Here is a 57671-nt window from a genome sequence, read left to right on the forward strand (position 1 = left end):
TGAACGACCTGGGCTTTGAACGGTTTGGGATAAGAGCTTCGTTGGCGCATGAAAATCCTGGCGATTAAGGGCGATCGCGTCCGCTTAAAAATACGCGGACACCATCGCCCTTAATGCTGGAGTTTTGAAGGTGACTTGGCCAGACGCTTACGGTCGAAGCAGGCAGCGGCAACGTATACACTGATATTGGCGACCCTGAAGCGAAGGAAATGCTGGCCAAAGCACAGACGGTTTCCTCAATCATCCGACTCATCGAGGAAAAAGGGTTGTCACTTGGAGACGCAGCACGACTGGCGGACGTTCCACAGGTGCAGCTAAGCGAGCTTCTGATCGGTCGCTTTCAAACTAACGCCCTGATCGATTTGGAAGAGATACGAAAAAAAATCCGGGACTACACAAAACATGACGACCGTATCTATCGAGCAACCTAGCTACTGGCGAGACTATTTCATCACCTTAGACAAAACTCCGCTTGGCCTTGCCGTTTGGCGAGGAGTTTTCGACGATACGGAACTTTGTGAAATCCTCACACAGCCAAAAGAATCCGTCGAAGATGCTCTTCAGCGACACCAACGCAAGTTGAAAGCCATGCTGAAGGCCCTAGAGGAAATCAATCTTCCTGAACTGGAATGGCTACCACCCAAAGTGCGGCAACAGTTGGAGATGTGATAGCCCAATCACGTTTAGCGCTCGATATCCGTCTCATGGGAATTCTGCTCTTTCGTGAGACGAAGTGCGTCAGCGTCGGACCTCATCTGCTCAAACGTCTTGGACGCGCTGGAATACTCTTGGTCAGGCTTTAGCGCGTGATCTCTGACGTGACCTCGCTCCGCTGCTTTGGCTCGCATCTGCTCAATGCTGGAAACGTTCTGACCAACTACATGGTCGCGGCCTATTGCGTGCCCACTGTGGACCAACTGGGCCTTCATCTGCTCCGTTGCGCTGGATAAGCAGACACTATCCTGGTCCCTTTCCCGCTGTAATTGATTAATCAATCGCTCTCCGTCATCGCTTCGCGCTTGCTCCATTCTACGGATCTGGTCGCGGACCTCCTTCTCCTGGTCTGATCGCTCTTTTTGGTCTCGCAATTCTTGAGCTAACCTTTCTGCCTCCGGAGTCTTTTCGATGTGTCGCATGGTTTCAAGGTTCTCGCGGCGCTCATTTTTTTGGGAGAGAGCTGTGGCGATTCGCCCAGCCTCTTCTCTACTCATTCGCTCAGCTCTTTCTTTATCTGTAGAACTACGATTGGATTTATCTGACATGTCGCTTTGCCTCCCGACCGCACCGGTCGAAATGATGGTCTGTTGCGGGCTACCGTCCGAGTTGTTTGGCAAACAAGTTCGCCGCTCACGCTCTTTCTCAAGGCTAATAATCACAGCTCCAGCGCTCGGCACTTCGCGCCGTAAATCATCACGAGATCGGGAAAGCTCGGCTCGGGCCTGTCGGAAGTCGATCACCTTTGCGCGTAACAACGGATCTCTCCACTCGCTAGGCAAATATTTCCGCTCTGGGGATAAGCCAGTATTCCGTTCGGCATGGCTGCGCATGTCGATCCTCTCTGCAAACCCAGCTCGCTGTAGATGTGTGTTGCAGCTCGTCTCCCAGCGGTATCGCAACTGCCGTAACTCCGCTTTACGCTCATCTGCACTCAGTGTTAATCCAGCGCTTGGACCATATCCTTTACGAGCCCCACCAATAGCTGGATTCTTGGAGTTATAGCGCTTGAAGTACTGCTCAGGATCACGTTCGTAGCTATCACGCTGCCGCTCACTGAACATCAAGTGCAGGTGGGGCTGCTCTCTGCCGTCTGCTGCTTTCGGTGAGTGAATCGCCCATTGATAAGCGTGGCGCGCACCTATTTCCTGGCGCACAAAGTCATGCACCAGGTCTACACGCTGCTGTGGTGAAAGCTCACGGGGTAATGCTATTTCCATCTCTCGGTAAGTAGTGCCATTTTTGCGCTCATTCGCGTCGGCGGCGTTCCAAAACTCTTGGGGACAATTCTGAGCCCAAGCCGGCATGTTCCCGGACTCGGTCGCCTCCAGTTTTTCATTTCGATCCAGTCGCGCGGCGTACTTACCCTCGCGGGCGATGTAGGCCGCATGCGGCCCTGCCTTCCCAACTCTCCCTACCTTCATACTTAAACGGCCAATAGCCATATGCGCATTACCTCTACGCTTCTGAATTTTCGCGCTCGCGAAAATATGCCTTAGCATTTCGTTTTATTTTTCGCGCCCGCGAAAATTTCGCTTTTGATTTTCGCTTCTGCCCCCGGCAGGGCGCGCTGTTTCTGAGGAACGAAGAAACAACTAAGCGCGCCTTCCAATACTGGAAGGATAAAGCAGTCCGCGCTCGCATTACACATATAAAAGTTATAATAAAAACCCTAAAAGCAAACTTAGCGTAATTAAGCGAAATGAAAGATAAATGGCTAACCGATAGAATTCTCTACATAAAAAACCTCAGAAACCCAAGTGACCAGCAGCGATTGCTTTTGATGCTTTCAGAGAAAACGAACCGTACGAGCGATGAAGAGCGAAAGTTCGGTTTTATCCTCAAGGCGGAGTGGGCAGAAGCCAAGGCACAGAAAGCAAGAAGCGATGTAGCTCGCATCGTTAATGCGGAAAAAGAGTCAGCAAGAAAAAACCGAGATCGCGAGCTTTATCAAGCAGCGGGACTACTCATATTGGCGGGCCTCGTCGATACGAAGACAGGAAGCCCGTTGATTGATCGCGGCGAGCTACTAGGCGCTCTGATTGGGGTTGAGGAAACGTCCGTCACCGATGCGGTGAGGACTGAGTGGAAGCGAACGGGAGACGCACTCCTCGCGAGTCGTGAGCGGCCAAGAAAAAATTAGCGGCTACCAGCCGTACCTTAATCACTTTTTTGAATAGGCGATAACAATGAGCACCTCAAAAAATAGTTTTTTTGATGACCCTGTATCAAAGACAAAGTACTGGCTTCTCCATCATGAACAGAAACGAATGCGTACTGTCATCAGGCGCAAGTATGAGAGTGTGCTAGATCCACAAGTTTACTGGATCAGCGGAACGGATACTGAACATGACGGGTTATCAAATGATCGTATCGAAAGAATGGCTCAGCGGCTCTCGCTGTCTCAGATTGGTGTTTTCCTCGCCCAACGTATTTGGGCAAAACGAACTTGGTTGGTTGTTCCGGCGCTAGCGCTCATCGGATTGTTTTTTACTTATATTTTAGTGAGCAAGGCTGGAACGACAACAAACGACACTCTCATCCCACTGGCATTTACAATCACTGTATGGTTTAGCGTTTTGCTGTGTTGTTCTGCAACACTCTTTGGCCCTCTGATCGCTCAAGTACTCCTGCCAAGAACACCAGTACGTCAGGATGAAATCGACTCAGTGAAAAGCATCATTTCCCGGTGCGTCATTCGTGATTTGGAGCCAGGAACTCCGCCAGACTTGGCAGACCGCGCCAGACTTTTGGTGACAGACTCCCACGGCCAGTCTGTCACGGGACAAGTACTAGCCACCGACCTAGAGTTTTCCGCTGTTCGGTCTGAATGGATGACCACAAAGGCTGTGCTGTTCATGGTGGGTTTAGTAATGCTAACTCCAGCGCTCGCAATCTCATCGCCCATGCTCGCGGTCTTGGATTATTTCGCCCTTTTGGTGTGGAAACGTGTGGCCTTCTGGATTCCGCGTGATCAGGAAAAAGCACAACCAGCACAGAAGGAAGCGGACCCGTCTGTATTCCTCCTCGTCATCCAAATAGTCATTATCCCTGCCCTGATTTTTGGAGGACTCTCGGCGTCCTATCGTGAACATCTGGACACATTTGTTCGCCTGGATGCTCAGCTGATTAATTGGCTATACGTTCTAGGTATGTGGGCTTTCGCGATCTATCTTACCTTCACGGCCAAATCCCCTCTTACGGTTCGCGCAATGCTGCTTGATCAAGCCGTGCGTGAAAGCGGTACCGAACTGTTAATCGACAAGGCCGGGCGCGCATATTTCCAACACTTGGAGGAAGCACGCAATGAGCAGATCAAAAACGCCAAAACGGACTGCTCTCCGTTCATCCAACTCGGAACCAGTACTGGCCTATTAGCGCAACGACGTGACCCGCTAGCGCCTACAGAAGCGGGTATACCGTTTGGCCTATCCGTTACAGACCTGGCTACTCATGTCGGTGTGCTAGGAGCTAGCGGCACGGGCAAAACTTCAGGGGTCATTCGTCCGCTCACAAAACAGTGGATCGACAGCGATCTAGGAGGTCTTCTGGTGCTCGATGGTAAGGGAGCACTGCCGCTTGAGCTCCATGGCATCGACGGCTACACGCTCATCAGCCCGGACCACGGTCCATTCAATCCAATCTACGAGATGACGCCAGATGCTCTGGCTGATGTTCTGCCCGACGTATGCGACGACGGAAAAGGAGATACCTTCTGGCGCGACTCTGCCCGCCTCATGCTGCGTATGGCGGCAATCCTAGTGGAAGCCCATCCTGATCTTCCCTACACGCTGACACAAATCCAGCAGTTTTGCCTGGCAAGCCATCAAGAGCGAGCGGACTGGCTAGACCCTATATCCAATGAGATTGACCACAGCGGGCGCCTGCTCGCCGCCGCTCACTACTGGCTGCTGGAGTATCCCGACTTCCCAGAGAAGACTGCAGGTTGCATCAGTAACATGCTGCGAACCTGGCTGGGGAACATCCTGCTTCAAGAAAAGCTCGGTCCATGGGTCAACACAACCGATACCCAATTCAGGGTTGAGGGTGTAATGACCGGTCAGAAAATCGGACTTCTGCTACCGGAATCGGAATACGGGATTGGCGGGGTTGCGATCTCGGCCTTATGCATGCGGCGAGTCTACGACGCGGTAAAAAAGCGCGGCGACAATTGGCAACACCTACAAGGTCACCGGCCCGTGCTACTTGCAGCCGACGAGGTACAGAATCTATTAACTAAAGCAGACTTAGAGACTGTTCCTGTTGCCCGCAGCCTGGGGCTGTACCTAATGTTTGCAACGCAAAACGTCGACGGTTTATATAAACGCCTGGAGCGTGATGGCGCGGTTCAGATGCTCGGCAACCTGGCCAGCATCATTGCGTTAGCCCCTCGTACAGACGATTCAAACAATTACATTTCCAAACGTGGCGGCCATGTGTGGAAGGCCTCAACACAAAGCTTCCAAGGCCTACCAGACGCAGCAAGCGACCTTGGCCTATACGCTAACTCAGGTACGGATCAAGCAATGCAATCGACGACGCTGAATCGCCAGAGTCGCTATGGCGCGCCACGCCTGTCTTACGCTATCGGTCTCTGGCACCGTCAGTGGACTCCCAAGGCCATGAATTGGCTGAATGGAATGGTAGTGCCTGATGATTTAAATCAGGCACCGCTGCGCCCTTCACTACAGCTAGAGCTATCGCCCCTTATCCAGCCCGATGAGATTGATACGCTGCTCGCCATCCCAGGTACTGCCATAGCGATCATCAATCGTGGACGAATTCAACGTCGTGACGTAATCCGGCTGTATCCAAAAGAACATGGGGGTGCAGCATGATGACTACCGAAATTCGTATGCCCGTGATGCGTGAAGCAGAGGGTCGCTGGTATTGGCCTGGGTCCACGTCTCCGACCACCCTCCTTGCACTGGCTCTGCTTTTAGCAGCAATCGTATATGCCTACCGATACCCTGCAATGAAAACTGACGAGGCAGTTCAACGCATTGAAGCAATCAACGCGTTGAGCGCCCAATCGGTGCAACACACTGAAGCGGCACTTTCTCGCCTGCAAGTTTTGATAGCGAACCAGCCTGAGTGGCTGCGAGAAGTTGCGACTCAGCAGACGTCTAACCTCCGAGCGCAGCTGTCGCGTATCAAAGCTCCAAGCAAGGAACAGGTGCTTCAGAAAGCAGCGGAGCAACAGAAAAGATACGATCAGGCACAGCAGCTCATTGAGACATCGCCCTTCAAAGGTCTTACGAAACAACAGGTGCCGCTGAGCGTTGAGGGGAAATTATTTCTAAGTGCGCTTGAGGTCAAACGTCCCTCTCGTTTCGACTATCAGCGCTTGTCAGATGGCGTACTTGATGCCCTGTCGGTGCTGCAAGAAGGATTCAAGCTACAGGCTCAGACTGAGAACCTGGTTCATCAACTGGATGTGCAATTGAACGGCGATAAGGCAGGCGCGCTCGGGCCAGCAGCACTAGCAGAGCAAGCTTCCGATTATTACGGTAGAGAACAGCCGTCCGAGCTGCGGCAGGCACTGCCTACACCTACAGCACCCATTGACACGCTCAGCAGCGCGATCCGTAAAGCGGAGAGAAACGCAGAACGCCAGGAGCAACAGGCAAAGTTGGAAGCTCAGAATCAAGCACGTCAGGTAGAGCGGAACGCCCTACAGGCGGAGCAGCAGGCAGAACGCGAGCAACAGAAAGCACAGCGTCTGTCTATTCAACGCCAACGTGACACTGATCGCCAGGCCAGCGCATCTGCCGAGGCTACACGCAGAGCAGAGCAAGACTCCGAGCGCCGGCTAGCGGCGGCAAAACGCCAATCAGAAGCTGCGGCAGAGGCGAAGCAAAGGGAATGTACAGCCAGCATCATGGCGAGAGCCAGATGCGCGGCCCAAGGTTATAACCCACTGACGGGAGCTAAAAATTGATAGCCGTGAAAGATCGACTGTCTGTCTCTGCTTCACAGGGGCCTTCATTTTCTCGCGCGCGAAAATCATAGAGGATTTGAAATCCTAATCTACGCGGTGAATAAATAGTGCATGCAGCTCGTTTAGAAGCCCAACCCTGTGCTTCCAAACGAGCTGGTGATAACCAGGGTGACTTGTCGCGCTGGGTATCACCAGCAACCATGAATTTTCGCGCCCGCGAAAAAACCGGTGACACCACCCATTTTCGCGGGCGCGAAAATCTGAACATTACGAGAAGTGAAGATAATGGCAGACCAAGCAACGAACGACTCTGAAACATCCAGACCAAAAACGTGGCACCTATTCTGGGGTAATCACGGTTTGGCACTGATGCCATGGCTGCTCATAGGCCCTGCCGTTTACGTGATTTACCGGCAGCTCGTTAAAATACTCATGGAGAATGTTCCATACCTCACTCTGATAGCCTATGACGTCCCCATTCTTTATGGTCCACCTGCAATTCTGCTTGTCGCAGTTCTATTGCTGCAGAAGCGACTCAGACCACACGACAGCTTGTTGGGCACAATTAAGCGTCGCCATCTAGTAATTGGTCTTGTATCGGTGTTAGCAGCTTATGCAGTCAGTATCGGGGGTTCCATTTCTCTCGGCTTTGGCAGAGAGCTGTCGATGCAAGGACTCGGATTTGGCAAAAGCGAGCCGCAGTACCTGCTTATGGTCATCTCATTACTAATCCTGCCGCCTATTGTGGAGGAAATTGCATTCAGGCACTTCATCCTTGGCATGCTGCCGTTCAAGCACAATTTCCTCGTAGCTACTGTGGCAGTGACCCTTTCATCTATCTTTTTTATGTACGCGCACTTAGACCGCTACGATTTCTGGCCTACACACGCGTTGATGTTTACCCTAGGGGTGATTTTTTCTGTGGCGAGGATTCAGACAGGCGGACTTTTGCTACCGGTGATTCTGCACAGCGCGGCGGTGGCAATTGCTCTTACTGCCAACCTCTTCTGGGGCTCTTTGGGTGGGTGAACTTTTGCGTAATCGTTGTGAATGGTTTTAGACATTCCCTCAATGAAGGCGGTGATGAACAACTCCCATATAGAAACGCAGATAACCTCCAACGTCGTGAAACAGCGATGGGGGCCACCCAAGCATGCCAGCAGCCCACGTCATGATTAGTTAGGACTGAATGTCCATGCGGTCATATCGCACAGCGCCGTCCGCGTGCACAGTCAATCTTAGGTCGCGGTTTGCTAGCACCTCATCCCCGATCCCCATGCAGCTTTCAACGACTACCGTGGCCAATGCAAGCTCAATCACCGCCTTGTCAATTGCGTCTTCACTGCCCCTCGCTTTGACGACCTTGACCAGCTCGGCACCAAAAAAAGGGATTGCCCCCTGAGCGAATTCAAGTCCTTTTTCCATGGCAGCGGGCTTACGCTTTGCAGCCAATTTCAAAATGTAGTCGGCTGGTAACTCTCGGCTACCGTCAAACCATGACTCGCCTTTGCTATTTAGTAAGTGAACATCACACCGCATGACTCGTTCCTTAAGTAGAGAGTGAGGGGGCATTCTAGGCAGCCTCATCGGCTAGGCGCAAATGTCACTGAGTGCGTAATGCATTCCACTTGGCCACCCGCTTGCATTGCCACTGACCATTCAATTGCATTCGACCCTGACCAGGTGTTTGCATCGGAGTTGATCAGCACACTAGGTGTCCATGACCGGCAGCTAGCGTGGTTGGGGGCGAGGCGGCTATCCGAAAAAGCTGAGGGTTGGCTATCCGCCGAAATCTGATGTTTCACCAGCCTCCTTGCATGGCATCATAATGCTATTATCAGAATTCCGAGCAAATCACATTTGGTGGTCACATGGAAATAGGTGATAAAACAGCAGCGGGTTCTGCCATCGCCACCGGTGCGGCAGCTGGCATAGCCAATGCTTCCATAGTTTATGGTGGGGCTGTTGCTGCTGCGAATGCGGCAGGCCTGACCGGTGCGGCCGCAACCAGCTCCGCACTAGCCACACTCGGTGGAGGTGCCGTCGCTGCGGGTGGTGGTGGAATGGCCGCAGGCGTCATGGCTGTGGCCAGCGCAGCAGCGTGGCCTGCGGCTGCAATAGCGGTTGCTGGGTATGGTGGTTATCGTTTGTACAAGTGGCTGAAGTAAGTAGTAAACCCCGCGGCCTGATGAAGTTGGAGTAATCAGAAGACATGATCGCCTGCTTTAAAATCTCAGGATCATTTCGGTTAAGTGTTGAATTAAAATTGATCCGTCCCATTTTTTGAGTGATCTGCTCTGTAGGAACAGGGATGCAGTGGGTCGAGGCTCTGATGTGACAAAGTGGCGTAAAACCCACGTGTTTTGCCTTGTTATTTGACTGGAAGGAAATTGCCTTGGTGTTCGAAAGTTTTTATGCAAAAGATTGGGTCCAGGTGTCCACGGCTTTTGCCTTTGTAATAGTAATTTTATTCACCCCCCTAATGTATTGGCGTATCAGCCAAAAACTAAAAGGAGATGTTAAGAAAAAGTTCGTCGAGGCAGCCTTCGACATCTACGGCGTGGTGCTTTTCCTTCTGATCGCACCTGTTGGCTACCTCGCCCTTTATTTTTTTGGATCGCAGTCTAAGTTCATGCTGAACGACCCGATGGCTTGGGTTTGTTTTGTAGGCGGCGCAGCTGCAGTTTACGATCTAATTCGCGCCAGGCTAGCATTGAAGTCCGCTAAAGTCTCAACTCGCTGCAATGAAAGGACTAAATATGTTTTTATGCTTGAAAGATTAACCAAGCTTGCGCTGTGCCTCTCTTTGATCCCGCTGCTTTACGGGATGGTGATGATTGGCGTTACAAACCTTATGGACCCAACCTCCATTAACAACATGCTGTGGTTCTTAACATTCATGATAACGGGCTTGGCAGTTACCTATGCCGTTGCGTCCAAAACACTCCTCCTCGTTTCACAAGCCTATGCATCGAACCCTGAGCTAGGCTGCTAAGCAGTGTGAGACGGGAAAAGAGGAGTTTTCTATTTCCCCTACGTGCTTCGATAAGCTAGAGAGAAGTTTTGCAGTGAGGATCTCACTGGCTTGCGCCATGCGGTGTACCCAATTGAGGCTGCGGACTTGTGCTGGGGTGGCGGCGTACCGGTACAACAGCGGTACAGTCATGACCTATCGCAGATTTCTAAAAACTACGCTAAACCCACGGTTTACGCCGCTTTCAGCTTTGCGTACCTACGTTACTCTACGGACGGTTTTATTAAGCTTGCAGCGTTTCTAGGCAACTCATAATCCTTTGGTCCACGGTTCAAGTCCGTGTGGGCCCACCACTTTGAAAGCCGCGCTAAATGCGCGGCTTTTTATTGGGCGATGGTTTGGTCTATACGAGTGCAATGCTCGGAAGACTTCCCCGAGGGCTGTAGGCAAGTTCCGAAGCGGTGGTTTGAGGCGGTTTGGCGCCTGTTGGGCTTTTCTTTGACGGGATACTCTCAAGGCGTCGCTGCTCATCAGCGGCCAGGCTTGGAAACCCGATTAAATTAATGACAACAACGCTCTGCCTTCGTGATCGCAAAGATTTTTAGTCTGCGATCCAGATTTATGACGGCTGCGCGCGGGACGTCTTCGGACGTGCCGGTTTCCTGATTTTCCGGTTTCCAACCTGCGCGCAGCTGTCACCCATTCGCATGGAAACGAATGCGGTGCCTCTTCAAATTAGGAGTATCACCCTGACTGAAAAAGACTCGTCCACGCCTTCTGACCTGAAAACCATCGGCCTTACCCCCTTCATCTACGGCTCCAATCAACCCCTTTTCCACGTCAGCGCCGGCCTCCCGATCGGCGTTGCTCTGTCTCAAGCCTCCGACCTGCTGTTTCTCGTCAAAGCCTTCGCTGAAGACGCCGCTTACGACAAAAAAACTGACCGCTATGCCTGGGGCGCTCATTTTCTGGCGGCGATGAGCAAAGCGGTGATTGATGATGTAGTGAAGGTCATCAACCATCAACGCTTCGCGACACGCAACCAAACGCAGGTTTAGCACGACCTTCCTCGATTCGCGCCCCGGTGAATCGGGGCGTCGATGCCACTACAGCCTGATATCCAATGATATGTAGCCTGGAAATGATTAGGAGGCATGGTGCATCGAGAAGCAGACCAGTATTGTCTGCCAAGCAGATTTATGAGGGAGCCATGAATGGCCGTCGGTAACTACGTAGAAGCGGTGGAGATCATTCGTCGACTGGAAGGAGGGATAACACGCCCATTCCTGTGTCGTGCAAACAATGACCAGCACTATGTGGTCAAAGGCTTGGAACTGCCGCCCGCCGAACGCATTGCCGAACTACTCTGCGCTCGTTTGGCTGCCCAGTTCGGCCTGCCGATCCCCGAGCACGGCTGCATCTATGTCGATCCAGCCTTGTTGCGTTATAACCCGCAAGCTCGCAGTGATCTCGGTCCCGGGGACAGTTATGCCCTTGCCTACATCGCCGATGCGGCTGACCTGCTGTATTCACAAGCACTACTGGTTCCGAGCAGCCTTCAAAAAGCCGTCTTCGTTTTTGATTACTGGGTCGGTAACAGTGATCGTCAGTTGGGACCATTTGGTGGGCGCCCGAATCTGCTGATGTGCACTACCAACAATCAGCTACAGCTGATCGATCACAACCAGGCATTCCAATGGCCACTGGATGCTTCAGGGTTTGCTGAAAGCCATGTGTTTGGCCCCGAAAATCGGGCATGGCGTTTGGATCTGGTCGACAAAGTTGAATACGCTCAGCGGATGCATGACACTGCTGGACGGTTTCGTGACATATGCTCAGATATTCCCGAGGAGTGGTGTGAGTCCATCGGAGCACTCGGACTGGAAACACTGCTTGAGGAAATCGAACGCAACCTGATGCTTTGCCAATCGGACGAATTCTGGAGCGTCCTGAAATGAAATACACCTGCCTTTACAGCATTGTGCGCTTCGCGCCTTTTGCGGAAACCGAAGAGTTTGCCAATGTGGGCATCGTTCTCTCGGCGCCTGCTATTGGCCGTATGGAGTACAAACTCGCTCGTAAAAATCTAAAACGGGTCAATCATTTCTTTGAGTGCAGCAACCTTTTCGGCAAGGCGATGGAAATAGCCCAAAACGAACTGGACAGCATTCGCCTCATGTCAGCAGGCGCTCAAGAGTCGCAGATCGTTAACCACTTTCGATTCATGACGGAGCCGAAGGAGTCGATGATTCGCTTCAGCCCCATGCGATCAATACTTGTAGAAAACCTCGACGCGACCCTCGCTACGCTGTTCAACCGCTACATAGATCGCCAAGGCATAGGCCGCGAGCGGCGCGAAGAGGTCATGGTTCGAGAGATTCGAGAATTGTTTTCGCAAGCATCTATTCGTAGTTTTCGCGATGACACCCTGACTGGCGACCTGACTAAACTGCATCTCCCCTTGGTGCATCGCAACAAGGTCGTGGCAGCTATCAAACCCTTGGCTTTTGATCAGTCAGAGCCCAGCGCAATACTCGATCACTGCGATCAGTGGCTGATGAAATTCGTGAGAGCGGAACAGGAAGGCATAATTCAGCTGCAAAACGTGCTCATACCCGTTAGCACTCCTGCAGAGACTGAATCACCTCGCCACCGCAGAGCGGTGCAAGTTGCCAAGCAAAGTATTGAGGCACATGGTCTACAGCTGGTTGATTTTCAGGCAACACAGAAAATCGCCGACTTCGCACAGCGCTACGCTCAATAGTCGATATTCGCTCGATAGGCACCGCAACTGCGCGGCTTTTCCGTTTTTGTGTGATGTCTATATCTCACCCGTTGAGCCTGTAACATGCGCAACCCATAGACCCGCGACCATGGAGCCCCCCTTGCCCGACACCCGCCCACCCGCGCTTGATGAAATCGACCGCCAGTTGATCGCCGCTCTGCAAATCAACGCCCGCGAAAGCGTCGCCATGCTCGCCCGGCAGTTGGGCATTGCGCGCACCACCGTGACTTCAAGGCTGGCACGCCTGGAAAAGGCCAAAGTGATCACCGGTTATGGTGTGCGTTTGGGGCAACGCGTAGTCGATGGCGGGTTGCAGGCGTATGTCGGGATCAAGGTGCAGCCGCGCTCCGGCAAAGAGGTGTTGCGCCGGTTGAGTGCGATGGCGCAGGTGCAGCAGTTGTGTGCGGTGAGCGGCGAATTTGATTATGTGGCGTGGTTGCGCACGGATTCGCCGGAGCAACTGGATCAACTGCTGGATCAGATTGGCAGTGTGGATGGGGTTGAGAAGACCACCACGTCGATCATCTTGAGTAGCAAGATTGATCGGGGACAGCCGGTTTAATCGCGGGTGGCTGAGAGAGCCTCATCGCCAGCAGGCTGGTTCCCACAGTGCGGTGTGTAGCACTGGCTCGTCACTTTGATCGATAAACTGGCAAAACGACGACACTTTGCGTCTTATTAACGTGTCCCAGGCTCCCTAGAATGGCTGGCATCTTTTCCTATACTCAGACGCGCATCCAGCGTCGGGTCGCCAGCAAGGTCAGCCATGAACAAGAACAATCGCCATCCTGCAGACGGTAAGAAGCCAATCACCATTTTCGGTCCGGACTTTCCGTTCGCCTTCGATGACTGGATCGAACACCCGGCCGGCCTGGGCAGCATTCCCGAGCATCACCACGGCGCTGAAGTGGCGATCGTCGGCGCCGGCATCGCAGGTCTGGTGGCGGCTTATGAGCTGATGAAGCTTGGCCTCAAACCGGTGGTTTACGAGGCCTCGAAGCTGGGCGGCCGCCTGCGCTCGCAAGCGTTCAACGGCACTGACGGTATCGTCGCCGAACTCGGTGGCATGCGTTTCCCGGTGTCCTCCACTGCGTTCTATCACTACGTCGACAAACTCGGCCTCGAAACCAAGCCCTTCCCCAACCCGTTGACGCCCGCCTCCGGCAGCACCGTGATCGACCTGGAAGGCAAAACCCATTACGCACAAAGCCTGAAGGATCTTCCTGCCCTGTTTCAGGAAGTGGCTGACGCTTGGGCCGATGCATTGGAGGCGGGTTCACAGTTCGCCGATATCCAGCAAGCCATTCGCGACCGTGATGTGCCGCGCCTCAAAGAGCTGTGGAACACTCTGGTGCCGCTGTGGGATGACCGCACCTTCTACGATTTCGTCGCCACGTCCGAGGCGTTCGCCAAGTTATCGTTCCATCACCGCGAAGTGTTCGGTCAGGTTGGTTTCGGCACCGGCGGCTGGGATTCTGACTTTCCCAATTCGATGCTGGAAATCTTCCGGGTGGTGATGACCAACTGCGACGATCACCAACATTTGGTGGTCGGCGGCGTTGAACAAGTGCCGCAGGGTATCTGGCGCCATGTGCCACAGCGCTGCGTGCACTGGCCTGAAGGCACCAGCCTGAAGTCCCTGCACCGTGGCGCGCCACGTTCAGGCGTGAAGAAAATTGCCCATGCGCCCGATGGCCGTTTCGCCGTCACCGACAACAACGGTGACACCCGCGAATACGCCGCCGTGCTGACCACTTGCCAGAGCTGGCTGCTGACCACGCAGATCGAATGCGACGAAACCCTGTTCTCGCAAAAGATGTGGATGGCGCTCGACCGCACCCGCTACATGCAATCGTCGAAAACGTTCGTGATGGTCGATCGGCCGTTCTGGAAGGACAAGGACCCGCAAACCGGGCGCGACCTGATGAGCATGACCCTCACCGATCGCCTGACCCGTGGTACCTATCTGTTCGATAACGGCGACGACAAACCGGGCGTGATCTGCCTGTCGTACTCGTGGATGAGCGACGCCTTGAAGATGCTGCCGCACCCTGTGGAAAAGCGTGTGGAACTAGCGTTGAACGCGTTGAAAAAGATCTACCCGAAAGTCGACATCGCCGCGCGGATCATCGGCGATCCGATCACGGTGTCGTGGGAAGCCGATCCGCATTTCCTCGGTGCATTCAAAGGCGCCCTGCCCGGCCACTATCGCTACAACCAGCGCATGTACGCGCACTTCATGCAGGACGACATGCCAGCCGAACAGCGCGGGATTTTCATCGCCGGTGACGACGTGTCGTGGACGCCGGCCTGGGTCGAAGGCGCAGTGCAGACTTCGCTCAACGCGGTGTGGGGGATCATGAACCATTTCGGCGGTTCTACACATAAAGAGAACCCGGGCCCGGGTGATGTGTTCAAAGACATCGGCCCTATCGCCCTGCCTGAGTAAGAGGAATCCCTGATGCGTGTAGCCCTTTACCAATGTCCACCGCTGCCACTGGACCCCGCCGCCAACCTGCAACGCCTGCATCGATTGGCGATGGAGGCCAACGGCGCCGATCTGTTGGTGCTGCCGGAGATGTTCATGACTGGCTACAACATCGGCGCCGAGGCGGTCAGTACATTGGCCGAGGTCTACAACGGTGAATGGGCGCAACAGATCGGCCGGATCGCCAAGGCTGCCGGCCTTGCGATTGTGTACGGTTATCCCGAGCGCACTGCCGACGGGCAGATCTACAACGCTGTGCAGATGATCGACGCCCAAGGCGAACGCCTGTGCAATTACCGCAAGACACACCTGTTCGGTGATCTCGATCGCTCGATGTTCAGTCCTGGCGAAGACGCGCTTCCCGTGGTTGAACTCAATGGCTGGAAGCTCGGTTTCCTGATCTGTTACGACCTGGAATTCCCGGAAAACGCCCGGCGTCTGGCCCTGGCAGGCGCCGAACTGATTCTGGTGCCGACGGCGAACATGATTCCGTTCGATTTCGTCGCTGACGTCACTGTCCGCTCGCGTGCCTTCGAGAACCAGTGCTACGTGGCTTACGCCAACTACTGCGGCCATGAAGGTGACATTCACTATTGCGGGCAAAGCAGCATCGCCGCGCCGGACGGCAGCCGCAGGGCTCAGGCCGGTCTGGATGAGGCCTTGATCGTCGGCGAACTGGATCGGCAGTTGATGATCGACTCCCGCGCCGCCAATCACTACCTCAGCGATCGCCGCCCCGAGCTTTACGGCGCGCTGAACCAGCGCTAATCCGCTAGCATTGGCACTTCACTGTTCTGGAAGTGCCCATGCCTGCGCCGACTCCCCCCCGCCCCCACACCGAAACCCTGGCCAACGGCTTGCGCGTAACCCTGCGTCATGCGCCCGGTTTGAAGCGCAGTGCCGCCGCGTTACGGGTGGCTGCCGGCAGCCATGACGTGCCCTTGGCGTGGCCGGGGCTGGCGCATTTTCTTGAGCATTTGCTGTTCCTCGGCACTGAGCGTTTTCCTGCGAGCGAAGGGTTGATGGCCTACGTGCAAGGTCACGGCGGGCAGGTGAATGCCAGCACTGACGAGCGTACGACTGACTTTTTCTTTGAGTTGCCAACGCAATCGTTCAGCGTCGGGCTTGAGCGTCTGTCAGACATGCTCGCCCATCCGCGTATGAATCTGGACGATCAGTTGCGGGAACGGGAAGTGCTGCAGGCGGAATTTATCGCTTGGTCGCAAGATCCTGCGGCGCAGCAGGATCTTGCGTTGTACCAAGGTTTGCCAGCCGAGCATCCCTTGCGCGGGTTTCATGCGGGGAATCGGGCCAGCCTGCAAGTGGAGCAGCCGGCGTTTCAAGAGGCGTTGAAGGATTTCCACCAGCGGTTTTATCGCACCGGGCAAATGACATTGAGCCTGGTGGGGCCGCAGAGCCTTGAACAATTGCGCGCACTGGCCGTGCAGTTTGCGGCGACGTTGCCGGCCGGGGATCACGTTGCGCAAGCCGTGAGCCTCCCGCTGGCGGTGAGCCGTTATCAACAGGTCGGTGAACAGCGCTGCAATCTGCTGTTTGCGTTCGACGCGTTGCCCGAGTCGTCGGCTGAGGCGATGGCGTTTCTCTGCCATTGGCTCAACAGCGCCAAACCAGGTGGATTGCTGGCGTACTTGCGGGCACAGGCTCTGGCTGACGGCCTGCACGCAGCGCCGCTGTATCACTTTGCCGGGCAGGCCTTGCTGCATCTGGCATTCAATGCACCCGCCGAATCGCTGGGTGCCATTGGCGAACACGCGGGCGACTGGCTGAGTTTCTTCGCGCAACAGGATTGGGCGCCGCTGCGCAAGGAATACGCCGCCGTGCTTGCGCGTCAACAACAAGTCAGCGCGGCGTTGCCACTGGCGCGGCTCGACAGCGAGCAACTCGAAAGCGGTTTGTCGGAATCGGGCGCGAGCGCGCTGAAACGAATGCTGCGTGAAATGGGCACGGTGGATAACTTCAGTCACCACTGGCACCTGCCCGCCGCCAATCCTTTCCTGCGGGCCAACGAGCCGCTGGCCAACGCCGGACTGATCCGCGGACAAACCAGCGCCCACCGAGGCCTGCGCACGTTTGCTCAGGATCGTTCACGCGGGCGTCGCGAACGTTCGCCAATGCAATTGAGTCAGGCCTTGCCGGACAACGGTGATGACGGGGCGATTTATCTGCGCTGGCAACTGGAGGCGGCGGCCTCTGCAGCTCTGCAATCGAGGCTGCTGCGCAGTCTGCGAGCAACTCAGGATGATGCGCGTCAGGCCGGGGTCGAGTTATCGCTCAGCATGGGCGGCAATCAATGGCTGTTGAAACTGACCGGGCTGCAAGAGCCCATGCCCAGCGTCCTTGAGCACGCGCTGAAATGTCTGACGCAAGTTGACACCGATTCCCTGCTGGGTGAGGCGCAAGCGGCGTTGATACCGATCCGCCAACTGCTCAAGGCACTCCCGGAGCATTGTCTGCAACCCGCGAACACCTGCGATGACGCCAAACACCTGTGGACAACTTCTCGCTGGGATGGCCTGGCGTTGGGCCTTCATCCACAGACTCAATCGGCAATGGGCCTGGCCCTGAGCCGTATTCCCGGCATACCGGACAATCAGTTGCCGGCACCGACAACGATCACCACACAACATTTGTGGCACCCCATCGAGACAGCATCCAGCGAACACGCCTTGTTGCTGTTCTGCCCGACCGCCGGGCGCGACATCGCCGACGAAGCCGCATGGCGCTTGCTCGCACAGCTTTGCCAGACGCCGTTCTATCAACGCCTGCGGGGCGAGTTGCAGTTGGGTTACGCCGTGTTCAGTGCACTGCGGCAAATCCATGGAAAGGTCGGGTTGCTGTTCGGCGTGCAATCACCAAACGCCACGACTACAGAATTGCTCGGCCACATTCAGCAATTCCTTGAAGGCATGTGCGCATTGATCGAATCCACCGACGAGGCCTGTCTCGACCAACAGCGCCAGCGCCTGGCGGATCAGTTCGACAGCACCCATCTGCCTTTCAAGGACGCTGCCGAACTGCTCTGGCAGGCTAAACTCGCCGGCCACCCGTCGGATTATCTGGAGCAACTGGTCGCGGCAATCGGCCAACTGAGTCGACCGACATTGCTGGCCGCTGCGCAACGGTTGACCGCTGCCGAAGGCGGCTGGCACTGCCTCGCCAACGGCCCAATACCGGGCGCCCCCTGGCAAGCGGGAAAATGATCATTACCGAGGCTGCAAGGAGCTTTCTCAAAGATTCACGGACAATCCCTCTGAAATTTTGAGTAACATAGCCGCCTAACTATTTGGAACGTCCCTGCGCTGCCGTGGACTATACCTATGGATAGCGCTATCCCACCCGCCCTTTCAATGAAGGAGTCACCTGATGTCCTGGACAAAACCGGCTTATACCGACCTGCGTATCGGCTTCGAAGTCACCATGTACTTCGCCAGCCGCTGAGTTCTGCCTCGTCAGAATTGCAGTGCAACGCCTCGGCTCGCCGAGGCGTTTTATTTTCAGCGTTGAAATGATGGAGCGTTCATGTTCGTCCAGATTCTGGGTTCGGCCGCCGGTGGCGGTTTTCCGCAGTGGAACTGCAACTGCGTCAACTGTGCAGGCTTTCGCGACGGCAGCCTGAATGCCAAGGCCCGCACCCAATCGTCCATCGCCATTTCCGATGACGGCGTGAACTGGGTGTTGTGCAACGCCTCGCCGGACATCCGCGCCCAGTTGCAGAGCTTCGCTCCGATGCAACCGGGCCGTGCGCTGCGCGACACCGGGATCAGCGCGATCATCCTGATGGACAGCCAGATCGACCACACCACTGGCCTGCTAAGCCTGCGCGAAGGCTGCCCGCATCAGGTCTGGTGCACGGACATGGTTCACGAAGACCTGAGCACGGGTTTTCCGTTGTTCAAAATGCTCACCCACTGGAATGGCGGGTTGAACTGGAACCGCATCGAACTCGATCAAAGCTTCACCGTCGCCGCGTGCCCGAACCTGCGCTTCACCCCGCTGCCATTGCGCAGCGCCGCACCGCCCTACTCGCCGCATCGTTTCGACCCGCATCCGGGCGACAACATCGGCCTGATCGTCGAAGACTTGAAGACTGGCGGCAAACTGTTCTATGCCCCGGGTCTGGGCAAGGTTGACGCGCCGTTGCTCGAGATCATGGCGGGCAGCGATTGCCTGTTGGTCGACGGCACAATGTGGGACGACGATGAAATGCAGCGCCGTGGCGTCGGCACCCGCACCGGTCGCGAGATGGGCCATCTGGCGCAGAACGGCCCTGGCGGCATGCTCGAAGTGCTGGAACAGCTTCCCGAGCAACGCAAGGTGCTTATCCACATCAACAACACCAACCCGATTCTCGATGAGGATTCGCCGCAGCGCGCGGAACTGGCGCGGCGTGATGTTGAAGTGGCGTATGACGGCATGAGTATTGTGCTGTAGCGACCGGCCTCTTCGCGAGCACGCCCGCGCCCACAAGCAGACTGCATTCCAACGTGGGAGCGGGCTTGCTCGCGAAGGCATCAGACCAGACACCCAGGATCCCAACGGTTGTTCCCCGGAGAACCGCAATGACCGACCAACCGATGTCCCCCGCCGAATTCGAAGCGGCCCTGCGCGCCAAAGGCGCCTACTACCACATCCATCACCCGTATCACGTGGCGATGTACCAGGGCCGCGCCACCCGCGAACAGATTCAGGGCTGGGTTGCCAACCGCTTCTACTATCAGGTGAATATTCCGCTGAAAGACGCGGCCATCCTCGCCAACTGCCCGGATCGCGAAATCCGCCGCGAATGGATTCAGCGCCTGCTCGACCACGACGGCGCCCCCGGTGAAGACGGCGGCATCGAAGCGTGGTTGCGCTTGGGCCAAGCCGTCGGCCTCGATCCGGATCAACTGCGATCTCAGGAACTGGTGTTGCCCGGCGTGCGTTTCGCCGTCGACGCCTACGTCAACTTCGCCCGCCGGGCCAGTTGGCAGGAGGCCGCCAGCAGTTCACTGACCGAACTGTTCGCACCGCAGATCCACCAATCGCGCCTCGACAGTTGGCCGCAACATTACCCGTGGATCGACCCGGCCGGTTACGAATATTTCCGCACCCGCCTCGGCCAGGCGCGGCGCGATGTCGAGCATGGTCTGGCGATCACTCTCGAGCACTACAAGACCCGCGAGGGCCAGGAGCGCATGCTGGAAATTCTCCAGTTCAAACTGGACATTCTTTGGAGCATGCTCGATGCCATGAGCATGGCTTACGAACTGAACCGCCCGCCGTATCACAGCGTGACCGAGCAACGGGTCTGGCATAAAGGAATCACCTTATGAGTTTTGATCGCAGCAAGATCCCGACCTGGCGTCCCGGCTACCGCTTCCAGTACGAGCCGGCGCAGAAAGGCCATGTGCTGCTGTACCCCGAAGGCATGATCAAACTCAACGACAGCGCCGCGCTGATCGGCGGCTTGATCGACGGTGAACGCGATGTCGCGGCGATCATCGCCAAACTCGACGAGCAGTTCCCCGGCGTGCCCGAACTCGGTGACGACATCGAGCAATTCATGGAGGTTGCCCGTGCGCAGCACTGGATCGAACTTGCCTGATTCATCGGTGCAAGTACCGCCCAAGCCAGAGATCGGCCTGCCGCTGTGGCTGCTCGCCGAGCTGACCTACCGCTGCCCCCTGCAATGCCCGTACTGCTCCAATCCGCTGGATTTCGCCGAGCAGGGCAAAGAGCTGAGCACCGAGCAGTGGATCAAGGTGTTTGGCGAGGCGCGGGAAATGGGCGCGGCGCAATTGGGTTTTTCCGGTGGCGAACCGCTGGTGCGCCAGGATCTCGCCGAGCTGATCGGCGAGGCGCGCAAGCTTGGGTTCTACACCAACCTGATCACCTCGGGCATTGGGCTCACCGAGCAGAAAATCAGCGACTTCAAGAAGGCTGGCCTCGATCACATCCAGATCAGTTTTCAGGCCAGCGACGAGCAGGTGAACAATCTGCTCGCCGGCTCGAAAAAGGCTTTCGCACAGAAGCTGGAAATGGCCCGTGCGGTGAAGGCCCACGGCTATCCGATGGTGCTCAACTTTGTCACCCATCGGCACAACATCGACAAGATCGACCGCATCATCGAGCTGTGCATCGCGCTGGAAGCAGACTTCGTCGAGCTTGCCACCTGCCAGTTCTACGGTTGGGCGCAGCTCAATCGTGTCGGTCTGCTGCCGACCCAGGAACAACTGGTGCGCGCCGAACGTATCACCAACGAATACCGCGCCAAGCTGGAAGCCGAAGGGCATCCGTGCAAGCTGATTTTCGTCACCCCGGACTATTACGAAGAACGCCCGAAAGCCTGCATGAATGGCTGGGGCAGCATCTTTCTGACCGTCACACCGGACGGCACTGCCCTGCCCTGTCATGGCGCGCGACAACTGCCGGTACAATTTCCCAACGTGCGCGACCACAGCATGCAGCACATCTGGTACGACTCGTTCGGCTTCAACCGCTTTCGTGGGTACGACTGGATGCCCGAGCCGTGCCGCTCCTGCGACGAGAAGGAAAAGGACTTCGGCGGCTGTCGCTGCCAGGCGTTCATGCTCACGGGTGACGCGAGCAATGCCGACCCTGTGTGCAGCAAATCCGAACATCACGGTGTGATCCTCAAGGCCCGCGAAGAAGCCGAGCACGCCACTCAAACCATCGAACAACTGGCCTTTCGCAATGAACGAAACTCACGCCTCATCGCCAAAAGCTGAGCCTTTCAGCGCCGCTCAAGCCGTCGCCGCCGGGATGGATTTCGCCGAACTGCAACTGGGTAGCAACGGTTTGTTCTGGAATGAATATCGCCCGGAGGATGCGGCGTGCCGGATCTGGCATTGGCGCGATGGCCTGGCGAGATGTCTGACGCCCGAAGGTTTCAGCGTGCGCAGCCGCGTGTACGAATATGGCGGTGGCGCGTTTTGCCTGACACCCGACGGGGTGGTTTTCGTCGGAGAGGCGGATCAGCAGTTGTATCGACAGGCGCTGGATGGTCAGCCTGAAGCGCTGACGTCGGGTGAGTGTCGCTACGGCGATCTGCATGTTGCCCAGGGTCGGGTCTTGGCAGTGGAAGAACACCACGATCAACATCGCTTGGTCGCGATTGATCTGGCTGACAGCACGCGTCATGTGCTGGCCGAGGGCGCGGACTTTTATGCCGCGCCGATCATCAGCCCGGATGGCCAGCGTTTGGCGTGGATCGAGTGGAGCCGGCCGCATCAACCGTGGACTTCGACTCGGTTGATGGTGGCTGGGCGCTCGGCTGACGGGGGCTTTTCAGCACCACGTTGCCTGGCGGGTGACGGGGTTGAGGAGTCGATCCAGCAACCGCGATTCAATACCGAAAACCGCTTGTTTTGTCTGACTGATCGCGGCGGATTCTGGCAGCCGTGGGGCGAAACAGACGATGGTCTGCAAGCGTTGCCAAGCGCCGAAGCCGATCATGCGCCCGCGCCTTGGCAACTGGGTGGCTGTACTTGGTTACCCGTTGGCGACTCGTATCTGGGCAGTTGGAGTGAGGGCGGCTTCGGTCGTCTGACGCTCGACGGTGAAGACTTCACCGGCGACTACAGCCGCTTGCGTCATCTGGCACTGGATCAGCAATTCATCTATTGCATCGCGGCCTCGCCGATCAGCCCTTCGGCGGTGATCGCCATTGATCGCGCATCCCACGACGTAACAGTGCTGGCCGGTGGCGTCGCACCGTTGCCCGCCGAACGCATCAGCCGTCCACAAACCCTGCGTTACCCCAGCGGTTCGGGAGAGGCTCACGGGTTCTTTTATCCGGCCATGGGCGGTGAAGTGAAACCGCCGCTGGTGGTGTTCATCCATGGCGGCCCAACCTCGGCCTGCTACCCGATGCTTGACCCGCGCATCCAGTACTGGACGCAACGTGGCTTCGCCGTCGCTGACCTCAACTATCGCGGCAGCAGCGGTTATGGCCGCGAATATCGGCAGGCGTTGCATCTGAGCTGGGGCGATGTGGATGTCGAAGATGCTTGCGCAGTGGTGGGGTATCTCGCCGCACAAGGGCTGATCGACGCTGAACGTGCGTTCATCCGTGGCGGCAGCGCGGGCGGCTACACCACGCTTTGTGCCTTGGCGTTTCATCAGGTGTTTCGTGCCGGCGCCAGCGTTTATGGGGTCAGCGATCCGGTGGCGTTGGCTAGAGCGACGCACAAGTTCGAGGGGGATTATCTGGATTGGCTGATCGGCGATCCCGAGCAAGACGCCGAACGCTACGCCGCCCGCACGCCGTTGCTGCACGCAAGCAACATCCGCGTGCCGGTGATTTTCTTCCAGGGTGAACTGGATGCTGTCGTAGTGCCGCAACAGACCCGCGACATGGCCCAGGCGCTGGAGCGCAACGGCATTACGGTCGAGGCGCATTACTACGCCGATGAGCACCATGGCTTCCGCCGCGCAGTCAATCAGGCGCATGCGTTGGAGCAGGAGTGGACGTTTTATCGGCGGGTGATGTTGGCGGACTGAGATCCACGCCCACTTTCATCCATCGAGTCGCCCCATTCGCGAGCAAGCCCGCTCCCACAGGAGATTTGTGAACAACACACATCCAGTGCGGGAGCGGGCTTGCTCGCGAAGACTATTTACCTGACGCCGCAGAACTCAACGCTTGGCGATGATGTAAACCGCATGCACGATCCCGGGAATGTAGCCGCACAACGTCAGCAAAATGTTCAACCAGAACGCCCCGCCAAACCCGACCTGTAGAAACACACCCAGCGGCGGTAACAGAATAGCGATGATGATGCGAATAAAGTCCATGGGGCAGCTCCTGAGTGGGGGCTGGCTCATTTGAGCCATACAAGCTAATCGACCTTTGCCGTTCGTCAGGGTTCACTGCATCTGACTGCTGTTTGCCACTACTGCGTACAAAAAAACGCCCCACGCCAAAAGAATCAGGCGTAGGGCGTGCGTTATACCGCGAGACGGTTCTTGAATTCGGGTAAGACAGTTCGGATCAGACGGCAATCCCTTTGCGGCATTGCATCTGTGCGCCAAGCACGCGGGAGAAGGCTCGGGCCAGGCGCAGGAGCATTTCGTCGATGTTGGCTTTGCTGACAGTGAGCGCCGGGGTGAAGCGCAGGCAGTCGGGTTGCGCAGCGGTGAGCAGCAGGCCTTCGTGCCGTGCGGCCTGGACCACAGCTTCGGCTGAATCGTCCGACAGGGTGAGGCCCCAGAACAACCCTTGACCACGCAACTCGCCATGGCCGTAGCGATGAGCCAAACGCGCAAGACCTTCGCGCAGATGCTGGCCGTTGTCTTTGACCTGTTCAAGAAAGGCCCGGTCCTGCACGCTGTCGAGTACCACCAGACCGGCCGCTGTCATCAGCGCGTTGCCGTGATGGGTGCCGCCCAGTTCACCGGGTTCGAAACAGCAAGCCTTGCCTCGTGCCAGCAGCGCCGCCAATGGCACGCCACCACCCAGACCTTTGCCCAGTACGACGATATCGGCACGAACGCCGTAGGATTGTTCGGCAAGCAAGGTGCCGCAGCGGCCGATGCCGGTCTGCACTTCGTCGAGAATCAGCAGAATGCCCAACTCGCGGCACAGACGCTCAACGCCTTTGAGGTAATGCTCGGTGGCCGCAACCACCCCGGCATCGCTCTGGATCGGCTCCAGCATGATGGCCACGGTCTGCGCATCGACCGCCGCGTGCAGGGCCGGCAAATCGTTGAACGGCACGCGGTCGAAACCCGGCAGCAACGGAGCGAAACGGTTGTGCAGGTTGCCACTGTCCGACGCTGAAATCGTCGCCAGACTACGGCCATGACAGCCCTGTTTCGCAACGATGATCCGCGAGGCGCCACCGCGATGCAGTTGGCCCCACTTGCGCGCCAGTTTGATTGCCGCTTCACAGGCTTCGCTGCCGCTGTTGAGCAAATAAGCACGATCGCTGGAGGTGCTGGCGCACAGGCGTTCGACAAGGCTGAGCATGCCGCGATTGTGCAGGTTGAAACCAGAATTGATCAGCGCCTGGGCTTGACTGGTGATGGCTTTCACCAGCGCTGAAGGACTGTGACCGAGACTGTTGGCGCCGCCAGCCTGGGAAAAGTCCAGATAAGCCCGGTCGTTGCTGTCCCATAGCCAAGAACCCTGGCCCCGGACGAACACCTGGTGTGGTCGCTCGACGCTCGGCATCAGGCGCTCGCCGGTATCGGGCGGGGCGGCCTCGAATGAGAGGTCATCAAGGCTTGGCGTCTGGCGCCGCAAACTGAACAGATTCATTGAAAAAAACCTCGCTTGGGGTTTTTTGAACTGCCTATGCAAACACTGTCGAAGCGAACGTTATTCATCGCGCTTTCTGGCCCTGTAAACCTTGTGAATGCGGGTAGACTAGGCCCACTGACGGCTTCGAGCTATTTCGATTTCCCAGCATTTTCGATAAGTGTTACTTATGGATTTCAAACAACTGCGTTATTTCGTCGCGGTCTACGAAGAAGGCCATGTCGGCCGGGCTGCTGAGCGGCTGTCGATCTCGCAACCGGCGTTGTCGCAGCAGATCCGCCAGCTTGAGCAGAACCTCGACGTCACCCTGTTCGAACGCAGCAGCAAACGCCTGCTGCCGACGCTGGCTGCGCACACGCTGTACAACCACGCGCAGCCCTTGCTCGATGGCTTGCAACGGGCGCGCGAGGCGCTGGGTAACTTCAAGGGTCAGGCGTTGCGCACGCTGGCGATTGGTGTGCTGCAAACCGTACACACCGGCCTGGTGCCGCAACTGCTCGAACGCGTGCGCAAGGCCCAACCGCATCTCGTTGTGCAAATCTATGAGTTGACCGGGCTGGAGATCGAACGGCGCCTGCTCAATGGTTCGCTGGACATCGGCATCAGCTATCTACCACCGCGCCAACCGGGCCTCCATGGCGTGATGCTGTACGAAGATGAACTGACGCTGGTCATCCCGGCGGATCATCCATTGCGTGAATTCAAGAAAGTATCGATGCGCCAAGCGGCCGAATTGCCAATGTTGCTGCTGGGGGAAGAATTTCAGATTCGTCAGATCTGGCAGGCACAGCTGACCAGCCTCGGACGGCGCCCGCAGGTACAGGCCGAGCTGAACAATATGGTGGGGATTCTCGACAGTCTGCCGCACACCAAACTGGCGACGGTGCTGCCGGGACGTTCTCAGAAGGAGTACCACGATCAGGACCTGCTGTGGAAACCGCTGAGCGAACCTCGGGTGCCATTGAAAGTCGGGCTGGTGTGTCGCGATGTGCAACGTCAGCAGGCTTCTTTGGCGCTATTGCGCACATTGCTGGAAGAGGTGATGGCGCGTGAGGAGAGACCGCTTACAGGCGCATCGCCACTGGTCCCCTTGGCCTGAGACTTTTCTGCGGGAAAAAGAAAACCCCGCCGAAGCGGGGCTTTGCAGACTGTTTCCCTGACATCCATTTCACTCCGCCACCCTGGCAGAATCCTACGTGTCCGTGTTGTTGCTTTGCGCTTCCTGCGCGACGTCCATGAAATGTAGATTAGCTGTGGATCCAATCTACGCCTATGGGAGAACAGCATCATGTCACGTAAGCAAATGCTTACATGACGTTACATCATCAGAATTGCGCCGCCTCCAGCAGGAACAGCGACTCGCTGCCAGCCTTTACCGACGCGCTCAACGAATGAATACGCGGCAGCAGACGGGCGAAGTAGAAGCGTGCAGTGCCGAGCTTGCTGGCATAGAAATCTTCCTGCGCTTCTTTGCCCAATGCGGCTTTGGCCATCAATGCCCACATGTAGGCGTAAGCGGTGTAGCCAAACGCTTGCAAATATTCGACTGACGCCGCGCCGATTTCGTTCGGGTTGTTTTTTGCCCGATCCAGCAGCCATGCGGTCAACTCGTCAAGGGTGTCGACAGCCTCGTTCAGCGGCTTGGTGAATTCGCCCAGATCAGCACTGGCGGTTGCGGTGAAATGGCGGATCTCGTCAGCGAACAGTTTGTAGAACGCACCGCCGCTACCGACGATCTTGCGTCCGACCAGGTCCAGCGCCTGAATGCCGTTGGTGCCTTCGTAGATTTGGGTAATGCGTACGTCACGCACCAGTTGCTCCTGGCCCCATTCACGAATGTAGCCATGACCGCCGAAAATCTGCTGGCCGTGTACGGTGGTTTCCAGGCCTAGGTCGGTGAGGAATGCCTTGGCCACCGGCGTCAGCAACGCGACCAGATCTTCCGCACGCTTGCGCGTGGTCGCGTCTTCGCTGAACTTGGCGGTGTCGAGTTGCATCGCGACGTAGGTGGAGAACGCACGCCCACCTTCGTTCGAGGCTTTCATGGTCAGCAGCATGCGACGCACGTCCGGGTGGACGATGATAGGGTCAGCGACCTTGTCTTTGTTCTGCGCGCCGGTCGGCGAACGGCTCTGCAGCCGGTCACGGGCGTATTCAACGGCGTTCTGATACGAGCGCTCGCCAGTCGCCAGACCTTGAATACCGACGCCCAGACGTTCGTAGTTCATCATGGTGAACATCGCAGCCAGGCCCTTGTTCGGCTCGCCGACCAGATACCCGACGGCTTCGTCGAAGTTCATCACACAGGTCGCGGACGCCTGAATGCCCATCTTGTGTTCGATCGAACCGCAATTGGCCGGGTTACGCGCGCCCAGGCTGCCATCGGCATTGACCATGAACTTCGGCACCAGGAACAGCGAAATGCCTTTCGGACCGGCCGGCGCGTCCGGCAGTTTGGCCAACACCAGGTGGATGATGTTTTCAGTGAGGTCGTGTTCGCCACCGGTGATGAAGATCTTGGTGCCGCTGACCTTGTAGGAACCGTCGGCCTGCGGCTCGGCCTTGGTGCGGATGATGCCCAGGTCGGTGCCGGCATGCGGCTCGGTCAGGCACATGGAACCGGCCCAGACGCCGGCGTACATGTTTGGCAGGTACGCGGCTTTCAACTCTTCGCTGGCATGGGCGTTGATCGACAGGCAAGCACCGGCGGTCAGCATCGGGTACAGACCGAAGGACAGGCTGGCGGAGTTGACCATTTCTTCGACCTGGGCCGACACGGCTTTGGGCATGCCCATGCCACCGTATTGCGGATCACCGCCAACACCGACCCAGCCGCCTTCAGCGTAAGTCTGATAGGCCTGTGGGAAACCGGCGGGCGTGGTGACGGCACCGTCGGCCCAGTGACAACCTTCTTCGTCAGCGGCGCGGCTCAGCGGCGCAATGCTTTTGCTGGTGACCTTGCCAGCCTCTTCGAGAATCGCTTCAACCGTTTCAGCATCAACGGTCTCTGCCAGTGCCGGCAACTCAGCCCAGAGTTTGGCGACTTCGAATACTTCATTGAGGACGAAGCGCATATCGCGCAGCGGCGCTTTGTAGTCAGCCATGGCAAACCTCGCAAGATCTAAACAGGTGATTCGTGGAATGGTGCTTTCGTTGAGGCTGAGTGTACCTCAACAACTTTTGCGACACATAGGGTCAACCGGTGACTGATTTGTTATTTTTAGTCACCACAAAAAAGACCGCAGCCTTCGCCAGCGACCCAGGTAAAACGCGATTACCTGGAGAAGCCGACGAAGGCGGCGATCTTTTTTTTGCGCTTAGAGCGCAAATAGCTCTGCCGGCAGTTTCATCAGACAATCGCTACCCGCCTCGACCGCCGCACGATGCGCCGCCGTGCGCGGCAATAGCCGTTTGAAATAGAACTCGCACGTTGCCAGTTTCCCCCGAAGGTAATCCGCCTCACCCTCGCCCGCGTCCAGTTGCGCCTGCGCCACCTGCGCCATGCGCAGCCATAGATAGCCGAGAATGATGTAGCCGCTGTACATCAGATAGTCCACCGAGGCGGCACCGACTTCGTCCGGGTTCTTCATCGCCGCCATGCCGACCTTCATGGTCAGGTCGCCCCACTGCTGGTTCAGCTCGTTGAGCTGAGCGACAAAACTGCCCAGTTGCGCATGCTCAGCATTCGCCGCGCAGAACTTGTGGACGATTTTAGTGAAGCCCCGCAGCAGCTTGCCCTGACTGCCAAGCACCTTGCGCCCGAGCAGATCGAGCGCCTGAATGCCGTTGGTGCCCTCGTAGATCGGCGCAATCCGGCAGTCGCGAACCAACTGCTCCATGCCCCATTCACGAATGAACCCATGCCCGCCGAACACCTGCATGCCGTGGTTGGTCACTTCCAGCCCGGTGTCAGTCATGAACGCTTTGCAGATCGGCGTGAGGAACGCCAACAGGTCTTCGGCGTCCTGACGCGCTTGGGCATCGCCGCTCAGGTGCGCGACATCGAGCATCTGCGCGGTGAAGTAGGTCAGTGCACGATTGCCTTCGTTGAAGGCTTTCATGGTCAACAGCATGCGCCGCACATCCGGGTGGACGATGATCGGGTCGGCCGCTTTGTCCGGGGCTTTGGCGCCGGTCAGTGAGCGCATCTGCAAGCGGTCATTGGCGTATTTGATCGCACCCTGGAAACTCGCCTCGCCCAGACACAGCCCCTGCATGCCGGTACCAAGCCGTGCGTGGTTCATCATGGTGAACATGCAGTTCAGGCCCTTGTTCGGCTCACCGATCAGGAAGCCCTTGGCGCCGTCGAAGTTCAGCACGCAGGTGGCTGAAGCCTTGATGCCCATTTTGTGTTCGATCGAACCGCAGGACACGCCATTGCGCTCACCGGCCTCACCCGCAGCATCCGGCAAGAACTTCGGCACGATGAACAGCGAAATGCCCTTGGTGCCCGCCGGCGCGTCCGGCAGTTTGGCCAATACCAGATGGATGATGTTGTCGCTCATGTCGTGCTCGCCGGCAGAGATGAAAATCTTGCTGCCGGTGACCGCGTAACTGCCGTCAGCCTGGGGCACGGCACGAGTCTTGATGATGCCCAGATCAGTGCCGCAATGGGCCTCGGTCAGGCACATGGTGCCGGTCCATTGGCCGGCGGTGAGTTTGCTCAGGTAAGTGTCTTTCTGCTCGGCGGTGCCGTGGGCGTGGATCGCTGACATTGCGCCGTGGGTCAGCCCCGGGTACATGCCCCAGGACGTGTTGCTGGAGCCGACCATTTCACTGATCACCAGCCCCAACGAGCTCGGCAGGCCCTGGCCGCCATAAGTCGGATCCGCCGCCAGACCGTGCCAGCCGCCCTCGACATATTGTGCGAAGGCCTGCTTGAAGCCCGTAGGCGTTGTCACCACACCGTTGTCGAAATGGCAGCCCTCTTCGTCACCGCTGCGATTGAGCGGTGCCAGAACGTTCTCACAGAACTTCGCGCCCTCTTCAAGGATCGCGTTGATCATGTCCGGGCTGGCGTCATGCGCGCCGAGGGCGGCGTAGTTGGCGTGGAAGTCGAAGACGTGGTCGATCAGAAAGCGCATGTCGCGCAGGGGAGCTTTGTACTCGGGCATGGTGGCTTCTCCGTCAGCAGATTTCTTCAACCTACTGCCGGCTCCCCTGCCCCACAATCATTGTCCAGACGCTGAATGCGCCGTCATCACTCAACCGGCGGCAGTGTCCATGCGCACCGCGCCACGGCGGTTCTGTCCGAACGCCACCACGCAGTTACGCCCCGCGCCCTTGGCGCTGTAGAGCGCCTCGTCCGCGGACTTGAGCACTTGTTCGGGGTTGCGTTGCTCGACGCGTTCAGCGACGCCAATACTGACCGTGACCGAGACACTGGACGCACCGGAGCCGGCGCGGCGCTGACGACCTTGCTGATCATCCTGCGGGCGGTTTTCCTGATTGCGCAGTTGAATGTTGTAGGAAGCAATCGACTCGCGGATCACCTCAAGGTGCGGCATGCACTCCTCAAGGGTTTTGCCTGCAAACACCAGGGCGAATTCCTCACCGCCATAACGATACGCCCTACCGCCACCGCTGATTTTCGACAGCTTGCTGGCGACCAGACGCAAAACCTGGTCACCAACATCGTGGCCGTGGGTGTCGTTGAATTTCTTGAAGTGGTCGACGTCGCTCATCGCCAGCACGTAATTTCGGCCAAGGCGTTGCATGCGCTCGTTGAGCGCGCGCCGGCCCGGCAGCCCGGTCAGTTCATCGCGAAAGGCCATCTGATAAGCCTCGTGCGCCACCGCCGCCGCAATCATCAACATCACCTGACTGCACATGATGTTCAGGGTGAATGGCAGGATGAAGGTTTTCGGCAGCATCCAGAACACCCCGAGCAACCCGACCAGTTGCGCCGCGTGCAGCGGACGCGGATTGCGCCAGTACTGCCAGGCCAGCAACACAAAGGCCGAGATGAACACCGGATACGACAACTGGATCAGGCTCATCCACGCGCCGTGCAGCGCCGGCCAGCGGATTTCCGAAAGCCACATCAGCAGCGCTTGTGGGTAACTTTGCTCAAGCCCCAGCGCCACGCTGCCGAAGGCCAATAACACGGCAAACCGCGCGACCATGTCCTGAAACAAATGCGTACGCTCTTGCCAGGCAGCGAACACACCGAACAACAACGGCAGCAGCAGGCAGACCAGATGGAACACCACGGCAGCGTCTTCGCGCACCTTGCCGTTGTCGCGGTAATAATCGGTCTGGGTGTCGAGCAAAAAGTAGGCGATGTACACCGTGAGCATCAGAAACAGTTCGCGCTGACGTCGGTAAACCGCGCAGTAGGCACCGCCCAGCAGCAGTACCAGAGTCGGCAAAACGTTGAACAGCGACGTGAAGAACACGTTGAGGTCTTTGACGTACGCAGCCGCCAACCCCGCGAGCAACAACAGCAGTGAAGGTAGGAAATGGCTGAGACGTACAGCGGAAGAACGCGGCAAAGGGTAGAACTCCGACCCGGCAAAAGATGGCATTGTGCCTGCATTTTGAGCAGTTGAGCACATGCGGTGTGACGCGCGTCACATCGAAGCCTCTTTAACGGCAGGAAATCGTCTTTTCTTAGCGTTTTAGTGGGGAATTTTCATCGCTTAAACAATTTTTCATCAGGCAAGAAAAAGCCGCTGCCCCGAAAGGAGCAGCGGCTGTGCAGACCGCGTTAAGGCTTAGTAGCCCAGCGCGAAATCTTCTTCTTTCATGTCCATCAGGTTGTTGGCGCCCGACAGCATGGTAGCCACGTGGGTACGGGTACGCGGCAGGATGCGCTGGAAGTAGAAGCGCGCGGTTTGCAGCTTGGCGGTGTAGAACGCTGCGTCGCCAGTGCCTTCTGCCAGCTTCTGGGCTGCCAGACGTGCCATGTCAGCCCAGAAGTAGGCCAGGCAGGCATAACCGGAGTACATCAGGTAGTCCACGGAAGCCGCGCCCACTTCTTCGCGATCTTTCATGGCGGCCATACCGACCTTCATGGTCAGTTCGCCCCACTCTTTGTTCAGTGCAGCCAGCGGTTCGACGAATTCCTTAACGGCTTCGTTGCCTTCGTTGGTCTGGCAGAACTTGTGGACGATCTTGGTGAAGCTTTTCAGGGCTTCGCCTTGAGTCATCAGCACTTTGCGGCCCAGCAGGTCGAGTGCCTGGATACCGGTGGTGCCTTCGTACAGCATCGAAATGCGGCTGTCGCGAACGTTCTGCTCCATGCCCCACTCGGCGATGAAGCCGTGGCCACCGTAGATCTGCACACCGTGGTTGGCCGATTCAAAACCGACTTCGGTCATGAACGCTTTGGCGATGGGCGTCATGAACGCCAGCAGTGCGTCGGCTTTCTTCTTCTCTTCTTCGTCCACGCCGTATTTGACGATGTCGACCTGTTTGGCGGTGAAGTACACCATCGCGCGGTTGCCTTCAGCGAAGGCCTTCATGGTCAACAGCATGCGGCGAACGTCAGGGTGCACGATGATCGGGTCAGCCGCTTTGTCCGGCGCTTTCGGGCCGGTCAGGGAGCGCATTTGCAGACGATCGCGAGCGTATTTCAGGCCACCCTGGAAACCGATTTCGGCGTGGGCCAGACCTTGCAGCGCGGTACCCAGGCGAGCGGTGTTCATAAAGGTGAACATGCAGTTCAGGCCTTTGTTTGCCGGGCCGATCAGGAAACCGGTGGCGCCGTCGAAGTTCATCACGCAGGTGGCGTTACCGTGGATGCCCATCTTGTGTTCCAGCGAACCGCAGTTCACTGCGTTGCGCGCACCAAGAGTGCCGTCAGCGTTCGGCATGAACTTAGGAACGATGAACAGGGAAATGCCTTTGGTGCCGGCCGGTGCATCCGGCAGGCGGGCCAGTACGATGTGGACGATGTTGTCGGCCATGTCGTGTTCACCGGCCGAGATGAAGATCTTGGTGCCGGAAACTTTGTAGGAACCGTCGGCCTGAGGTTCAGCCTTGGTGCGCAACATGCCCAGGTCGGTGCCGCAGTGCGGTTCGGTCAGGCACATGGTGCCGGTCCACTCGCCGGAAACCAGTTTGGTCAGGTACGCCTCTTGCTGCTCAGGAGTGCCATGCTCGGAGATGGTGTTCATCGCGCCGTGCGACAGGCCTGGGTACATGCCCCACGACCAGTTGGCTTCGCCTACCATTTCGCTGACGGCCAGACCCAGCGACTCAGGCAGGCCTTGACCACCATGCTCAACGTCGTGCGCCAGGCTAGGCCAGCCGCCTTCGACGAATTGTTTGTAAGCTTCTTTGAAGCCCGTCGGGGTTTTCACACCGGACTCGCTCCAGGTGCAACCTTCGGTGTCGCCAACGCGGTTCAGCGGCGCCAGTACCTGCTCACAAAACTTGGCGCCTTCTTCGAGAATGGCGTCAACCATGTCTGGAGTTGCGTCTGCGCAAGCCGGAAGGCTCTGATAGTGCGCTTCGTAGCCGAGCAGTTCGTCACGAACGAAGCGAATATCACGCAAGGGGGCCTTGTAGTCAGGCATAGCGATAAACCTCTGCTGATGTAACCGGGAATGAACGACCGCGTAGATTTGTTGTGACGGTCAAACAGTTGTTTGAAACATACGTTTACGCCGAAATCTTGTCAAGCATCGATCTTTTGCCGTTCGTCATCGCGTCTTTCGAACGCCGGACACAGCAAACCGCCATGCGCTCGAAAGAGCCACGGGCGATAAAAAAAGATTAGTTGAGGGAGAAGGACTTACAACGAAAAACGCCGCGAACAGGCGCGGCGTCGGCAATGCATGAATGGCGAAAAATCAGGCGAAGGTGTCGATGATCGTACCGAGCATTTCATCGGAGGCCTTGGCGACTTTTGCCCCCAGTTCCACTTGAAACTTGCCTTGGGCCATCTCGACCATGTCGCTGCCCAGATCCATTTGCTGGCTGCGATCCACGCCACGCAGACGATCGACCTGCGCCTCGGAAGACTGGCTGGTAACCGAGCGCTCAATGGTATTGTTGGCGATCTGGCTAGCGGCCTGATCGACGCGGTTCTGCCCGGTCTGAATCGTACTCAGACCCGCATAAAAAGCTGTGTTACCGGAGATTTCCATGGAAGTTCTCATCCTTGGGAAGGATCAATAGGCGCCATTGAAACAGAGACGTCAGAAAAACACCCGTCAAAAACACTAATGGCACAGTGCCTGTTCATAGCTAAAAACTTAGTCAAGCAGATCCAATTGCAAATGCTCAGCTACGGCCTCAGCACTTAAAGCCTTCAACTTCGGCACGCGCCCCAGGCACGGCGCCGGAATCCGCTCAGCCAGCGTCGCCAGGTTCTCCTCCAGCCGCGAAGTCTTGGGATCGATGATATTCGCCACCCACCCCGCCAGTTGCAGGCCATCCCGAGCAATCGCCTCAGCCGTCAGCAGCGCATGACTGATGCACCCCAACCGCACGCCCACCACCAGAATCACCGGCAGTTTCAGTGCAATGGCCAGGTCCGACAGATTGTCCTGATCCGCCAACGGCACCCGCCAGCCACCCGCGCCTTCGATCAGGGTGAAATCGGCATTCATCGCCAGAATCTCGCGCATCGGCGTAAGCAGCGATTGCACCGTCAGTGCGACACCCGCTTCGCGCGCTGCCAAATGTGGGGCAATCGCCGGTTCGAACGCCACCGGATTGACCTGTTGATAACTCAGCGGCAATGAACACTCGGCCAACAGCGCGAGCGCATCGGCGTTACGCAGCCCCTTTGGCGTCACCTCGCAACCGGAGGCGACCGGTTTGCCCGCCGCCGTGCTCAACCCTGCCGAACGCGCCGCACACAGCAACCCAGCGGCGACAGTGGTTTTGCCGACGTCGGTGTCCGTCCCGGTGATGAAATAGGCTGCGCTCATAAGGGTTTCTCCAACACGGCGTAAACCACTTGATAGGTCGCCGGCAGTCCCTGTGCCTGACGGAATTGCTCATAAGCCTCGACCAAACCAAGAATCCGCGCCCGCCCGGTCAACCCGTCCGGCCGGCCAGGATTGAGATTGTGCGCACCCAACGCCTTCAGTTCATGGGTCAGGCTGCGCACATCCGGGTAGTGCAGTACATGCGCCTGCTGCTCCAGACTTACGACGCGCAAACCACTGGCCGCACACAACTGTTCATATCGAGCGAACTCGCGGAAGCGGTTGACGTGCACCAGGCCATCAACCTGGCGCCAGCTATCGCGCAATTCGAACAACGTCCCGACACAAAGACTAGCAAACGCGAAAACACCACCCGGTTTCAGCACGCGAAAGGCTTCACTGAGCACCGCATCAAAATTCGCACACCACTGCACCGCGAGGCTGGAGAAGATCAGGTCACAGGTCGAATCCTGCAACGGTAGCCGCTCCGCATCGCCAGCGATGAAATGCTCGGCGCCGCCCAATGGACGCGCGTGATCGAGCATGCCCTCGGCGATGTCCAGTGCCAGCCCATGACTTGCGAAAAAACGCTCGGCCAAGGCGCGAGTGAAGTAGCCGGTGCCACACCCCATATCCAACCAGCGCGCCGGCCGGAAATCCACAGGTAGACGCCGCAGCAACTGTGTACCGACATCACGTTGCAACTCGGCGACACTGTCGTAGCTGGCCGCCGCGCGGGAGAAAGAGGCCGCGACCCGGCGCTTGTCAGGCAAGCCGCCGGGCAGCGCGACAAGAGACAAATCAGTCATCACCGCACTCATGTAAAAAAGCCTGGATCGCGCCCGCTACTCCGTGTGGGTCTTCCAGAAGAAACGCATGGCTGGCCTGTTCGATCAGACCAATTTCGATATCCGGCAACAGGGTGAACAACTCGCCCGCCGCCTCGGCTGGCACCAACCCGTCCTGACCGGCGAACAAATGCAACTGCGGCCCACGAAACGCCTGCAAGGCTTCACGGGTGTCCAGTTGTGCGAGTAACTCCAGCCCGGCCATCAATGTTGCAGGCGCCGTGTTCGGCGCAGCGCCGAGCATCAGCCGCGACAAGCCGCGCGGGTCTTGCGCGCCCTGGGCACACAGCAGCGAGAAACGCTTGAGGGTCAGCCGTGGGTCGGCATGGCAACCGGCGAGAAATGCATCGAAGGTTTCGCCGGGCATCGCGCTCGGCCATTGTTCGTGGGCGACAAAAGCAGGGTTGCTCGCCAGCGTCAGCAAACCGCAGCAGTGTTCGCCGCGGTGCGCTGCCAGTTCGGACGCGAGCATGCCGCCCAGCGACCAGCCACCGAGCCAGACATCTTGAGGAATGCGTTCATCGAGTTCGTCGAGCCAGTCTTGCAGATCACTGGAGTCGAGTTCCGGCAACGGTTCGATCTCGACATGCAAGTGTTCATCGAGTCCTTGCAATGCAGCAGCCAAAGGCTCCATCGGCGAAACACCGAGGCCCCAGCCGGGCAGTAGAATCAGGCGATCACGCATGGCTTGGCTCCGACGACAGTTGGGCAAAGCAATCGGCCAGTCCCTCTAACAATAGCTGCACCTGCGCCTCGCTGTGGGCGGCGGTCAGAGTCACACGCAGTCGTGCGCTACCGGCGGGCACGGTCGGAGGACGAATCGCGGTGACCATCAGCCCGCGCTCACGCAGCATCTGCGACAGACGCACAGCACGGCCGGCGTCGCCAATCATGATCGGCTGGATCGGCGTAAAGCTGTCCATCAACTCCAGACCGATCTGTTCAGCGCCGTGGCGGAACTGGCGGATCAGCGCCTGCAAATGCTCGCGACGCCAGTGTTCGCTACGCAGCAACTCCAGACTTTTCAAGGTTGCGCAGGCCAGCGCCGGCGGTTGACTGGTGGTGTAGATGTACGGACGGGCGAACTGGATCAGGCTCTCGATCAACGCTTCACTGCCGGCGACAAATGCGCCAGCCGTGCCGAAGGCCTTGCCCAGGGTGCCGACCAATACCGGCACATCGTCCAGGCCCAAACCGAAATGCTCGACAATCCCGCCGCCGTTGGCGCCCAACGGGCCGAAGCCATGGGCATCGTCGACCATCAGCCACGCGCCCTTGGCCTTGGCCTCACGGGCCAGCGCTGGCAAGTCGGCAAGATCGCCATCCATGCTGAACACGCCGTCGGTGACCACCAATGTATTGCCGGTGGCTTTCTCCAGACGCTTGGCCAGACTGCCGGCGTCGTTGTGCAAATAACGATTGAACCGCGCACCGGACAACAGCCCGGCGTCCAGCAATGAGGCGTGGTTGAGTCGGTCTTCCAGCACCGTATCACCCTGCCCGACCAGCGCCGTGACCGCGCCAAGGTTGGCCATGTAGCCCGTGGTAAACAGCAGCGCACGTGGGCGCCCGGTGAGATCGGCCAAGGCCTCTTCGAGTGCATGATGTGGGCCGCTATGGCCGATCACCAGATGCGAGGCGCCCCCGCCAACGCCCCAGCGCTGGGCACCGGCGCGCCAGGCTTCGATCACTTGCGGGTGATTGGCCAGGCCCAGGTAGTCGTTGTTGCAGAACGCCAGCAATGGCTGGCCGTCGACCACCACCTCGGGCCCTTGCGGGGATTCGAGCAGCGGGCGCTGGCGATAGAGATTTTCGGCACGGCGGGCAGCAAGGCGTGCGGCGAGATCGAAAGACATGCAGGCCTCGAGTGTCAGCACAAGTTTTCTAATGTGAGAGCGGGCTTGCTCGCGAAAGCCTCGTATCAGCCAACAACGCCTTTACTGACACACCGATTTCGCGAGCAAGCCCGCTCTCACAGGGGTTTTGCATTCCTTCAAAGGAAACGGGGCAGGCTTCAAACCGCCGCGTTATAAAACTGCTCGCTGCTCTTGTGCTCAACCAACGCCTGCTCGATGGCCGCCTGATGCACTTCATCCGAATGCTCTTCGCGGGCTTCCGGCTCAATGCCCAGACGTGCGAACAACTGCATGTCCTTGTCAGCCTGCGGGTTGGCGGTGGTCAGCAATTTGTCACCGTAGAAAATCGAGTTGGCGCCCGCGAGGAATGCCAGGGCCTGCATCTGCTCGTTCATCGCTTCACGACCAGCGGACAGGCGCACGTGGGATTGCGGCATGAGAATGCGCGCCACCGCGAGCATGCGGATGAAGTCGAACGGATCGACGTCGTCGGCATTTTCCAGCGGCGTGCCAGCGACTTTGACCAGCATATTGATCGGCACCGACTCCGGATGCTCCGGCAGGTTGGCCAACTGGATCAGCAGATTGGCGCGGTCGTCGAGCGACTCGCCCATGCCGAGGATGCCGCCGGAACAGATCTTCATCCCCGACTCACGCACGTAAGCCAGGGTTTGCAGGCGCTCGCCGTAAGTACGGGTGGTGATGATGCTGCCGTAGAACTCAGGCGAGGTGTCGAGGTTGTGGTTGTAGTAGTCGAGCCCGGCCTTGGCCAGCGCTTGGGTTTGATCCTGATCGAGACGACCGAGGGTCATGCAGGTTTCCAGGCCCATGGCTTTCACACCTTCGACCATCTGCAGCACATACGGCATGTCTTTGGCCGATGGGTGTTTCCACGCCGCGCCCATGCAGAAGCGGGTCGACCCGATGGCTTTGGCGCGTGCCGCCTCTTCGAGGACTTTCTGCACTTCCATCAGTTTTTCTTTTTCAAGGCCGGTGTTGTAGTGACCAGACTGCGGGCAGTACTTGCAGTCTTCCGGGCAGGCACCCGTCTTGATCGACAACAACGTCGAGACCTGCACACGGTTAGCGTTGAAATGGGCGCGGTGCACCGTCTGAGCCTGAAACAGCAGGTCGTTGAATGGCTGTACGAAGAGTGCTTTGACTTCGGCCAGTGACCAGTCGTGACGCAGGGTGGCAGTGGTGCTCGCGCTCATGGGTATTTCCTTGGTTATGCTTGGCTGGCGACTGGGAAACGGAATACCCACAGTCGCTACACGGATGTTCGGCATATTTAAGGAAGAGCCATGCGCTGTCAACCACGATACGAAGGACAAGTTTACATCTGTTTAAAAAACGTACAGACCTGTTTGCTGTGCGATGAGCCGGCAGAGGCAGAAACGCCAATGTGCATGGCCTGCGAAGCCGAATTGCCTTGGCTCATGGGCCAATGCCGGACCTGCGCTTTGCCGCTGCCTGAATCCGGCCTGACTTGCGCAGACTGCCTGCTAGAGCCGCCGGCGTTCGAACAGGTCGCTGTGCCGTGGCTTTATGGCTTTCCCGTGGACAGTCTGATTACGCGTTTTAAACACAACGCAAAATGGCCGTTTGGCCACCTGCTCGCCGACGTTCTCGGACAATACCTGCAATATCGCTTTGATGAAGATCTGCCTCGCCCCGACGTGTTGTTACCGGTGCCACTCGCCAGCAAACGTCTGCGTCAACGCGGCTTCAATCAAGCGGCGATGCTGGCGCGGTGGTTGAGCCTAAAACTGGACCTGCCTTGCGATGAGCAGGTGCTGTGCAGGATTCAAGACACCCGCGCGCAACAGGATCTGGATGCCAAGGCGCGAAAACGCAATTTGCGCAATGCTTTCGCTTTGACGCCCCAGGCGGATGTACGCGGCCGGCATCTGGCATTGATCGATGACGTGCTGACCACCGGCGCCACGGCTCAGGCGCTCGCTCGATTGTTAATGAACGCCGGCGCGGCAAGGGTTGATGTGTATTGCCTGGCGCGCACCCCGAAATCCGGATCCTGATCAGGCAACCGGCCCTGCGGGCAGGGGCTTGACTCACGCGTTGCCAGCGGCCAATTTCACCTCCCATCGCCACAGTCAAAAGCGTCCCCCCATGTCCATGCCTTCCCTGTTGTCCCAGCACATCGTCCGACGGCCGCAGCGCATTGCCCTGCTGCAACACATCGCTGAACAGGGCTCGATCACCCGTGCCGCGAAAAGCGCAGGCTTGAGCTACAAAGCCGCGTGGGACGCCATCGATGAGCTGAACAACCTGGCGCAAAAACCCTTGGTCGAGCGTGCGGTGGGCGGTAAGGGCGGCGGCGGGGCCAAACTGTCCAGCGAAGGTGAGCGGGTGCTGCGCCTTTATCAAAAGCTGCAGGCCTTACAGGCGCAGGTGCTGGAAGCGGCGGAAGATGCCAGCGACCTCGACCTGCTCGGTCGACTGATGCTGCGCACCAGCGCGCGCAACCAGTTGCACGGCAAAGTCGTGGCGATCGCCGGCCAGGGTCGCAATGACCTGATCCGCCTGGAGTTGGCCGAAGGTCTTTGCCTCAACGCGCAGATCACCCACGACAGCACCGTGCACCTGGAGCTGCAACCGGGCACTGAAGTGGTGGCGCTGATCAAGGCAGGCTGGCTCGAATTGCTGAGCATCGAGCAACCTGCAACATCTGGTCACAATCTTCTGCGCGGCACGATTGAAGCCATTCTCGACGCTGAAGACGGCCCCAGCGAAGTGCGCATCGCCCTGCCCAACGGCCACACGCTCTGCGCCCTGGCTGAGCCGCTGCAACTTCGCACACGCGGACTGAACGTTGAGCAACCGGTGCACGTACAGTTCTCGCCGTCCAACGTGCTGATCGGCACGCCGCTGTAGGGTCGGCCTGCAACAAAAACTTCATCGCTCCCCATTAAGGTGGCTGCCAAAACCAAGCAGGGAGCCTGATGTGAGCCTATTAGAAGAAAACCAATCCACTGACCTGGAAAAAATGGTCGGCCTCAGCCGTCGCGGCTTCATCGGCGCCGGCGCGCTGTGCGGCGCGGCCATGTTTCTCGGTGGCAGCCTGTTGAGCCGCAGCGCGCTGGCCACAGGCGTCAGCGCCGGCAACAGCCGCTTGCTTGGCTTTGAAAGCATTAGCGCCGCGACCACCGACGTCATTACCCTGCCCAAAGGCTATAAGTCCTCGGTACTGATCAGTTGGGGCCAACCGCTGCACAAGAACGGCCCGGCTTTCGATCCGAGTGGCAACGGCACCGCCGCCGCGCAGGAAGTGCAGTTCGGTGACAACAACGACGGCATGAGCCTGTTCGAATTCCCGGATGACAGAAACCGCGCGTTGATGGCGATCAACAACGAATACACCAACTATCGCTACCTCTACCCGCACGGCGGCATGCCGCAATCGGCCGAAGACGTGCGCAAAGCCCTGGCCTGCGAAGGCGTGTCGGTGATTGAAGTGCAACGCAAGAACGGCCAGTGGCAATTCGTTCAAGGCTCGCGCTACAACCGCCGCATCCACGGCAACTCGCCACTGCGTATCAGCGGCCCGGCCGCGGGTCACGACCTGCTGAAAACCCGTGCCGACAAACACGGTAAAAAAGTCCTCGGCACCTTCCAGAACTGCGCCAACGGTATAACGCCGTGGGGCACGTATCTGACGTGCGAAGAAAACTTCACCGACTGCTTCGGCAGCAGCAACGCCCAGCAGCAGTTCGACCCGGCGCAGAAGCGCTACGGTGTCTCGGCGGCCAGCCGCGAGATCAACTGGCACCCGTTTGACCCGCGTTTCGACATGGCCAAGAACCCCAACGAACTCAACCGCCATGGCTGGGTGGTCGAGATCGACCCGTTCGATCCGCAGTCGACCCCGGTCAAACGCACGGCCCTGGGCCGCTTCAAACATGAAAACGCGGCCCTGGCCGAAACCGACGACGGCCGCGCCGTGGTGTACATGGGCGATGACGAGCGTGGCGAGTTCATCTACAAATTCGTCAGCCGCGACCGCATCAACCACCGCAACGCCAAGGCCAACCGCAATATCCTCGATCACGGCACCCTGTACGTGGCGAAGTTCGATGCCGGTGACGGCAACCCGGACCATCCGAAAGGCCAGGGCCAGTGGATCGAGTTGACCCACGGCAAGAACGGCATCGACGCCAGCAGCGGTTTTGCCGATCAGGCCGAAGTGCTGATCCATGCGCGCCTCGCGGCCAGTGTGGTCGGCGCAACACGCATGGACCGTCCGGAATGGATCGTGGTCAGCCCGAAGGACGGCCAGGTTTATTGCACCCTGACCAACAACGCCAAACGCGGCGAGGACGGGCAACCGGTGGGCGGGCCGAACCCGCGGGAGAAAAACGTCTACGGGCAGATCCTGCGCTGGCGCACCGACCGCGACGATCATGCGTCGAAGACATTCGCCTGGGATCTGTTCGTGGTCGCCGGCAACCCGGGCGTGCACGCCGGCACGCCGAAGGCTGGCTCGTCGAATATCACTCCGCAGAACATGTTCAACAGCCCGGATGGCCTGGGTTTCGACAAGGCCGGGCGGTTGTGGATTCTGACCGACGGTGACGCCAGCAACGCCGGGGACTTTGCCGGGATGGGTAACAACCAGATGCTTTGCGCTGACCCTGCGACCGGTGAAATTCGCCGGTTCATGGTCGGGCCGATTGGTTGTGAAGTGACCGGGATCAGCTTCTCGCCGGATCAGAAAACCCTGTTTGTCGGGATTCAGCATCCCGGCGAAAACGGCGGTTCGACTTTCCCCGAGCATCTGCCGAACGGCAAACCGCGCTCTTCGGTGATTGCGATTACCCGTGAAGACGGCGCAATAGTCGGCGCCTGACAAACGGCTTTCGCGAGCAAGCCCCACACACATTGGATCTGTGCCGCATTGAAGATTGCAGGTACACAGAAAATCCACTGTGGGTGGGGGCTTGCTCCCGAAGGGGCCCTTACAGGCAGCCTACCATTCAAGGCAAAACCCTCAACCCTTACAGTCTGCGTTACCATGCCGGGCCGGACGCGGCAGCCTGCTGCGCGCAGGAGTCAGCATGGCCCATCCGTTTGAAACCCTCACACCCGACCTCGTCCTCGATGCCGTTGAAAGCATCGGTTTTTTGAGCGATGCACGCATTCTGGCGCTCAACAGCTACGAGAACCGCGTCTATCAGGTCGGCATCGAAGACGGCGAACCGCTGATCGCCAAGTTCTACCGGCCGCAGCGCTGGACCAACGAAGCCATCCTCGAAGAACACAAGTTCACCTTCGAACTGGCCGACGTCGAGATCCCGGTGGTGGCGCCGCTGATCCACAACGGCGAAACCCTGCACGAACACGCCGGTTTCCGCTTCACCCTGTTCCCGCGTCGCGGTGGCCGGGCGCCGGAGCCGGGCAATCTCGATCAGTTGTATCGCCTCGGCCAGTTGCTCGGGCGCATTCATGCCGTCGGTGCGACCAAACCGTTCGAACACCGCGAAGCCCTCGGCGTACAGAACTTCGGCCATGCCTCGCTGACCACGTTGCTCGAAGGCAACTTCATTCCCAAGAGCCTGTTGCCGGCCTACGAATCGGTCGCCCGGGACCTGCTTAAACGTGTTGAAGACGTCTACGCCGCCACGCCGCACCAGAACATCCGCATGCACGGCGACTGTCACCCCGGCAACATGATGTGCCGCGACGAGATGTTCCACATCGTCGACCTCGACGATTGCCGCATGGGTCCGGCGGTGCAGGACATCTGGATGATGCTCGCCGGTGATCGCCAGGAGTGTCTGGGGCAGTTGTCGGAGCTGATGGACGGCTACAACGAATTCCACGACTTCGACCCACGCGAACTGGCGCTGATCGAGCCGCTGCGCGCCCTGCGCCTGATGCATTACAGCGCCTGGCTGGCGCGCCGCTGGGACGACACGGCGTTTCCACGCAGCTTTCCGTGGTTCGGCACCGAGCGCTATTGGGGCGATCAGGTGCTGGCGTTGCGTGAGCAGTTGTCGGCACTCAATGAAGAACCGCTGAAACTGTTCTGATTCACCCCCCCCCCCTGTAGAAGAGGGCTTGCTCCCGAAGACGGTCTGACATTCAACATTGATGTTGGCTGACACAGCGCCTTCGGGAGCAAGCCCCCTCCCACATTTATCCAGTGTTCACAATTTTCCGACCTTCTCGCTAAGGCATTCACCGACAAACCTCCTTACAATCCCTGCTTTGTTAGCTGCCTAAGCAAGGATTCTGCATGCAAGCCGCCAACCCGCGTCGCGGGTACATTCTGGGCCTGAGTGCCTACATCATCTGGGGCCTGTTCCCGATCTACTTCAAAGCCATCGCCGAAGTCCCGGCGGTCGAGATCATCATCCATCGCGTGCTGTGGTCGGCGCTGTTCGGCGCGCTGCTGCTGATGGTGTGGAAACACCCGGGCTGGTTGCGCGAATTGCTCGACAACCCCAAGCGGCTGGCGATTCTGGCCTTGAGCGGCACGCTGATCGCCGCCAACTGGCTGACCTATGTGTGGTCGGTGAACAACGGGCGCATGCTTGAAGCGAGTCTGGGTTATTACATCAACCCGCTGGTAAACGTGCTGCTGGGGATGTTGATTCTCGGCGAACGCCTGCGGCGCATGCAGTGGGTCGCGGTGGGTCTGGCGGCGGTCGGTGTGGCGCAGCAGGTGTGGCAGGTCGGCAGTCTGCCGTGGGTGTCGCTGGTGCTGGCACTGACCTTCGGTTTCTACGGGCTGATCCGCAAGCAGGCACCGGTCAAGGCGTTGCCGGGGCTGGTGGTGGAAACCTGGATGCTGGTGCCGATTGCCGTCGCATGGCTGCTGTTCAACCCGACCGCGACCAGCGCTCAACCCGAGTTCTGGACGACGTCCGAAGCCTGGTGGCTGGTGGCGGCCGGCCCGGTGACGTTGATTCCGTTGGTGTGCTTCAACGCCGCCACCCGGCACTTGCCCTACACCACCATCGGCTTCCTGCAATACCTGGCGCCCACCCTGGTGTTGTTGCAAGCGGTGTTGCTGTTCGGTGAGCACTTGTCGTCCAGCACCTTGGTGGCGTTTATCTTCATTTGGGCCGGTCTGGCCGTCTACAGCGTCGATGCGTGGATAAGTCTGCGCCGACGCAGCTGATCAAAAAACGCACAACACTTCGCAGGCCACGGTTCTCGTGGCCTGTATCGTTCCTTCCCAAGCTTATCCACAGCGTGATCCCCGCCGTTTGTGCGCAACTCACTGAATACTGGCGATTTTTTGATCAGTATCCGCAAAACCACGGCGGGCGTGGCGTTGCGGGCAGTCTCTACAGGTTATCCACAGGCAGGTGCACGTTTAAACTGGATAACCCGTGCAGCGCCTAAACCTCTGTGCGTAATACCAGTTCCACCATCAAATCATCGGCCAGGGTTTCAAGGCGCGATTGCAGCACGTCGAGCGACAGCGTCAGCGGCACCGCGAGAATCGCTTCGGCATGGAACAACGGCTCGCTGCTCATCGGTGCCGGCCGCACTTCGGTCACCAGACGTTCGAGGTTTACACCCTGCTCGCTCAGCAAGCGGGTGATGTCGCGCACAATCCCCGGGCGATCATTGCCCACCAGTTCCATGGCGATCGGTTTCCAGGTGCAGGATTGCTCGATACCACTTTCGGCAATCAACACGCGAATGCCATGCGCCGACAGTGTTTGTAGGGCATCGACTAATTCGTCGTAAGCCTCTGCCGGCACGCCGACCCGCAGAATCCCGGCAAACTGCCCGGCCATCCGCGACATGCGGCTTTCCAGCCAGTTACCCCCATGCTCGGCGATACATTGGGCGATGCGCTCTACCTGCCCGGGCTTGTCCGGGGCGAAAACAGTGAGTACGAGATGGTCCATGGCGCAGCCCTCTTGTCATGACTTTTGTTATAGAAGGGCAAGTATAGGCAAGGGATGAACAGTCGCCTCAGACGCTCGAGACAACAAATCGTGTACAAGTTTTTATATTTAGCTGGAACAATCCATTGGTTTTTTGAGAACATCCCGTTCCGCGCTGTGACCGCAATGCGTCATGGAGTCGCAGAACGACGTTATTAGTCTCATTTTCACAAGCGCAACGCATCATGTAGTATGCCTCGGCGCGCACTACATAACGCTGGATCGATGTCTGCCCAAGGCACGTTCGCAACCCTGAAAGCCCCGTCATCAAGGCCCCAAGCCGTTGATTGGTCCCAGCCCAGCCGCCAGCAATGGCATGTACTGGTCGGAAGGTTTGTGGTTTAAATGGCCAGAGGCTTCATTGTTAAATTGAAGAGCTGAAAAGCGAAATAGCTGAGCAGAGTGAGGCAAGCAATGACTGAACACGTTCAAGTCGGTGGCCTGCAGGTCGCCAAAGTCCTGTTCGACTTCGTGAACAACGAAGCCATTCCCGGTACCGGCCTCACCGCCGACGCATTCTGGGAAGGTGCCGACAAGGTCATTCACGACCTGGCACCGAAGAACAAAGCCCTACTCGCCAAACGCGATGACTTCCAGGCTCGCATTGATGCCTGGCATCAGGAACGCGCAGGCCAGGCGCACGATGCCGTGGCCTACAAAGCCTTCTTGCAGGAAATCGGTTATCTGCTGCCAGAAGCGGCTGATTTCCAGGCAACGACGCAAAACGTCGATGACGAAATCGCCCGTACCGCCGGCCCGCAACTCGTGGTTCCGGTGATGAACGCCCGCTTTGCGCTCAATGCTTCGAACGCCCGCTGGGGTTCGCTGTATGACGCCCTTTACGGCACCGACGCGATCAGCGAAGACGGTGGCGCGCAAAAAGGCCAAGGCTACAACAAGGTGCGCGGCGACAAAGTCATCGCCTTCGCCCGTGCATTCCTCGACGAAGCCGCGCCACTGGCCGCGGGCTCCCACGTCGATTCGACCGGTTACAAAATCGCTGACGGCAAACTGCTGGTCACCCTCAAGGGCGGCAGCAACAGCGGTCTGCGTGACGATGCTCAACTGATCGGTTTCCAGGGCGACGCCAACGCGCCAATCGCGATCCTGCTGAAACACAACGGTCTGCATTTCGAAATCCAGATCGACGCCAGCACCCCGGTCGGCCAGACCGATGCCGCCGGCGTCAAAGACGTCCTGATGGAAGCGGCGCTGACCACCATCATGGACTGCGAAGACTCCGTGGCGGCCGTCGATGCCGACGACAAAGTGGTGATCTACCGCAACTGGCTCGGCCTGATGAAGGGCGATCTGTCGGAAGAAGTCGCCAAGGGCGGCCAGCGCTTCACCCGCACCATGAACCCGGATCGCAGCTACACCACGCCCACTGGCGGTGAAGTGACTCTGCACGGCCGCTCGCTGTTGTTCGTGCGCAACGTCGGCCACCTGATGACCATTGACGCGATTCTCGACAAAGACGGCAACGAAGTGCCGGAAGGCATTCTCGACGGTCTGCTGACGTGCCTGGCGGCCATGCACAACCTCAACGGCAACACGTCGCGCAAGAACACCCGCACCGGTTCCGTCTACATCGTCAAACCGAAAATGCACGGCCCGCAAGAAGCGGCGTTCACCAACGAACTGTTCGGCCGCATCGAAGACGTGCTGGGTCTCAAACGCAACACGCTGAAAGTCGGGATCATGGACGAGGAGCGCCGCACCACGGTCAACCTCAAGGCTTGCATCAAGGCTGCCAGCGAGCGCGTGGTGTTCATCAACACCGGTTTTCTCGACCGCACCGGCGATGAAATCCACACCTCCATGGAAGCCGGCCCGATGGTGCGCAAGGCCGACATGAAGGCTGAGAAGTGGATCGGCGCCTACGAGAACTGGAACGTTGATATCGGTCTGAGCACCGGCCTGCAAGGTCGCGCACAAATCGGTAAAGGCATGTGGGCCATGCCGAACCTGATGGCGGCGATGCTCGAGCAGAAAATCGCTCACCCGCTGGCCGGTGCCAACACCGCATGGGTCCCCTCGCCGACCGCCGCCGCGCTGCACGCGCTGCACTACCACAAGGTCGACGTGTTCGCCCGTCAGGCCGAACTGGCCAAACGTGCCCGCGCTTCGGTGGACGACATCCTGACCATCCCGCTGGCGGTCAACCCGAACTGGACGCCGGAGCAGATCAAGAACGAACTGGACAACAACGCCCAGGGCATTCTCGGTTACGTGGTGCGCTGGATCGATCAGGGCGTCGGTTGCTCGAAAGTGCCGGACATCAATGACGTCGGCCTGATGGAAGACCGTGCCACGCTGCGTATCTCCAGCCAGCACATCGCCAACTGGCTGCGCCACGGTATCGTCACCGAAGCGCAAGTGATGGAAAGCCTCAAGCGCATGGCGCCGGTGGTGGATCGTCAGAACGCCAACGACCCGCTGTACCGCCCGCTGGCACCGAACTTCGACAGCAACATCGCCTTCCAGGCGGCGGTCGAACTGGTGATCGAAGGCACCAAGCAGCCCAACGGCTATACCGAGCCGGTGCTGCACCGCCGTCGTCGCGAGTTCAAGGCTGCCAACGGCCTGTAACCCTGCGTAGATGCCGGACATGAAAAAGCCCTGATCGGAAGATCGGGGCTTTTTTATGGTTCATCACAACCACTGGAGATCCATTGTGAGAGCGGGTTTTTCGGTGTGGCTTGAACGTCAGGGGTCGATCCCCAATTCGTGTTTGACCAGACCGAGCAACTTGCCCGTATCAATGGGTTTGAGCAGAAAGTCCACCACGCTCAAATGCATCGCCGCAATGGCGTCCTTCACATCGGCATCGCCAGACACAATGATGATCGGCATCGCTGCCCTTACCGACTCACGCACCTGGCGAATCAAGTCCAACCCACCGACATTGCCCATGCGCAAATCGGTGATCAACAGACCAATCGATGGTTTCTCCGCCAGCATCTTCAGCGCGGCCTCGCCACTGGCAGCGGTCAGGCACCGAATGCCGTCCAAGGCCAGAATCTCCGACAACAGCTCCCGAGCGTCCTTGTCGTCATCGACGATCAATACACGCTGCGCAGGAGGGTCAGGTTCGAGCATTACAGCACTGAGCGCTTCACGCTCGGCGTCGCTCAAAATATCGTGGTCGGGCATAGCGTTCTCTACGTTTTCAAATCATCACCTGGCACAGTCGTCAGACAACGCCAGGCAGAGCTTCAATGTGCACTTCGTCGGATTTTTTTCCAAGAGGTCGGACAGAAGAATTCCCGACTGATTTTGTAGGGCACTTCCCAAATATGCCCAACGGCATGACGAACCTAGACTTACGTCCAATGGGCACCCTGCACGAGGGGGCCGACCATGGGGGCAACGATCCGACAACAACAATTCGAAAAAGACTGCGGTAATGGTTATGAGTAAAGCGGACGCCTTCACCCAGGCTGGGAAAACCGCCGTGTTGCAGAACATTCAGGGCACCCTGCAGTTTCTCCAGCGCTTCCCGCCCTTCAATCAAATGGAACACGCCCACCTGGCTTATCTGGTGGAGCAATGTCAGCTGCGTTTCTACGGGCAGGGCGAGAGCATCATCAAACCCGCCGATGGCCCGGTCGAACACTTCTATATCGTCAAGCAGGGCCGCGTCGTCGGCGAACGCCCGCACACGGCCAAGGGCGGCACCGAGACCACCTTTGAAATCACCACCGGCGAGTGCTTTCCCCTGGCCGCGTTGCTGGGTGAGCGAGCGACACGCACCGCGCACTTGGCCGGCGAGGACACCTTCTGCCTGCAACTGAACAAACTGGCGTTCATCAAACTGTTCGCCCTCTCCAATGCCTTCCGCGACTTCGCCTTGCGCGGGGTCAGCAGCCTGCTCGATCAAGTCAACCAGCAAGTCCAGCAGAAAGCCGTGGAAACCCTCGGCACGCAATACTCGCTCAACACCCGTCTCGGTGAACTGGCCATGCGTCACCCGGTGACGTGCAGCCCTGCCATGCCACTGCGTGCAGCGGTGAAGCTGATGCACGAGCAACAGGTCGGCAGCATCGTCGTGGTGGATGAGCACAAAGCGCCGCTGGGGATTTTCACCCTGCGCGACCTGCGTCATGTGGTGGCCGACGGTGTGGCCGATTTCGGCGAAGCCATCGAGCGCCACATGACCCAGGCGCCCTTCTATCTTTCGCCCAACCACAGCGCCTTCGACGCGGCCATTGCCATGACCGAAAGGCACATCGCCCACGTCTGCCTGGTCAATGATCAGCGCCTGTGCGGCGTGGTGTCCGAGCGCGATCTGTTTTCCTTGCAGCGGGTCGATCTGGTGCATCTGGCCCGCACGATCCGCAGCGCGCAACGCATCGAGCAACTGGTGATCCTGCGCGGCGAGATCGGCCAACTGGTCGAGCGCATGCTCGCCCACGGCGCCTCTTCAACCCAGATCACCCACATCATCACCCTGCTCAACGATCACACCGTGTGCCGCGTAATCGAACTGACCCTCGCCGAAAAAGGCGACCCGGGCGTACCGTTCAGTTGGCTGTGTTTCGGCAGCGAAGGCCGGCGCGAGCAAACGCTGCACACCGATCAGGACAACGGCATTCTGTTCGACGCCCGCGATGCCGTGCATGCAGCAGAGATTCGCGCAAAGTTGCTGCCAATTGCCCAGCAGATCAATCAGAGCCTGGCGCAATGCGGCTTCACCCTGTGCAAGGGCAACATCATGGCCGGCAACCCTGAGCTGTGTTTGTCCCGGGCAGAATGGGCGCGGCGGTTCGCGGCATTCATTCGCGAGGCGACGCCGGAGAATCTGCTCGGGTCGAGCATTTACTTCGATCTGCGCGTGGTCTGGGGCGATGAACAGGGTTGCGCGCAACTGCGCCGGGGGATTCTCGATCAGGTCGGCGACAACCGTTTGTTCCAGCGCATGATGGCCGACAACGCCTTGCGTAATCGCCCGCCGGTCGGGCGTTTCCGCGAGTTTGTGCTGGCGCGCAAGAATGGCGAGAAAGCCACCCTCGATCTGAAGGTCCAGGGCCTGACGCCGTTTGTGGACGGCGCACGATTGCTCGCGCTGGCCAACGGCATCGACGCCAACAACACCCTCGAGCGCTTGCGCCAACTGGTGGATAAAGAAGTCATCGAACCGCTGGACGGCGCGGCGTATGAAGAGGCTTATCACTTCATTCAGCAAACGCGCATGCAGCAGCATCAGATCCAGACGCGCGAGAACCTGCCGTACTCCAACCGTGTCGACCCCGACAGCCTCAATCATCTGGATCGACGCATCCTGCGCGAATCCCTGCGCCAGGCTCAACGCCTGCAAAGCAGCCTGACCCTGCGGTATCAGTTATGAGCCTGTTCTCGTGGCTGCGGCCGGCCAGTGCGGCGCTGCCAGCGGATCTGCAGCAACGCCTGGGGCAACTGCCGGCGATCAGCGAGCTGAGTGAATGCAGCCTGCGCGAACAACGCTGGGTCGTGCTGGACCTGGAAACCACCGGGCTGAACCTGAACAAGGATCGGGTGTTGTCGATTGGCGCCGTGGTGATCGAGGACGGCGCGATCGATTTCAGCCAGCAGTTCGAACGCACGCTGCAATGTCGTGAACTCAAGCTCAGTCCCAGTGTGTTGATCCACGGTCTGGGGCCCAACGCGATTGCCGCCGGCAGCGATCCGGCCGAGGCGTTGCTGGCGTTCATGGAGTTTGCCGGTGACAGCCCCGTGCTGGCGTTCCATGCGCCATTCGACCAGCACATGCTTGGGCGGGCACTGAAGGAACATCTGCGGCACAAGTTGCAGCATGTGTTTCTGGATGTCGCCGAGATTGCGCCGATGCTGTGCCCGCAAGCGAACATTCGTGAGGCCGGGCTGGATGAGTGGATCGACTGGTTCAAGCTTGAGGTGTTCGAGCGACATAGCGCGAGTGCCGATGCGCTGGCGACGGCAGAGCTGGCGTTGATTCTCTTCAGCCGAGCACGGGGGCAGCAGATTGATAGCCCATTGAATCTTCAACAGCGCTTGAGCCAGTGGAAGCGACGGCGGCAGGTGCCGTCCTTCTAGATCGTCACCCATCAAATCCCTCGCCAGGTCCGCCGCATCTGACTAGGCTAACCTCCTGCTCTTCGTCGACCACCGAGGTTCACCCATGTCCACACCCAGCATGACCCTGTTCCACAACACGCTCTCCCCGTTCGTTCGCAAAGTGATGGTGATGCTGCACGAAACTGGCCAGCAGGATCGCGTCACCTTGCAAGACTGTGTCCTCAGCCCGGTCAGCCCGAGTGCCGAGCTCAACGCCGACAACCCGTTGGGCAAGATCCCGGCCCTGCGTCTGGCCGACGGCAATGTCATCCATGACAGCCGCGTGATCCTCGACTACCTCGACCACCAACATGTCGGCAATCCGCTGATCCCCCGTGACGGCTCGGCCCGCTGGCGCCGCCTGACCCTGGCCTCGATGGCCGACGGGATCATGGATGCGTCGGTGATGGTGCGTTACGAGCAGGTGCTGCGTGCCCCGGAAAAACACTGGGACGAGTGGATCGAGGCCCAGCGCGACAAGATCCGTCGCACCCTGGCCCTGCTGGAAAGTGATGCGATTGCCGAGCTGACCTGCCATTTCGATATTGCTGCGATCAGCGTGGCCTGTGCCCTGGGTTACCTCGACCTGCGCTTCCCGGATCTGGGCTGGCGCGAGGCCAATCCGCAATTGGCCCACTGGTTCACTGAAGTGAGCTTGCGACCGTCCATGATCGCGACCCTGCCCAAACCTTAAATCGGCGGCGCTTGTTCCGGCCTCTTCGCGAGCAAGCCCGCTCCCACACTGGATTTCGGTAGGCAGGTTCTGTGTGTGGCTTGCCAGCGATGGCACCACCGCGGTGCCGGCGGAAGTGACGCAAAGATCAGCGTCACCAACACCTCAGCCTCTCGCTGATCCTCACGCAACCCGCTCATTGCATCGCCCCCACGTCAAACTCCAGTGGTTTGGCCGGTTTCTGACCGATCCCGTACCAATCCAGTTTGCGCGTCAGCACCATGAACACGCCGAGCAAGCCGAACAGCAACAGCGAGCCCATCAGCAGCGCGTAATCCTCGGCGCTGAGCAACCCGTAAAGCAGGCCATACAACGCTGCCAATCCCGCCGAAAAACACAAACCGTGTCGCACGCTGTGCAAGACGTGGCAGACGTAAAACCCGATCAATAACACGCAGCCACTGGCCGACAGCAGATACGCCAGGGCAAAGCCGATGTGCTCCGACAACGACAGCAGCAACAGATAAAAAAACGCCAGCGCCACACCCACCAACGCGTATTGCACCGGGTGCACTGCCAGGCTCTTGAGCACTTCGAACAGGAAGAAACCGGCGAACGTCAGGACAATGAACAGCAGCGCATATTTGATCGCCCGGTCACTCTTCAGATACTGATCCACCGGATCGATGAAACTCACCCCGAAGCTGCGGGCATTGAACCCATCGCAATCATTGCCGCTCACGCAACGGCTCATGGCGTCTTGCAGGTTGGTAGAAAAAAACGTGGTCTGCCAGTCGGCGCTGAAACCGGCGTCGTTGATTTCACGTTTGGCCGGGAGGAAGTTGCCGATGAAGCTGGGGTGCGGCCAGTTGGCAGTGAGGCTAACGCTGCTGCTCCTGCCCACCGGTAGCACCTGCAACGAACCGGTGCCTTGCAGGCGCAGATCGAAACCGAACGCCAGTTCGTTGGCTTTACGGGTATCGAGCAGTGGCAGCGTTACCCGCACCCCCTCACCCAGCCAACCGACCTGAGTACCGGGAACGAAGTCCAGACGCTGGCCGTCGAGCTCCAGTTTCAAAGCGTTTTCGATCCCGCGAATGTCGCTGATGCCGACCGCCAGAAACGGCGCATCGAACTGGTAATCGCTGAAATCTTCCTGGATGCCCAATTGCGCCGGTAGCGAAAAACTGCCGGTGATGCGGTTATCAGCATGGAACAACCGCGCCTCGTAAATACCCCGGGCACGCAATTCGGTTTGCACCTGGCCATCGAGTTCGAATCGCTCGGGCAAGAAGTACAAACGCCCACGCTCTTCGCTTGGTTCGTCGTAACGCTGCTCGGTCTTGTCGTTGATCTTCCAGTTGTGAATCACTTTGCGATACGGCACCACCATCACCGGCCCGCTCAATTGCTGGCTGTAACTGGAACTGCGGGCAATGTCTTCCAGCACCCCGTCGCGCCGTTGCTGGCGGTCATCGATAACCCCGTCGATCATCAGCAAAGGGATGAGCAACAGCAGGATCAACAGGGCAATCGCCCCGAGCTTTATGGTCAGATTCTTGTTCATGGGACTCTCCCTGTTTTGATCGGCAGAGTCTGGTTGGCGTGTGTGGGAGGAATGTGGGGGAAATATGGAGATTGTATGGAGACTTCACCGAGCCCTTCGCGACTCGGTCTCAAGGCAAGCGCAAAGTCACTTCAACGCCATTTTCAACATTGCGGATGCTCATCGACCCACCATGTAATTTGACGACCTCTTCGACGAAGTTGAGCCCCAGCCCGGTGCTCTTGCGCCCACTGTCCGGGCGCGGCAACGAGTAAAACCGCTCGGTCAAACGCGGCAAGGCGTAGTCGGGAATCTGCGCCGTTTCATTGAACAAGCGAAACTCAACCTGCTCGCCCACCCGCTCGGCGCTGAAGCGCAACAACCCCTGCAGTGGCGTGAAATCCAGCGCGTTCTCCAGCAGATTGCCCAGCGCCTGACGCAACAGAAAGGGCTCACCCATCAGCAGCAGATCCGCCGCCACAGCCTGCTCAATGCGCAACTGTTTACCCTCGATGCGCGCCGCCTGCCCTTGCAGCAACTCATCCACAAGCACCGCCAGAGGCACCGCAGTGCGCTCTTCCAGCCCCTGACGCTGTTCAACTTGCGCCAGATTGAGCAACCGCTCGATCAACTGCTGCATCCGCGCACTTTCGCTGTCGATGTTGCTGACAAAACGCATTCGCTGAACCGCGGGCATTTCACCTTGCAGCAACTCCGCCGCACCACGAATCGCCGCCAGGGGGCTTTTCAGTTCATGGGTCAGCGTGTGCACGTAACGCTCGACGTAGGCCTTGCCTTCCAGTTGCGTGCGCATCTGCTCCACCGCTGTCGCAAGCTGCTCCAACTCACCACCGCGATAGTGCGGCACTTCCACCCGCCGCCCTTCACTGACGGCCTGGGCGTAACCGGTCAAACGATGCAGCGCACGGCTCAACCACCACGACAGCAAGGCGCCGAACAACAGACCGAGGCCGATGAGCCCGGCACCATAAAACAGCAGGCGCCGTTCGGTGCGATCAACATAAGGTTGCAATGAGCTGTTGGGCTTGGCGACGGTCACCACACCAATGATCTGACCCTTGTCGCGGATCGGCGCGCCGACGTGCATCACCGAGGACGCGGGGTCATCCGGATCGCTGCGGCTGGAGCGTGCGCCGTACTCGCCACGCAACGTCAGATAGACGTCGTTCCAGCGCGAATAATCCTGCCCCACCGCCACGCCACTGGAATCGAGCACGACGATGCCCTTGGCGTCGGTGACGTAAATGCGATGGTTGACCTGGTTTTTCGGCAGCCCCCAGATCGTCGCTCGCGGTTGGCGTTCGCCGTAGGCGCGCAGCAACTCGGGCCAGCGGTTCTCGCTGAGGGTGCCGGCCTTGAAATCGTCGCGCAGGATTTCCGCCAGCAGGTTGGCGGTGTCGACCAGGGTTTCTTCGGTGGACTGACGCACGCCGGGACGGATCTCCTCCATCACCGTGTTGAGCACGAAATAGCCGGTCAGGCCGACAAACAGCACATACACCAGGAATATCCGCAGGCCCAACGACATCAGCTATGCCCCGGGCTGTAGCTGTAACCGAGGCCGCGATGCGTCTGGATCGGTTCGGCCTCGGCCCGCACCAGACGCAACTTGGCGCGCACGCTTTTGATGTGGCTGTCGATGCTGCGCTCGTAACCGGCGTCGGCCGCGACGCCCAGTGCATCGAGCAATTGCTCGCGGCTGAACACCCGCTCCGGTTGTTCAAGCAGGCATTGCAACAGACGGAATTCGTGACGGGTCAGGCTCAGCGCCTGGCCGCGATAGCTGATCTGCACACGTTCCGGATCGATGCGAAACAGCCCTGACGTGGCGTCGATGATGGGGCGCGGCGCCATGCGTTTAAGGATAGCCCGGACTCGCGCCGCCACTTCCCGTGGGCTGAACGGCTTGACCACGTAGTCGTCGGCGCCGATCTCCAGGCCCACCACACGGTCGATTTCGGCATCGCGGGCGCTGAGGAACAGCACCGGCACTTCGCTGAAACGCCGCAACTGTTTGCAGGTCTCGAAACCGCTGATGTCCGGCAGACCGATATCGAGGATGAGCAGATCCGCCGGCGTCTGCCGTTGATGTGCCAGCGCCGCCGCGCCGAGGCTCACCCAAGTGGTGGTGAACCCCTCGCCCTGCAAGGCAAAAATCAGCGTGTCGGCAATCGCCGCTTCGTCTTCGACAATCAGAATATGAGGCATGGCGTCCGAGCCTGTGGGTTAGGTGCGCGAACGGTGCCCCAAGCCTGACGTTACGTCAATGAGACCACTTGGCTCAGCAGTCCGGTTTGTCAGCGGTGAAGCGCCGCGCCGGATTCACTGCCGCGCCGAATTCACGCAAGGCCTTGGCACCGATCAGCAGCGGATAGTTGAAATTGCTGCGGTCGGTCAGGTTGACCTCCACGGTGCGTTTGACGTCACCCAGGCACAGTTCCAGATCGACCACCGGGCGCTTGGCGACTTCAGTGGTGTCGCCCTCGTCCTCTTCATCCGAGCGGCTCTTGATCTTGCTGATCCGCGCGACTTTGTGTTCGTAGACCTTGTTGCTGGCGTCCTTGGTGGCGAGGCGGAAGCGCACCCAGTTTTCACCGTCGCGGGTGAAGGTCTCGATGTCTTTGGCCGACAGCGAGGCGGTCAGCGCGCCGGTGTCCATCTTGGCCTTGAGTACTTCACCGCCGATTTCCGGCAGCGCAATGTATTCGTAACGCCCGTACAGGGTCGGCTCGGCGGCTATGACCGGCAGGGCGACGAGGGCAAACAGTGCAAGGAGGGATTTCACGTAGAGGGCTTCCTTGAAAAATGAGGGCGGCAGACGCGAGATTTTAGACACTCATTGAAGCATTCGTTCGCCTTGACCGGCCTTCGCGAGCAAGCCCGCGCCCACAAGGGGAACGCATTTCAAAATGTGGGAGCGGGCTTGCTCGCGAAGAGGCCAGAACAGTCAATACGCATTTAACCCGCACAATACCGGTACAAAAGTGAAACATTCGTCAGCGCAAATTTGGTCTGCCGCCCGAAGCTGCTTATCATGGCGCGCCCATCCAACGTCATAGAGTTGCTTATGCGCCGCCTGCTCACCGGCTGTTTCGTCACCCTGCTGCTGTTGCTCAACACCCTGATCCTGATCGGGCCGTTGATGGTCTTTGCCCTGCTCAAACTGGTGGCGCCCGGCCGCTGGCGCGACTATGCGTCGTGGGCGGTGATGTGGATCGCCGAGACCTGGGCCGAGATCGACAAGCTGATTTTCCACCTGTGCATCCCCACTCAATGGGACATTCGCGGCGGCGACGATCTGCGCGGTGACACCTCTTATCTGGTGGTCAGCAACCATCAGTCGTGGGTGGATATTCCGGCGCTGATCCAGACGCTCAACCGGCGCACGCCGTTCTTCAAGTTTTTCCTCAAGAAAGAGCTGATCTGGGTGCCGTTCCTGGGGCTGGCGTGGTGGGCGCTGGATTACCCGTTCATGAAGCGCTACACCAAGGCGTTTCTGGCGAAACACCCGCAACTGGCGGGCAAGGATCTGGAAATCACCAGGCAGGCCTGCGAGCTGTTCAAGCGCCAACCGGTCACCGTGGTGAATTATCTGGAAGGCACTCGCTACACCTGCGCGAAAAGTGCGCAGCAGCAATCACCGTTCAAGCATTTGCTCA

At 58.5% G+C, this 57671-nt stretch carries 51 protein-coding genes (1 of these 51 running past the window's edge); 31 read left to right on the forward strand and 20 right to left on the reverse strand.

Going from position 1 to position 57671, the window contains the following annotated elements; genetic code table 11:
- Positions 1–185 precede the first annotated feature (185 nt).
- Both AACY50_RS24990 and AACY50_RS24995 read left to right on the forward strand, forming a co-directional pair.
- The gene (locus tag AACY50_RS24990) at positions 186–431 is read left to right on the forward strand and encodes an XRE family transcriptional regulator (protein ID WP_339539343.1); all 246 of its coding nucleotides are present in this window, start codon (positions 186–188) and stop codon (positions 429–431) included.
- Entirely contained in the window at positions 403–669 is a 267-nt protein-coding gene (locus tag AACY50_RS24995; RefSeq protein WP_339539301.1) for a hypothetical protein, read from the forward strand. Before AACY50_RS24990 ends, AACY50_RS24995 begins: the two co-directional genes overlap by 29 nt.
- A gap of 14 nt (positions 670–683) precedes the next feature.
- Here the strand turns inward: AACY50_RS24995 and AACY50_RS25000 are convergent, their stop codons facing one another.
- Positions 684–2159 carry a MobA/MobL family protein gene (locus AACY50_RS25000; RefSeq protein WP_339539302.1) on the reverse strand — a complete coding sequence of 492 codons (1476 nt, stop codon included), beginning with the start codon at positions 2157–2159 and terminating at the stop codon, positions 684–686.
- A 257-nt stretch (positions 2160–2416) separates the two neighbouring features.
- Here AACY50_RS25000 and AACY50_RS25005 point away from each other — a divergent pair, with 257 nt between their 5' ends.
- The 4 genes from AACY50_RS25005 to AACY50_RS25020 all read left to right on the forward strand — a co-directional run bounded on the left by AACY50_RS25005 (position 2417) and on the right by AACY50_RS25020 (position 7684).
- Positions 2417–2857 carry a conjugal transfer protein TraD gene (locus tag AACY50_RS25005; protein WP_339539303.1) on the forward strand — a complete coding sequence of 147 codons (441 nt, stop codon included), beginning with the start codon at positions 2417–2419 and terminating at the stop codon, positions 2855–2857.
- A 46-nt stretch (positions 2858–2903) separates the two neighbouring features.
- A complete protein-coding gene (locus AACY50_RS25010; protein ID WP_339539304.1) occupies positions 2904–5552 on the forward strand; it encodes a type IV secretory system conjugative DNA transfer family protein in 2649 nt (882 codons plus the stop codon).
- Complete coding sequence (locus tag AACY50_RS25015; protein ID WP_339539305.1) at positions 5549–6655, forward strand: hypothetical protein; 1107 nt, start codon at positions 5549–5551, stop codon at positions 6653–6655. The genes AACY50_RS25010 and AACY50_RS25015 overlap by 4 nt, the downstream gene beginning before the upstream one ends.
- A gap of 285 nt (positions 6656–6940) precedes the next feature.
- Positions 6941–7684 (forward strand): CPBP family intramembrane glutamic endopeptidase, encoded by a 744-nt coding sequence (locus tag AACY50_RS25020; RefSeq protein ID WP_339539306.1) that lies wholly within the window; start codon positions 6941–6943, stop codon positions 7682–7684.
- Positions 7685–7834: 150 nt separating this feature from the next.
- On the opposite strand, the gene AACY50_RS25025 is transcribed toward AACY50_RS25020, so the two are convergent.
- Entirely contained in the window at positions 7835–8194 is a 360-nt protein-coding gene (locus tag AACY50_RS25025; RefSeq protein ID WP_339539307.1) for a hypothetical protein, read from the reverse strand.
- An 829-nt stretch (positions 8195–9023) separates the two neighbouring features.
- Between AACY50_RS25025 and AACY50_RS25030 the strand changes: the two genes are divergently transcribed.
- From AACY50_RS25030 to AACY50_RS25095, 14 genes are all read left to right on the forward strand, one after another.
- Entirely contained in the window at positions 9024–9650 is a 627-nt protein-coding gene (locus tag AACY50_RS25030; RefSeq protein WP_339539308.1) for a hypothetical protein, read from the forward strand.
- A gap of 728 nt (positions 9651–10378) precedes the next feature.
- Positions 10379–10687: a DUF3077 domain-containing protein gene (locus tag AACY50_RS25035; protein WP_339430495.1), complete on the forward strand. Its 309-nt coding sequence runs from the start codon at positions 10379–10381 to the stop codon at positions 10685–10687.
- Positions 10688–10843: 156 nt separating this feature from the next.
- On the forward strand, positions 10844–11587 hold the full coding sequence (locus AACY50_RS25040; RefSeq protein ID WP_339430219.1) for a HipA family kinase: 744 nt from the start codon (positions 10844–10846) through the stop codon (positions 11585–11587).
- Positions 11584–12393: a DUF3037 domain-containing protein gene (locus tag AACY50_RS25045; protein WP_339430220.1), complete on the forward strand. Its 810-nt coding sequence runs from the start codon at positions 11584–11586 to the stop codon at positions 12391–12393. The genes AACY50_RS25040 and AACY50_RS25045 overlap by 4 nt, the downstream gene beginning before the upstream one ends.
- A 121-nt stretch (positions 12394–12514) precedes the next feature.
- Positions 12515–12976 carry an Lrp/AsnC family transcriptional regulator gene (locus AACY50_RS25050; protein WP_007966501.1) on the forward strand — a complete coding sequence of 154 codons (462 nt, stop codon included), beginning with the start codon at positions 12515–12517 and terminating at the stop codon, positions 12974–12976.
- Between the two features lie 204 nt (positions 12977–13180).
- A complete protein-coding gene (locus tag AACY50_RS25055) occupies positions 13181–14863 on the forward strand; it encodes a flavin monoamine oxidase family protein (RefSeq protein ID WP_339464440.1) in 1683 nt (560 codons plus the stop codon).
- A 12-nt stretch (positions 14864–14875) separates the two neighbouring features.
- Entirely contained in the window at positions 14876–15670 is a 795-nt protein-coding gene (locus AACY50_RS25060; protein ID WP_339539309.1) for a carbon-nitrogen hydrolase family protein, read from the forward strand.
- Between the two features lie 38 nt (positions 15671–15708).
- Positions 15709–18123 (forward strand): pyrroloquinoline quinone biosynthesis protein PqqF, encoded by a 2415-nt coding sequence (gene pqqF / locus AACY50_RS25065; protein WP_339539310.1) that lies wholly within the window; start codon positions 15709–15711, stop codon positions 18121–18123.
- A 163-nt stretch (positions 18124–18286) separates the two neighbouring features.
- A complete protein-coding gene (pqqA, locus tag AACY50_RS25070) occupies positions 18287–18361 on the forward strand; it encodes a pyrroloquinoline quinone precursor peptide PqqA (RefSeq protein WP_003422658.1) in 75 nt (24 codons plus the stop codon).
- A gap of 81 nt (positions 18362–18442) precedes the next feature.
- Complete coding sequence (gene pqqB, locus AACY50_RS25075) at positions 18443–19354, forward strand: pyrroloquinoline quinone biosynthesis protein PqqB (RefSeq protein WP_339430224.1); 912 nt, start codon at positions 18443–18445, stop codon at positions 19352–19354.
- Between the two features lie 128 nt (positions 19355–19482).
- Positions 19483–20235: a pyrroloquinoline-quinone synthase PqqC gene (gene pqqC / locus AACY50_RS25080; RefSeq protein WP_100846463.1), complete on the forward strand. Its 753-nt coding sequence runs from the start codon at positions 19483–19485 to the stop codon at positions 20233–20235.
- Positions 20232–20507, forward strand: coding sequence for a pyrroloquinoline quinone biosynthesis peptide chaperone PqqD (gene pqqD / locus AACY50_RS25085; RefSeq protein WP_041070005.1), 276 nt, complete (start codon positions 20232–20234; stop codon positions 20505–20507). Before pqqC ends, pqqD begins: the two co-directional genes overlap by 4 nt.
- 7 nt (positions 20508–20514) lie before the next feature.
- Positions 20515–21651, forward strand: coding sequence for a pyrroloquinoline quinone biosynthesis protein PqqE (gene pqqE / locus AACY50_RS25090; RefSeq protein ID WP_401160105.1), 1137 nt, complete (start codon positions 20515–20517; stop codon positions 21649–21651).
- Complete coding sequence (locus AACY50_RS25095; RefSeq protein WP_339539313.1) at positions 21617–23425, forward strand: alpha/beta hydrolase family protein; 1809 nt, start codon at positions 21617–21619, stop codon at positions 23423–23425. Before pqqE ends, AACY50_RS25095 begins: the two co-directional genes overlap by 35 nt.
- A 135-nt stretch (positions 23426–23560) precedes the next feature.
- Here AACY50_RS25095 and AACY50_RS25100 read toward each other — a convergent pair whose 3' ends face one another.
- A complete protein-coding gene (locus tag AACY50_RS25100; protein WP_003228885.1) occupies positions 23561–23719 on the reverse strand; it encodes a YqaE/Pmp3 family membrane protein in 159 nt (52 codons plus the stop codon).
- Between the two features lie 196 nt (positions 23720–23915).
- A complete protein-coding gene (locus AACY50_RS25105) occupies positions 23916–25184 on the reverse strand; it encodes an aspartate aminotransferase family protein (RefSeq protein ID WP_339495676.1) in 1269 nt (422 codons plus the stop codon).
- A gap of 169 nt (positions 25185–25353) precedes the next feature.
- Here AACY50_RS25105 and AACY50_RS25110 point away from each other — a divergent pair, with 169 nt between their 5' ends.
- The gene (locus AACY50_RS25110) at positions 25354–26283 is read left to right on the forward strand and encodes a LysR family transcriptional regulator (RefSeq protein ID WP_339464447.1); all 930 of its coding nucleotides are present in this window, start codon (positions 25354–25356) and stop codon (positions 26281–26283) included.
- Between the two features lie 226 nt (positions 26284–26509).
- Here AACY50_RS25110 and AACY50_RS25115 read toward each other — a convergent pair whose 3' ends face one another.
- The 10 genes from AACY50_RS25115 to bioB form a co-directional block, all read right to left on the reverse strand.
- A complete protein-coding gene (locus tag AACY50_RS25115) occupies positions 26510–28288 on the reverse strand; it encodes an acyl-CoA dehydrogenase C-terminal domain-containing protein (RefSeq protein ID WP_339430229.1) in 1779 nt (592 codons plus the stop codon).
- 213 nt (positions 28289–28501) lie between these two features.
- The gene (locus AACY50_RS25120) at positions 28502–30298 is read right to left on the reverse strand and encodes an acyl-CoA dehydrogenase C-terminal domain-containing protein (RefSeq protein ID WP_339539315.1); all 1797 of its coding nucleotides are present in this window, start codon (positions 30296–30298) and stop codon (positions 28502–28504) included.
- Positions 30299–30388: 90 nt separating this feature from the next.
- Complete coding sequence (locus AACY50_RS25125; RefSeq protein WP_339430231.1) at positions 30389–31678, reverse strand: GGDEF domain-containing protein; 1290 nt, start codon at positions 31676–31678, stop codon at positions 30389–30391.
- A gap of 222 nt (positions 31679–31900) precedes the next feature.
- Positions 31901–33706 carry a phenylacyl-CoA dehydrogenase gene (locus tag AACY50_RS25130; RefSeq protein ID WP_339430232.1) on the reverse strand — a complete coding sequence of 602 codons (1806 nt, stop codon included), beginning with the start codon at positions 33704–33706 and terminating at the stop codon, positions 31901–31903.
- Between the two features lie 276 nt (positions 33707–33982).
- Complete coding sequence (locus tag AACY50_RS25135) at positions 33983–34279, reverse strand: pyrroloquinoline quinone biosynthesis protein PqqE (protein ID WP_221731127.1); 297 nt, start codon at positions 34277–34279, stop codon at positions 33983–33985.
- A gap of 108 nt (positions 34280–34387) precedes the next feature.
- Positions 34388–35068: a dethiobiotin synthase gene (gene bioD, locus AACY50_RS25140; protein WP_339464449.1), complete on the reverse strand. Its 681-nt coding sequence runs from the start codon at positions 35066–35068 to the stop codon at positions 34388–34390.
- Complete coding sequence (bioC, locus tag AACY50_RS25145) at positions 35065–35877, reverse strand: malonyl-ACP O-methyltransferase BioC (protein WP_339539318.1); 813 nt, start codon at positions 35875–35877, stop codon at positions 35065–35067. Before bioC ends, bioD begins: the two co-directional genes overlap by 4 nt.
- Positions 35870–36601, reverse strand: a complete 732-nt coding sequence (locus tag AACY50_RS25150; protein WP_339430235.1) for an alpha/beta fold hydrolase — start codon at positions 36599–36601, stop codon at positions 35870–35872. Before AACY50_RS25150 ends, bioC begins: the two co-directional genes overlap by 8 nt.
- On the reverse strand, positions 36594–37772 hold the full coding sequence (gene bioF / locus AACY50_RS25155; protein ID WP_339539320.1) for an 8-amino-7-oxononanoate synthase: 1179 nt from the start codon (positions 37770–37772) through the stop codon (positions 36594–36596). Before bioF ends, AACY50_RS25150 begins: the two co-directional genes overlap by 8 nt.
- A 158-nt stretch (positions 37773–37930) precedes the next feature.
- The gene (bioB, locus tag AACY50_RS25160; protein WP_339430237.1) at positions 37931–38986 is read right to left on the reverse strand and encodes a biotin synthase BioB; all 1056 of its coding nucleotides are present in this window, start codon (positions 38984–38986) and stop codon (positions 37931–37933) included.
- Between the two features lie 90 nt (positions 38987–39076).
- Between bioB and AACY50_RS25165 the strand changes: the two genes are divergently transcribed.
- From AACY50_RS25165 to rarD, 5 genes are all read left to right on the forward strand, one after another.
- On the forward strand, positions 39077–39811 hold the full coding sequence (locus tag AACY50_RS25165) for a ComF family protein (protein ID WP_339464452.1): 735 nt from the start codon (positions 39077–39079) through the stop codon (positions 39809–39811).
- A 91-nt stretch (positions 39812–39902) separates the two neighbouring features.
- Entirely contained in the window at positions 39903–40667 is a 765-nt protein-coding gene (locus AACY50_RS25170) for a TOBE domain-containing protein (protein ID WP_339430239.1), read from the forward strand.
- 70 nt (positions 40668–40737) lie between these two features.
- On the forward strand, positions 40738–42639 hold the full coding sequence (locus AACY50_RS25175) for a PhoX family protein (RefSeq protein WP_339539323.1): 1902 nt from the start codon (positions 40738–40740) through the stop codon (positions 42637–42639).
- A 208-nt stretch (positions 42640–42847) separates the two neighbouring features.
- On the forward strand, positions 42848–43822 hold the full coding sequence (locus tag AACY50_RS25180; protein ID WP_339539325.1) for a serine/threonine protein kinase: 975 nt from the start codon (positions 42848–42850) through the stop codon (positions 43820–43822).
- Between the two features lie 206 nt (positions 43823–44028).
- On the forward strand, positions 44029–44916 hold the full coding sequence (rarD, locus tag AACY50_RS25185) for an EamA family transporter RarD (RefSeq protein WP_339430242.1): 888 nt from the start codon (positions 44029–44031) through the stop codon (positions 44914–44916).
- A 223-nt stretch (positions 44917–45139) separates the two neighbouring features.
- Here rarD and AACY50_RS25190 read toward each other — a convergent pair whose 3' ends face one another.
- Positions 45140–45658, reverse strand: a complete 519-nt coding sequence (locus AACY50_RS25190) for a glycine cleavage system protein R (protein ID WP_339430243.1) — start codon at positions 45656–45658, stop codon at positions 45140–45142.
- Positions 45659–46111: 453 nt separating this feature from the next.
- Between AACY50_RS25190 and AACY50_RS25195 the strand changes: the two genes are divergently transcribed.
- A complete protein-coding gene (locus AACY50_RS25195) occupies positions 46112–48289 on the forward strand; it encodes a malate synthase G (protein WP_339539328.1) in 2178 nt (725 codons plus the stop codon).
- 117 nt (positions 48290–48406) lie between these two features.
- On the opposite strand, the gene AACY50_RS25200 is transcribed toward AACY50_RS25195, so the two are convergent.
- Positions 48407–48853 carry a response regulator gene (locus tag AACY50_RS25200; protein ID WP_339430245.1) on the reverse strand — a complete coding sequence of 149 codons (447 nt, stop codon included), beginning with the start codon at positions 48851–48853 and terminating at the stop codon, positions 48407–48409.
- Between the two features lie 253 nt (positions 48854–49106).
- Between AACY50_RS25200 and AACY50_RS25205 the strand changes: the two genes are divergently transcribed.
- From AACY50_RS25205 to AACY50_RS25215, 3 genes are all read left to right on the forward strand, one after another.
- The gene (locus AACY50_RS25205) at positions 49107–51047 is read left to right on the forward strand and encodes a putative nucleotidyltransferase substrate binding domain-containing protein (RefSeq protein WP_339539330.1); all 1941 of its coding nucleotides are present in this window, start codon (positions 49107–49109) and stop codon (positions 51045–51047) included.
- Positions 51044–51751: a 3'-5' exonuclease gene (locus tag AACY50_RS25210; protein WP_339539332.1), complete on the forward strand. Its 708-nt coding sequence runs from the start codon at positions 51044–51046 to the stop codon at positions 51749–51751. The genes AACY50_RS25205 and AACY50_RS25210 overlap by 4 nt, the downstream gene beginning before the upstream one ends.
- Positions 51752–51836: 85 nt before the next feature.
- Positions 51837–52466, forward strand: coding sequence for a glutathione S-transferase (locus AACY50_RS25215; RefSeq protein WP_339430248.1), 630 nt, complete (start codon positions 51837–51839; stop codon positions 52464–52466).
- Positions 52467–52641: 175 nt separating this feature from the next.
- Here AACY50_RS25215 and creD read toward each other — a convergent pair whose 3' ends face one another.
- The 4 genes from creD to rloA2 all read right to left on the reverse strand — a co-directional run bounded on the left by creD (position 52642) and on the right by rloA2 (position 56797).
- On the reverse strand, positions 52642–54012 hold the full coding sequence (gene creD, locus AACY50_RS25220) for a cell envelope integrity protein CreD (RefSeq protein WP_339430249.1): 1371 nt from the start codon (positions 54010–54012) through the stop codon (positions 52642–52644).
- 109 nt (positions 54013–54121) lie between these two features.
- The gene (gene creC / locus AACY50_RS25225; protein WP_339430250.1) at positions 54122–55540 is read right to left on the reverse strand and encodes a two-component system sensor histidine kinase CreC; all 1419 of its coding nucleotides are present in this window, start codon (positions 55538–55540) and stop codon (positions 54122–54124) included.
- On the reverse strand, positions 55540–56220 hold the full coding sequence (gene creB / locus AACY50_RS25230; RefSeq protein WP_339430251.1) for a two-component system response regulator CreB: 681 nt from the start codon (positions 56218–56220) through the stop codon (positions 55540–55542). Before creB ends, creC begins: the two co-directional genes overlap by 1 nt.
- Before the next feature lie 73 nt (positions 56221–56293).
- Positions 56294–56797, reverse strand: a complete 504-nt coding sequence (rloA2, locus tag AACY50_RS25235) for a retropepsin-like aspartic peptidase RloA2 (RefSeq protein ID WP_339539335.1) — start codon at positions 56795–56797, stop codon at positions 56294–56296.
- Positions 56798–57079: 282 nt separating this feature from the next.
- On the opposite strand from rloA2, the gene AACY50_RS25240 reads away from it, so the two are divergent.
- Positions 57080–57671 carry the 5' portion of an acyltransferase gene (locus tag AACY50_RS25240; RefSeq protein WP_339430252.1) on the forward strand. 296 nt of this gene lie beyond the right edge of the window, so the window shows 592 of its 888 coding nt (coding positions 1–592); its start codon is at positions 57080–57082; its stop codon lies off the right edge, out of view.

It is taken from the genome of Pseudomonas sp. RA_15y_Pfl2_54 (assembly GCF_963971015.1).
Taxonomy (GTDB): Bacteria; Pseudomonadota; Gammaproteobacteria; order Pseudomonadales; family Pseudomonadaceae; genus Aquipseudomonas; species Aquipseudomonas baetica_A.

Bases quoted from the DNA above. Each gene is read 5' to 3' on its own strand.
- AACY50_RS24995 (WP_339539301.1), top strand. From the start codon at position 403: ATGACGACCGTATCTATCGAGCAACCTAGCTACTGGCGAGACTATTTC.
- AACY50_RS25000 (WP_339539302.1), bottom strand. From the start codon at position 2,159: ATGGCTATTGGCCGTTTAAGTATGAAGGTAGGGAGAGTTGGGAAGGCA.
- AACY50_RS25005 (WP_339539303.1), top strand. From the start codon at position 2,417: ATGAAAGATAAATGGCTAACCGATAGAATTCTCTACATAAAAAACCTC.
- AACY50_RS25010 (WP_339539304.1), top strand. From the start codon at position 2,904: ATGAGCACCTCAAAAAATAGTTTTTTTGATGACCCTGTATCAAAGACA.
- AACY50_RS25015 (WP_339539305.1), top strand. From the start codon at position 5,549: ATGATGACTACCGAAATTCGTATGCCCGTGATGCGTGAAGCAGAGGGT.
- AACY50_RS25020 (WP_339539306.1), top strand. From the start codon at position 6,941: ATGGCAGACCAAGCAACGAACGACTCTGAAACATCCAGACCAAAAACG.
- AACY50_RS25025 (WP_339539307.1), bottom strand. From the start codon at position 8,194: ATGCGGTGTGATGTTCACTTACTAAATAGCAAAGGCGAGTCATGGTTT.
- AACY50_RS25040 (WP_339430219.1), top strand. From the start codon at position 10,844: ATGGCCGTCGGTAACTACGTAGAAGCGGTGGAGATCATTCGTCGACTG.
- AACY50_RS25045 (WP_339430220.1), top strand. From the start codon at position 11,584: ATGAAATACACCTGCCTTTACAGCATTGTGCGCTTCGCGCCTTTTGCG.
- AACY50_RS25055 (WP_339464440.1), top strand. From the start codon at position 13,181: ATGAACAAGAACAATCGCCATCCTGCAGACGGTAAGAAGCCAATCACC.
- AACY50_RS25060 (WP_339539309.1), top strand. From the start codon at position 14,876: ATGCGTGTAGCCCTTTACCAATGTCCACCGCTGCCACTGGACCCCGCC.
- pqqF (WP_339539310.1), top strand. From the start codon at position 15,709: ATGCCTGCGCCGACTCCCCCCCGCCCCCACACCGAAACCCTGGCCAAC.
- pqqB (WP_339430224.1), top strand. From the start codon at position 18,443: ATGTTCGTCCAGATTCTGGGTTCGGCCGCCGGTGGCGGTTTTCCGCAG.
- pqqC (WP_100846463.1), top strand. From the start codon at position 19,483: ATGACCGACCAACCGATGTCCCCCGCCGAATTCGAAGCGGCCCTGCGC.
- pqqD (WP_041070005.1), top strand. From the start codon at position 20,232: ATGAGTTTTGATCGCAGCAAGATCCCGACCTGGCGTCCCGGCTACCGC.
- AACY50_RS25095 (WP_339539313.1), top strand. From the start codon at position 21,617: ATGAACGAAACTCACGCCTCATCGCCAAAAGCTGAGCCTTTCAGCGCC.
- AACY50_RS25100 (WP_003228885.1), bottom strand. From the start codon at position 23,719: ATGGACTTTATTCGCATCATCATCGCTATTCTGTTACCGCCGCTGGGT.
- AACY50_RS25105 (WP_339495676.1), bottom strand. From the start codon at position 25,184: ATGAATCTGTTCAGTTTGCGGCGCCAGACGCCAAGCCTTGATGACCTC.
- AACY50_RS25110 (WP_339464447.1), top strand. From the start codon at position 25,354: ATGGATTTCAAACAACTGCGTTATTTCGTCGCGGTCTACGAAGAAGGC.
- AACY50_RS25115 (WP_339430229.1), bottom strand. From the start codon at position 28,288: ATGGCTGACTACAAAGCGCCGCTGCGCGATATGCGCTTCGTCCTCAAT.
- AACY50_RS25120 (WP_339539315.1), bottom strand. From the start codon at position 30,298: ATGCCCGAGTACAAAGCTCCCCTGCGCGACATGCGCTTTCTGATCGAC.
- AACY50_RS25130 (WP_339430232.1), bottom strand. From the start codon at position 33,706: ATGCCTGACTACAAGGCCCCCTTGCGTGATATTCGCTTCGTTCGTGAC.
- AACY50_RS25135 (WP_221731127.1), bottom strand. From the start codon at position 34,279: ATGGAAATCTCCGGTAACACAGCTTTTTATGCGGGTCTGAGTACGATT.
- bioD (WP_339464449.1), bottom strand. From the start codon at position 35,068: ATGAGCGCAGCCTATTTCATCACCGGGACGGACACCGACGTCGGCAAA.
- bioC (WP_339539318.1), bottom strand. From the start codon at position 35,877: ATGACTGATTTGTCTCTTGTCGCGCTGCCCGGCGGCTTGCCTGACAAG.
- AACY50_RS25150 (WP_339430235.1), bottom strand. From the start codon at position 36,601: ATGCGTGATCGCCTGATTCTACTGCCCGGCTGGGGCCTCGGTGTTTCG.
- bioF (WP_339539320.1), bottom strand. From the start codon at position 37,772: ATGTCTTTCGATCTCGCCGCACGCCTTGCTGCCCGCCGTGCCGAAAAT.
- bioB (WP_339430237.1), bottom strand. From the start codon at position 38,986: ATGAGCGCGAGCACCACTGCCACCCTGCGTCACGACTGGTCACTGGCC.
- AACY50_RS25165 (WP_339464452.1), top strand. From the start codon at position 39,077: ATGCGCTGTCAACCACGATACGAAGGACAAGTTTACATCTGTTTAAAA.
- AACY50_RS25170 (WP_339430239.1), top strand. From the start codon at position 39,903: ATGTCCATGCCTTCCCTGTTGTCCCAGCACATCGTCCGACGGCCGCAG.
- AACY50_RS25180 (WP_339539325.1), top strand. From the start codon at position 42,848: ATGGCCCATCCGTTTGAAACCCTCACACCCGACCTCGTCCTCGATGCC.
- rarD (WP_339430242.1), top strand. From the start codon at position 44,029: ATGCAAGCCGCCAACCCGCGTCGCGGGTACATTCTGGGCCTGAGTGCC.
- AACY50_RS25190 (WP_339430243.1), bottom strand. From the start codon at position 45,658: ATGGACCATCTCGTACTCACTGTTTTCGCCCCGGACAAGCCCGGGCAG.
- AACY50_RS25195 (WP_339539328.1), top strand. From the start codon at position 46,112: ATGACTGAACACGTTCAAGTCGGTGGCCTGCAGGTCGCCAAAGTCCTG.
- AACY50_RS25200 (WP_339430245.1), bottom strand. From the start codon at position 48,853: ATGCCCGACCACGATATTTTGAGCGACGCCGAGCGTGAAGCGCTCAGT.
- AACY50_RS25205 (WP_339539330.1), top strand. From the start codon at position 49,107: ATGGTTATGAGTAAAGCGGACGCCTTCACCCAGGCTGGGAAAACCGCC.
- AACY50_RS25210 (WP_339539332.1), top strand. From the start codon at position 51,044: ATGAGCCTGTTCTCGTGGCTGCGGCCGGCCAGTGCGGCGCTGCCAGCG.
- AACY50_RS25215 (WP_339430248.1), top strand. From the start codon at position 51,837: ATGTCCACACCCAGCATGACCCTGTTCCACAACACGCTCTCCCCGTTC.
- creD (WP_339430249.1), bottom strand. From the start codon at position 54,012: ATGAACAAGAATCTGACCATAAAGCTCGGGGCGATTGCCCTGTTGATC.
- creC (WP_339430250.1), bottom strand. From the start codon at position 55,540: ATGTCGTTGGGCCTGCGGATATTCCTGGTGTATGTGCTGTTTGTCGGC.
- creB (WP_339430251.1), bottom strand. From the start codon at position 56,220: ATGCCTCATATTCTGATTGTCGAAGACGAAGCGGCGATTGCCGACACG.